Source organism: Kitasatospora sp. NPDC001132 (genome assembly GCF_053598415.1).
Map to the genome: position 1 here is coordinate 1 of NZ_JBSFKF010000022.1, position 54942 is coordinate 54942.

The 54942-nt window shown below is 73.4% G+C and carries 54 protein-coding genes and 2 pseudogenes (1 of these 56 only partly in view); 26 read left to right on the top strand and 30 right to left on the bottom strand.

What is annotated here, in order from left to right; translation table 11 throughout:
• The first annotated feature begins 275 nt into the window (after positions 1-275).
• The gene (locus ACWDBE_RS25695; protein WP_449789976.1) at positions 276-1106 is read left to right on the top strand and encodes a hypothetical protein; all 831 of its coding nucleotides are present in this window, start codon (positions 276-278) and stop codon (positions 1104-1106) included.
• Between the two features lie 146 nt (positions 1107-1252).
• On the opposite strand, the gene ACWDBE_RS25700 is transcribed toward ACWDBE_RS25695, so the two are convergent.
• The 3 genes and pseudogenes from ACWDBE_RS25700 to ACWDBE_RS25710 form a co-directional block, all read right to left on the bottom strand.
• Positions 1253-1948, bottom strand: coding sequence for an aspartate/glutamate racemase family protein (locus ACWDBE_RS25700; RefSeq protein ID WP_449789991.1), 696 nt, complete (start codon positions 1946-1948; stop codon positions 1253-1255).
• A 67-nt stretch (positions 1949-2015) separates the two neighbouring features.
• The gene (locus tag ACWDBE_RS25705; RefSeq protein ID WP_449809225.1) at positions 2016-3866 is read right to left on the bottom strand and encodes a CocE/NonD family hydrolase; all 1851 of its coding nucleotides are present in this window, start codon (positions 3864-3866) and stop codon (positions 2016-2018) included.
• A gap of 168 nt (positions 3867-4034) precedes the next feature.
• A pseudogene (locus ACWDBE_RS25710) lies at positions 4035-4985 on the bottom strand (hydrolase); the annotation flags it as partial.
• Positions 4986-5232: 247 nt separating this feature from the next.
• Between ACWDBE_RS25710 and ACWDBE_RS25715 the strand changes: the two are divergent.
• Positions 5233-6357, top strand: a complete 1125-nt coding sequence (locus tag ACWDBE_RS25715) for a HoxN/HupN/NixA family nickel/cobalt transporter (protein WP_449809226.1) — start codon at positions 5233-5235, stop codon at positions 6355-6357.
• A gap of 111 nt (positions 6358-6468) precedes the next feature.
• Here the strand turns inward: ACWDBE_RS25715 and ACWDBE_RS25720 are convergent, their stop codons facing one another.
• Positions 6469-7407, bottom strand: a complete 939-nt coding sequence (locus tag ACWDBE_RS25720; RefSeq protein ID WP_449789973.1) for an SGNH/GDSL hydrolase family protein — start codon at positions 7405-7407, stop codon at positions 6469-6471.
• 336 nt (positions 7408-7743) lie between these two features.
• On the opposite strand from ACWDBE_RS25720, the gene ACWDBE_RS25725 reads away from it, so the two are divergent.
• A complete protein-coding gene (locus tag ACWDBE_RS25725; RefSeq protein WP_449809227.1) occupies positions 7744-9399 on the top strand; it encodes an FAD-binding dehydrogenase in 1656 nt (551 codons plus the stop codon).
• A gap of 128 nt (positions 9400-9527) precedes the next feature.
• Here the strand turns inward: ACWDBE_RS25725 and ACWDBE_RS25730 are convergent, their stop codons facing one another.
• Positions 9528-10517, bottom strand: a complete 990-nt coding sequence (locus ACWDBE_RS25730) for an AraC family transcriptional regulator (protein WP_449809228.1) — start codon at positions 10515-10517, stop codon at positions 9528-9530.
• Between the two features lie 332 nt (positions 10518-10849).
• Between ACWDBE_RS25730 and ACWDBE_RS25735 the strand changes: the two genes are divergently transcribed.
• From ACWDBE_RS25735 to ACWDBE_RS25745, 3 genes are all read left to right on the top strand, one after another.
• Complete coding sequence (locus ACWDBE_RS25735; RefSeq protein WP_402410993.1) at positions 10850-11266, top strand: (2Fe-2S) ferredoxin domain-containing protein; 417 nt, start codon at positions 10850-10852, stop codon at positions 11264-11266.
• 150 nt (positions 11267-11416) lie between these two features.
• Positions 11417-11671, top strand: a complete 255-nt coding sequence (locus ACWDBE_RS25740) for a hypothetical protein (protein ID WP_359912273.1) — start codon at positions 11417-11419, stop codon at positions 11669-11671.
• Positions 11672-11879: 208 nt separating this feature from the next.
• Positions 11880-13547 (top strand): purple acid phosphatase family protein, encoded by a 1668-nt coding sequence (locus ACWDBE_RS25745; protein WP_449789970.1) that lies wholly within the window; start codon positions 11880-11882, stop codon positions 13545-13547.
• Positions 13548-13605: 58 nt separating this feature from the next.
• On the opposite strand, the gene ACWDBE_RS25750 is transcribed toward ACWDBE_RS25745, so the two are convergent.
• Positions 13606-13938 carry a YnfA family protein gene (locus ACWDBE_RS25750; protein WP_449789969.1) on the bottom strand — a complete coding sequence of 111 codons (333 nt, stop codon included), beginning with the start codon at positions 13936-13938 and terminating at the stop codon, positions 13606-13608.
• A gap of 19 nt (positions 13939-13957) precedes the next feature.
• A complete protein-coding gene (locus ACWDBE_RS25755; RefSeq protein WP_392868994.1) occupies positions 13958-15172 on the bottom strand; it encodes a pyridoxal phosphate-dependent aminotransferase in 1215 nt (404 codons plus the stop codon).
• A 97-nt stretch (positions 15173-15269) separates the two neighbouring features.
• Here ACWDBE_RS25755 and ACWDBE_RS25760 point away from each other — a divergent pair.
• Positions 15270-15623: pseudogene (locus ACWDBE_RS25760) on the top strand (winged helix-turn-helix transcriptional regulator); the annotation flags it as partial.
• Positions 15624-15834: 211 nt separating this feature from the next.
• Positions 15835-16608 carry an SGNH/GDSL hydrolase family protein gene (locus ACWDBE_RS25765; RefSeq protein ID WP_449789968.1) on the top strand — a complete coding sequence of 258 codons (774 nt, stop codon included), beginning with the start codon at positions 15835-15837 and terminating at the stop codon, positions 16606-16608.
• Here the strand turns inward: ACWDBE_RS25765 and ACWDBE_RS25770 are convergent.
• A complete protein-coding gene (locus tag ACWDBE_RS25770) occupies positions 16605-17273 on the bottom strand; it encodes a GNAT family N-acetyltransferase (RefSeq protein WP_449789967.1) in 669 nt (222 codons plus the stop codon). The genes ACWDBE_RS25765 and ACWDBE_RS25770 overlap by 4 nt on opposite strands.
• A 145-nt stretch (positions 17274-17418) precedes the next feature.
• Here ACWDBE_RS25770 and ACWDBE_RS25775 point away from each other — a divergent pair, with 145 nt between their 5' ends.
• The gene (locus ACWDBE_RS25775) at positions 17419-18345 is read left to right on the top strand and encodes a pentapeptide repeat-containing protein (protein WP_449789966.1); all 927 of its coding nucleotides are present in this window, start codon (positions 17419-17421) and stop codon (positions 18343-18345) included.
• A 15-nt stretch (positions 18346-18360) separates the two neighbouring features.
• Here the strand turns inward: ACWDBE_RS25775 and ACWDBE_RS25780 are convergent, their stop codons facing one another.
• From ACWDBE_RS25780 to ACWDBE_RS25790, 3 genes are all read right to left on the bottom strand, one after another.
• A complete protein-coding gene (locus ACWDBE_RS25780; RefSeq protein WP_449809229.1) occupies positions 18361-18930 on the bottom strand; it encodes a DinB family protein in 570 nt (189 codons plus the stop codon).
• 67 nt (positions 18931-18997) lie between these two features.
• Positions 18998-19732 (bottom strand): tyrosine-protein phosphatase, encoded by a 735-nt coding sequence (locus tag ACWDBE_RS25785; RefSeq protein WP_449809230.1) that lies wholly within the window; start codon positions 19730-19732, stop codon positions 18998-19000.
• Positions 19733-19754: 22 nt separating this feature from the next.
• The gene (locus tag ACWDBE_RS25790; protein WP_449809231.1) at positions 19755-20390 is read right to left on the bottom strand and encodes a TetR/AcrR family transcriptional regulator; all 636 of its coding nucleotides are present in this window, start codon (positions 20388-20390) and stop codon (positions 19755-19757) included.
• 184 nt (positions 20391-20574) lie between these two features.
• On the opposite strand from ACWDBE_RS25790, the gene ACWDBE_RS25795 reads away from it, so the two are divergent.
• Positions 20575-20916, top strand: coding sequence for a DUF5713 family protein (locus tag ACWDBE_RS25795; protein ID WP_449809232.1), 342 nt, complete (start codon positions 20575-20577; stop codon positions 20914-20916).
• Between the two features lie 26 nt (positions 20917-20942).
• Here ACWDBE_RS25795 and ACWDBE_RS25800 read toward each other — a convergent pair whose 3' ends face one another.
• On the bottom strand, positions 20943-21842 hold the full coding sequence (locus ACWDBE_RS25800) for an aminoglycoside phosphotransferase family protein (protein ID WP_449789961.1): 900 nt from the start codon (positions 21840-21842) through the stop codon (positions 20943-20945).
• 260 nt (positions 21843-22102) lie between these two features.
• Between ACWDBE_RS25800 and ACWDBE_RS25805 the strand changes: the two genes are divergently transcribed.
• Positions 22103-24592, top strand: coding sequence for a Tex family protein (locus ACWDBE_RS25805; protein ID WP_449789960.1), 2490 nt, complete (start codon positions 22103-22105; stop codon positions 24590-24592).
• 86 nt (positions 24593-24678) lie between these two features.
• Here the strand turns inward: ACWDBE_RS25805 and ACWDBE_RS25810 are convergent, their stop codons facing one another.
• The 6 genes from ACWDBE_RS25810 to ACWDBE_RS25835 form a co-directional block, all read right to left on the bottom strand.
• A complete protein-coding gene (locus ACWDBE_RS25810) occupies positions 24679-25101 on the bottom strand; it encodes an SHOCT domain-containing protein (RefSeq protein WP_449789959.1) in 423 nt (140 codons plus the stop codon).
• Between the two features lie 98 nt (positions 25102-25199).
• Positions 25200-25784 (bottom strand): NUDIX hydrolase, encoded by a 585-nt coding sequence (locus ACWDBE_RS25815; protein ID WP_449809233.1) that lies wholly within the window; start codon positions 25782-25784, stop codon positions 25200-25202.
• On the bottom strand, positions 25781-26941 hold the full coding sequence (locus ACWDBE_RS25820; RefSeq protein WP_449809234.1) for a type III polyketide synthase: 1161 nt from the start codon (positions 26939-26941) through the stop codon (positions 25781-25783). Before ACWDBE_RS25820 ends, ACWDBE_RS25815 begins: the two co-directional genes overlap by 4 nt.
• A gap of 49 nt (positions 26942-26990) precedes the next feature.
• Positions 26991-28196: a cytochrome P450 gene (locus ACWDBE_RS25825; RefSeq protein ID WP_449809235.1), complete on the bottom strand. Its 1206-nt coding sequence runs from the start codon at positions 28194-28196 to the stop codon at positions 26991-26993.
• A gap of 184 nt (positions 28197-28380) precedes the next feature.
• Positions 28381-29133 carry a response regulator gene (locus ACWDBE_RS25830; protein ID WP_449809236.1) on the bottom strand — a complete coding sequence of 251 codons (753 nt, stop codon included), beginning with the start codon at positions 29131-29133 and terminating at the stop codon, positions 28381-28383.
• A gap of 11 nt (positions 29134-29144) precedes the next feature.
• Complete coding sequence (locus ACWDBE_RS25835) at positions 29145-29996, bottom strand: sensor histidine kinase (RefSeq protein WP_449809237.1); 852 nt, start codon at positions 29994-29996, stop codon at positions 29145-29147.
• A 118-nt stretch (positions 29997-30114) separates the two neighbouring features.
• Between ACWDBE_RS25835 and ACWDBE_RS25840 the strand changes: the two genes are divergently transcribed.
• From ACWDBE_RS25840 to ACWDBE_RS25855, 4 genes are all read left to right on the top strand, one after another.
• Positions 30115-30840, top strand: coding sequence for an ABC transporter ATP-binding protein (locus tag ACWDBE_RS25840; protein ID WP_449789953.1), 726 nt, complete (start codon positions 30115-30117; stop codon positions 30838-30840).
• On the top strand, positions 30837-33146 hold the full coding sequence (locus tag ACWDBE_RS25845) for an ABC transporter permease (protein WP_449809238.1): 2310 nt from the start codon (positions 30837-30839) through the stop codon (positions 33144-33146). The genes ACWDBE_RS25840 and ACWDBE_RS25845 overlap by 4 nt, the downstream gene beginning before the upstream one ends.
• 150 nt (positions 33147-33296) lie before the next feature.
• Positions 33297-34232, top strand: coding sequence for a hydroxymethylbilane synthase (gene hemC / locus ACWDBE_RS25850; RefSeq protein WP_449789951.1), 936 nt, complete (start codon positions 33297-33299; stop codon positions 34230-34232).
• Between the two features lie 353 nt (positions 34233-34585).
• On the top strand, positions 34586-35125 hold the full coding sequence (locus tag ACWDBE_RS25855) for a hypothetical protein (RefSeq protein ID WP_449809239.1): 540 nt from the start codon (positions 34586-34588) through the stop codon (positions 35123-35125).
• A gap of 13 nt (positions 35126-35138) precedes the next feature.
• On the opposite strand, the gene ACWDBE_RS25860 is transcribed toward ACWDBE_RS25855, so the two are convergent.
• Positions 35139-35657: a winged helix-turn-helix domain-containing protein gene (locus tag ACWDBE_RS25860; RefSeq protein WP_449809240.1), complete on the bottom strand. Its 519-nt coding sequence runs from the start codon at positions 35655-35657 to the stop codon at positions 35139-35141.
• A gap of 60 nt (positions 35658-35717) precedes the next feature.
• Here ACWDBE_RS25860 and def point away from each other — a divergent pair, with 60 nt between their 5' ends.
• Entirely contained in the window at positions 35718-36302 is a 585-nt protein-coding gene (gene def, locus ACWDBE_RS25865; RefSeq protein ID WP_449809241.1) for a peptide deformylase, read from the top strand.
• Positions 36299-36949 carry a class I SAM-dependent methyltransferase gene (locus ACWDBE_RS25870; protein WP_449809242.1) on the top strand — a complete coding sequence of 217 codons (651 nt, stop codon included), beginning with the start codon at positions 36299-36301 and terminating at the stop codon, positions 36947-36949. The genes def and ACWDBE_RS25870 overlap by 4 nt, the downstream gene beginning before the upstream one ends.
• A 13-nt stretch (positions 36950-36962) precedes the next feature.
• On the opposite strand, the gene ACWDBE_RS25875 is transcribed toward ACWDBE_RS25870, so the two are convergent.
• Positions 36963-37148 carry a DUF397 domain-containing protein gene (locus ACWDBE_RS25875; protein ID WP_449809243.1) on the bottom strand — a complete coding sequence of 62 codons (186 nt, stop codon included), beginning with the start codon at positions 37146-37148 and terminating at the stop codon, positions 36963-36965.
• 138 nt (positions 37149-37286) lie between these two features.
• On the opposite strand from ACWDBE_RS25875, the gene ACWDBE_RS25880 reads away from it, so the two are divergent.
• Positions 37287-37478 carry a hypothetical protein gene (locus ACWDBE_RS25880; protein ID WP_449789944.1) on the top strand — a complete coding sequence of 64 codons (192 nt, stop codon included), beginning with the start codon at positions 37287-37289 and terminating at the stop codon, positions 37476-37478.
• Positions 37479-37688: 210 nt separating this feature from the next.
• Complete coding sequence (locus tag ACWDBE_RS25885; RefSeq protein WP_449789943.1) at positions 37689-37892, top strand: hypothetical protein; 204 nt, start codon at positions 37689-37691, stop codon at positions 37890-37892.
• A 143-nt stretch (positions 37893-38035) separates the two neighbouring features.
• Here ACWDBE_RS25885 and ACWDBE_RS25890 read toward each other — a convergent pair whose 3' ends face one another.
• Both ACWDBE_RS25890 and ACWDBE_RS25895 read right to left on the bottom strand, forming a co-directional pair.
• Positions 38036-39232, bottom strand: coding sequence for a serpin family protein (locus tag ACWDBE_RS25890; RefSeq protein WP_449789942.1), 1197 nt, complete (start codon positions 39230-39232; stop codon positions 38036-38038).
• A 121-nt stretch (positions 39233-39353) separates the two neighbouring features.
• Complete coding sequence (locus ACWDBE_RS25895; RefSeq protein ID WP_449789941.1) at positions 39354-40799, bottom strand: MFS transporter; 1446 nt, start codon at positions 40797-40799, stop codon at positions 39354-39356.
• Positions 40800-40864: 65 nt separating this feature from the next.
• On the opposite strand from ACWDBE_RS25895, the gene ACWDBE_RS25900 reads away from it, so the two are divergent.
• The gene (locus ACWDBE_RS25900; RefSeq protein WP_449789940.1) at positions 40865-41257 is read left to right on the top strand and encodes a winged helix-turn-helix transcriptional regulator; all 393 of its coding nucleotides are present in this window, start codon (positions 40865-40867) and stop codon (positions 41255-41257) included.
• 127 nt (positions 41258-41384) lie between these two features.
• Positions 41385-42038 carry a CAP family protein gene (locus tag ACWDBE_RS25905; protein ID WP_449809244.1) on the top strand — a complete coding sequence of 218 codons (654 nt, stop codon included), beginning with the start codon at positions 41385-41387 and terminating at the stop codon, positions 42036-42038.
• A 78-nt stretch (positions 42039-42116) separates the two neighbouring features.
• Here ACWDBE_RS25905 and ACWDBE_RS25910 read toward each other — a convergent pair whose 3' ends face one another.
• On the bottom strand, positions 42117-43028 hold the full coding sequence (locus tag ACWDBE_RS25910; RefSeq protein ID WP_449809245.1) for a nucleotidyltransferase family protein: 912 nt from the start codon (positions 43026-43028) through the stop codon (positions 42117-42119).
• Between the two features lie 521 nt (positions 43029-43549).
• Here ACWDBE_RS25910 and ACWDBE_RS25915 point away from each other — a divergent pair.
• Together ACWDBE_RS25915 and ACWDBE_RS25920 are read left to right on the top strand one after the other, a co-directional pair.
• Positions 43550-44806: a serine hydrolase domain-containing protein gene (locus ACWDBE_RS25915; protein WP_449809246.1), complete on the top strand. Its 1257-nt coding sequence runs from the start codon at positions 43550-43552 to the stop codon at positions 44804-44806.
• A 106-nt stretch (positions 44807-44912) separates the two neighbouring features.
• Positions 44913-45455, top strand: a complete 543-nt coding sequence (locus ACWDBE_RS25920) for a hypothetical protein (RefSeq protein WP_449809247.1) — start codon at positions 44913-44915, stop codon at positions 45453-45455.
• 169 nt (positions 45456-45624) lie between these two features.
• Here ACWDBE_RS25920 and ACWDBE_RS25925 read toward each other — a convergent pair whose 3' ends face one another.
• Positions 45625-46413 (bottom strand): hypothetical protein, encoded by a 789-nt coding sequence (locus ACWDBE_RS25925; protein ID WP_449809248.1) that lies wholly within the window; start codon positions 46411-46413, stop codon positions 45625-45627.
• A gap of 179 nt (positions 46414-46592) precedes the next feature.
• Between ACWDBE_RS25925 and ACWDBE_RS25930 the strand changes: the two genes are divergently transcribed.
• A complete protein-coding gene (locus ACWDBE_RS25930) occupies positions 46593-47024 on the top strand; it encodes a hypothetical protein (RefSeq protein WP_449809249.1) in 432 nt (143 codons plus the stop codon).
• A 31-nt stretch (positions 47025-47055) separates the two neighbouring features.
• On the opposite strand, the gene ACWDBE_RS25935 is transcribed toward ACWDBE_RS25930, so the two are convergent.
• The 3 genes from ACWDBE_RS25935 to ACWDBE_RS25945 all read right to left on the bottom strand — a co-directional run bounded on the left by ACWDBE_RS25935 (position 47056) and on the right by ACWDBE_RS25945 (position 50973).
• Positions 47056-48459: an SDR family NAD(P)-dependent oxidoreductase gene (locus ACWDBE_RS25935; RefSeq protein WP_449809250.1), complete on the bottom strand. Its 1404-nt coding sequence runs from the start codon at positions 48457-48459 to the stop codon at positions 47056-47058.
• A gap of 175 nt (positions 48460-48634) precedes the next feature.
• A complete protein-coding gene (locus tag ACWDBE_RS25940; protein WP_449789932.1) occupies positions 48635-50158 on the bottom strand; it encodes a carbohydrate binding domain-containing protein in 1524 nt (507 codons plus the stop codon).
• A 218-nt stretch (positions 50159-50376) separates the two neighbouring features.
• A complete protein-coding gene (locus tag ACWDBE_RS25945) occupies positions 50377-50973 on the bottom strand; it encodes a choice-of-anchor C family protein (RefSeq protein ID WP_449809251.1) in 597 nt (198 codons plus the stop codon).
• Between the two features lie 314 nt (positions 50974-51287).
• Between ACWDBE_RS25945 and ACWDBE_RS25950 the strand changes: the two genes are divergently transcribed.
• Complete coding sequence (locus ACWDBE_RS25950; RefSeq protein WP_449809252.1) at positions 51288-51572, top strand: hypothetical protein; 285 nt, start codon at positions 51288-51290, stop codon at positions 51570-51572.
• Between the two features lie 109 nt (positions 51573-51681).
• On the top strand, positions 51682-52635 hold the full coding sequence (locus tag ACWDBE_RS25955; RefSeq protein WP_449809253.1) for an aldo/keto reductase: 954 nt from the start codon (positions 51682-51684) through the stop codon (positions 52633-52635).
• Positions 52636-52708: 73 nt separating this feature from the next.
• Here the strand turns inward: ACWDBE_RS25955 and ACWDBE_RS25960 are convergent, their stop codons facing one another.
• From ACWDBE_RS25960 to ACWDBE_RS25970, 3 genes are all read right to left on the bottom strand, one after another.
• On the bottom strand, positions 52709-53311 hold the full coding sequence (locus ACWDBE_RS25960; protein WP_449809254.1) for a GNAT family N-acetyltransferase: 603 nt from the start codon (positions 53309-53311) through the stop codon (positions 52709-52711).
• Between the two features lie 119 nt (positions 53312-53430).
• The gene (locus ACWDBE_RS25965) at positions 53431-54114 is read right to left on the bottom strand and encodes a nitroreductase family protein (protein WP_449789928.1); all 684 of its coding nucleotides are present in this window, start codon (positions 54112-54114) and stop codon (positions 53431-53433) included.
• Between the two features lie 120 nt (positions 54115-54234).
• Positions 54235-54942, bottom strand: the 3' portion of a protein-coding gene (locus ACWDBE_RS25970) for an ABC-F family ATP-binding cassette domain-containing protein (RefSeq protein ID WP_449789927.1). It continues 930 nt past the right edge of the window; only the last 708 of its 1638 coding nucleotides appear in the window; the start codon falls outside the window, past its right edge; the stop codon is at positions 54235-54237.

Below are 54942 nucleotides of genomic sequence, written 5' to 3' on the forward strand. Positions count from 1 at the left end.
CCTGCTCCGGTCGGGGCGGCCGCCTCCCTTGGGGCCCGTTTTCGGGGCTATCTCCGGCCCCAATTCGTTTGGTCGGGGCTGGGGTGGCTCCGCGGGGGGGCCCCCCCCCCCCCCCCGAAGGTGGGGGCGTACGTGGTGTGGGGGTCAGAGCTTCGCGCGAGAACCGTTCGCACTCTTCGTAGTCGATGTGCTACTTTCCGCATCATCAACAGAGCATAGGAGACCCCGGCGGTGCGGGAACACCCCGGGGTCTGGCACCAGGAGAACAGCTCCAGATGCGGATTCATCGTAACGCGCACACGCGCGCGTTCACCGTTCTTCCGAACGGCCTGTTGCAGGACCGTCGGCTCAGCTACACCGCCCGCGGCCTCCTCGCCGACCTGCTCTCCCGCCCCGACGGCTGGAGGGAGGACGGGCGGCAGATGGCGGACAGCAGTCCGCAGGGGCGGGGTGCCGTGCGGCGGGCGCTCAAAGAACTCAAGGACGCCGGGTACTACCGGGTCGACAAGGTCCGGAGGGCCGACGGCACCGTCCGCTCCGAGGCCCACGTCTTCGACACCCCTCAGCCCGCACCGACTGTCCCCCGCCCGGCCTCCGGTGGAGGGAGTTCCGGCGGTGCTGTCACCCCTCCCGTAAATGACCCGGGACAAGAACCCACCCTCCCGGATGAACGGACGCGGGCCGCCGTGGCCACCCTGTTCCGGGTGATCAGGCCCGAGCCCCGCCTGCGCCTCGGCGAGGCCGAGGCACAGGCGCTGGCGCCGCTCGTCGCGCAATGGCTGGAACGGGGGTGCAGCGAGGCCGAGTTGGCCCAGGCCCTGATCCCCGGGCTGCCGCAGCCGATGCACTGCCCGGCGGCGATCCTCCGGGACCGCCTGCAACGCAAGCTGCCGCCGGAACGCCCCGAAGCCCCGCCCAATCCGTATGCTGAGTGCGGCCGTTGCCACGATCCGGTGCCCCGCCCCGGCATCTGCCGCGCCTGCGCGGGCCTCGGCACGAGGGCCGTTGCCGTCGGCACCGGCGCGCCCGCCACCCCCGGCGGCGTCGCCCGGGCCCGGGCGGCCCTGCGTGGCCGACTCCGACAACCCGCCGCCGCGAACTCCTAGCTGGCGAAGCCGCCCTCGGGGCGGAAGATCTCCAGGTTGGTGCCGTCCGGGTCGTTGAAGTGGGCGACCTGGTGCCGAGGGCGGCGTTAGGGGTGACCTCGCCCTTGATGAAGGTGTAGTCGTCGCCGAGGAATCGTCCGGACCCGTCAGAGGCCGGCCAGGGCGGCGTCGACCGCCGCTTCGGCGTGCAGCCGGGTGGTGGGGAAGACGGGCACCGGGCTGTCCTCCGGCCGGACCAGCAGTTCGATCTCGGTGCAGCCGAGGACGATCCCCTCCGCGCCCCCGGCCACCAGGTCCCCGATCACCCGCCGGTACGCTGCCCGGGACTCCTCGCGGACCTGTCCGACGCACAGCTCCTCGTAGATCACCCGGTGGACCAGGGCGCGCGAGTCCGCCTGCGGCACCAGGACGTCCAGGCCGCCCGCCGTCAACCGGCCGCGGTAGAAGTCCTGTTCCATCGTGAAGGCCGTCCCGAGCAGCCCGACCCGCCGCAGGCCCGCCGCCCGGACGGCCGCCGCCGTGGTGTCGGCCAGGTGCAGCAGGGGGACGGAGACCGCCGCCGCGACCTGGTCGGCGACCTTGTGCATGGTGTTGGTGCAGATCAGCAGCAGGTCGGCGCCCGCCGCCTCCAGTGACCGGGCCGCGTCGGCGAGGACCTCGCCGGCCTCCTCCCACCGGCCGGCCGCCTGCAGCCGCTCGATCTGCGCGAAGTCGACGGAGTAGAGCACGAGTCGGGCGGAGTGCAGTCCCCCGAGGCGCTCGCGGGTGAGCCGGTTCAGCAGGCGGTAGTACTCGGCGGTGGACTCCCAGCTCATGCCGCCGATCAGGCCGACGGTCCTCATGGTCTTCATGGGGGCCATTTATAAGCCAATGTCGAAATATAAGGCAAGCGCATAAGGAAATCTTTGATCAGCTCTCCCGGGCCACCCGGTGCTGCCACTCCCGGGTGAACACCACCGAGCCCGCCTCCAGTGCCCGCAGTTGCACGATGCTGATGAAGTGGTCGGCGTCGCAGCGCAGTTGGGTGCGGGTCTGGACGGTGACGTCCCAGCCGATGTCGGGCCGCTCCAGCCGGACGGTGTGGTCGGTGCGGGCCTGGGCGCTGAGCGGGGCGCCGGTGAGCACGCGGTAGGCGGTGACGGTGTGCTCGTCGCGGACCAGGCCGTCGGGGTGGGTGCGGGTGCCGTCGCCGGCGGGGGAGAGCTCGGTGCGCCACTCGTGGCGGCCGATGTCGTGCACGGTGACGTGTTCGGGCCGGGCGGTGAGCGGCTCGGTGAGGTGGACGTCGAGGGGTTCGGGCAGCTCCGGGGGCTCGAAGGTGACGGGCGGGGCGCCGACGTCGGCGGCGAGGTGGCGCACCGGCAGGCTCAGGGTGGAGCGGGACGGGTCGACGCCGTACCCGGTGTCGTCGGCCGGGGGCCACACCCAGGGCCAGTAGACCGAGGAGAGGGCGAGGCGCAGCCGGTGCCCGGCGGGGAAGGTCCAGGCGCAGGCCGCGAGTTCGACCTCGGCGTCCGGCCCCTCGGCGGCCAGGACGCCCCGGGTGACCAGCTCGGAGGTGCCGTCCGGGTCGACCGCGCACAGCCGCACCGCGACCTGGGCGGGCACGCCGTCCTCGCGCAGCCGCAGCCGTACGGTGGGGGCGCCGAGCAGCTCGACCGGCTCGGGCAGCGGCTGGGAGTCGAAGCAGACCGAGCGGCCGTCCTCCTCGCGCTGGTCCGGCGGCCGGTCGGCGGGGCGGCCGTGCGGGACGTAGGCGCCGGCGTTGAGGCCGGTGTGCTGCGGGGAGCGGACCCGCACGTACCGGTCGTCGGAGGCGGTGCCGGCGGTGCGCAGCGGCCCGTCCAGGCCGTAGTGGATCTCGCGGACGTCGGGGGAGGGCCAGGCCTCGTCACCGGTCCAGCGGGTGCCGAGCCAGCTGCGCAGGGCGGGTTCCTTGAGGGCGCCGGTGTCGATGCCGCGCAGCCAGTGATCCCACCAGCGCAGGGTGTCGGGCAGGGCGGGCTCGGGCAGGCCGTGCGGCCAGGGGCCGATCAGGGCGCGGGCGGTGGGTGACTCGGCGAGCAGCCGCAGCACGAAGGAGCAGGACGGGTCGCCCCAGCCGGTCACCGCGAGGGCGGGGACGGACACCGGGACGGTGGACTCGCCGGCCGCGAGCCACTCCTCGACGGGCGGCCGCAGCGACTCCAGCCTGGCGAGCCAGGCGGCCCGCCAGGCGTCGCCGACGTGCCGCGGGTCCGGCGGCAGGGCGGCGTCGGCGATCAGCGCGGTGAGCCGGTTGTGGAGGTCGGCGGCGAGTACGGCTCCGCCGAGCCGGTGGCCGCCCTCGGGGCAGGCGGTGACGACGGCGCCGACGGTCTCGGGGGCCCGGGCGGCGAGGCGCAGGGCGGTGGTGCCGGCCGTGCCGACGCCGAGCAGGCCGAGCCGGCCGTTGCACCAGGGGCGGCGGGCGAGCCAGGTGACCACGGCGGTGCCGTCGGTCAGATCCTGCGCGCCGCCGGGCTCGCCGGGGATGCCCTCGGAGTTGCCGTGCCCGCGGGTGTCGACCCGGACGGCGGCGTAGCCGTGGCCCGCGTACCACGGGTGGCGGCGGGAGTCCTCGGCGGCGGTCCGGTCGCTGAGGCGGCCGCCGGAGTACTCCAGCAGCGCGGGGCCGGGTTCGCCGCCGACCGGCCGCCACAGCCGGGCGGCCAGTCGTGTGCCGTCGGGCAGTGGGATGCGCAGGTCCTCGCGGGTGGTGTGGAAGGGGTAGGACGGCATGGCCGCTCCCATCGGTCCCGGGCGTCGGCGTCGCGACGGTTCGGTACTTCGACAGTAGGGGAGGGCGCGGTTCTTGGCCTGATGAGAGCGGTTCTCGGCCTGATGAGGGGGCCCGGCCGAGGGGGCGCCGCCGGAGACGGGGCGCCCCCTCGGGTGCGCGGCCGGTCAGGCCTTGCTCAGCCAGGCGGTGGCGTTGAGGGCGAGGGCGGCGTCGGTGCCCGCCGGGTCGTCCCAGCCGTTGTACAGGGTGTTGCCGGACTGGCCGGTGCCGTCGTCGATCGGGGAGCTGTCGCCCCAGATCGCGACCCGGCCGGAGCCGAAGGTGCTGGTGACGAAGAAGGCGCCGGTGTTCCCGCTGTAGCCGGTCCGGTAGACCAGGCCCTTGACGTTCGGGTTGTCGGCGGGCTTGAGGGTGAAGGTGGTGCCGTTGCGCAGGATCGAGCCGGTGACGGTGCCGAAGGAGCCGTGCAGCACCGGGTCGGTCGCGTCGTTGACCGCGCGCGGGTTGTCGGTGGTGATGTTGAGCAGGTCGACGGAGAAGCCGAAGGGGTCGTTGTTGTTCACCCCGTTGCTGGTCAGCAGGTCGTTGATGATCTTCGGGGAGTCCCAGCCGTCGTTGTTGCGGTCGCTGTTGACGTGGTCGGAGATCAGGAAGAGCCCGCCGCCGTTCTGGACGAACTTCATGATCGCGGTCTTCTCGCTCGCGCTGAACCGGATGTTGGGCTCCGGGATCACGAAGGTGTCGAAGTTGGCGAGGTCGAGCGCGGCGCCGGTGCCGTAGCTGATGGTGGAGCCGGCCGGGAGGGTCTTCAGGCTGTACTGGCCGGTCTTCTGCAGGGCGACGCCCCAGGCGGACAGGGCGCCGGTCCAGCTCTTCTCGGTGGTGGGGTTGGCGTTCTGGGCGAGCGGGTCGGGCTGGCTGGTGCTGATGATCCAGTCGGCGTTGCCCGCGGTCTCGGCCTTGCTGTTGTCGAACAGCACCCGGTGCGGGGTCGCGCTGACCGCGGCGGCCTTGGCGGCGGTGGTGGCGGGCGCGGCGGTGGCGGCGGGGGTGGTGAGACCGGCCGCGAGCAGCGCCGCTCCGACGAGGGCGGCGGCGGTTCGAATACGGATCGTCATGAGCCGTTCCTCCGTGGGGAGTTGAGGGGGCAGCGCTCAGTTTTCGCGCGTAGAACGGGAGTATCCGCGCGTAGAGCGCCCGGTGAAAGTCCCCGGAGGTTAAGAAGCCCTGTACGAGTCGTGACGATCTTCGGGAGGGGGGTGGAGGCGAAGGGAGACGAATCCGTAATTGCGCATGACTTGCAACTGCGCGCACCGAGGCGGAAAGATGGCCCAGCTTCGACCGCCCGACCGAAAGGACACGACGATGACCGCCCCCCGATGGCGCGACCGACTCACCCGTGAGGAGTGGATCCGCCTGGCCGGAATGGGCGGCTTCATCCTCGCGCTGCACGTCATCGGCTGGTTCACGCTGCTCGCCCTGGTGGAGCCCGAGCACTACGACGTCGGCGGCCAGGTGTTCGGCGCGGGCATGGGCCTGACCGCCTACACCCTCGGCATGCGGCACGCCTTCGACGCGGACCACATCGCCGCCATCGACAACACCACCCGCAAGCTGATGGGCCAGGGCAAGCGTCCGCTGTCGGTCGGCTTCTGGTTCTCGCTCGGGCACTCCTCGATCGTCTTCGGCCTCTGCACGCTGCTGGCCTTCGGCATCCGCTCGCTGGCCGGCCAGCTGGAGTCCGACGACTCGACGCTGCACGAGATGACCGGCCTGATCGGCGTCACCGTCTCCGGCACCTTCCTGCTGCTGCTCGGCCTGATCAACCTGGGCGCCTTCAACGGCATCCTCAAGGTCTTCCGCCGGATGCGCCACGGTGACTACGACGAGGCGGAGCTGGAGCGCCAGTTGGAGCGGCGCGGGCTGATGAACCGCATCCTCGGCCGGGTCACCAGGGCCGTCACCAAGCCCTGGCACATGTACCCGGTGGGCCTGCTGTTCGGCCTGGGCTTCGACACCGCCACCGAGGTGTCCCTGCTGGTGCTGGCGGGCGGCGCGGCGGCCTTCTCGCTGCCCTGGTACGCGCTGCTCACCCTGCCGATCCTGTTCGCGGCCGGGATGAGCCTGCTGGACACCATCGACGGCTCGTTCATGAACTTCGCGTACGAGTGGGCCTTCTCCAAGCCGGTCCGCAAGATCTACTACAACCTGACCGTCACCGGGCTGTCGGTGCTGGTCGCGCTGGTGATCGGATCGATCGAGCTGATCGGTCTGCTCGGCGAGAAGCTGGACATCACCAGCGGCCCGGTCGCCTGGATCGGCGGGCTCGACCTCAACTTCGTCGGCTACGCGATCGTCGGGCTGTTCGTGCTCACCTGGGCCGCGGCGATCGCCTACTGGAAGTTCGGCAACGTCGAGGAGAAGTGGTCGGCCGGGCTGGCCGCCGGTGCCTCCGCCACCACCACCGCCACCGCCGCGAAGTCCGAGTAGCGCGCGTACCGAACCGAGGGGCCGGTGACCGGGGTCTGGTCACCGGCCCCTCGGGGCTTTCCGGGCCCGGTCCGCCAGGGCTTTCCGGGGCCGGGCCGGCGGGCGGCGGCGTTACTTCAGCGCCGCGAGCACCGCCTGCGCCATCACCCGCTCGCCGGTCGCGTTCGGGTGGAACGGCACGGCGGGCGAGCCGGGCAGCGCGCCCTCGATCCAGCGGTCGTCCGAGCAGACGTCGTGCCCGAGGGTCGGCGTGGCGGTGTCCACGTAGGTCGCGCCGTTGGCGGCCGCGGTGGACTTCAGGGCGGCGTTCAGCTTGTCCAGCACGCCGTGCATGTACTCGACGTCGCCCGGGGTCACCGGCTGGCGCAGGACGCACTTCGAGCCGTCGGCGGGCAGCACGGACGGGTAGCCGACCAGCAGCACCCTGGCGCCCGGCGCCTTGGCGTGGATCCGCCGGAGGGTGTCGGCCAGCTGCGGGGCGATGGTGGTGCGGATCCGCTCGGCCAGGTCGTCGGTGCCGTACTGCCAGGACATGCTGCTCCAGTCCCAGTAGCCGTGGTGGTAGACGTCCTTGCAGGGCGTGCCGAGCGGGTTGACGACGGCGCCGGCGATGCAGGTGGCGACCAGTTCGCCGAGGCCGAGGTCGCTGGCCGCGAGGTCGTTGCCGCCGATCCCGAGGGTGACCAGGTCGGTGTCGGCGGTCACCGAGTCCAGCTGGGGGTCGTTGACCCGGATGAAGGCGTCGTACTGGGGCTGGGTCATCGCCTTGATCTTGGCGGCGGAGCAGGTGGCGTCGGTGTACGCGTCGGCCTTGAGGGCGGCGGCGACCAGGTGGCCGTAGTTGCGGTCGGAGCGCAGGCACAGGCCGGCCGACTGGCCCGGCACGCCGGCGCCCGCGGCGTAGGAGTCGCCGAGCGCCACGTAGTGCTTGGGCGCCGGGGTGGCGGCCTGGGCGGCGGTGGAGGTGAGCGCGAGCGCGGCGCCGAGGGCGACGGCGGCGAGTGCGGTGGAATTCCGGAGGTGCCGGAATTTCCGGGCAGGGCGGAGCACGGTTCCTCCTGGGGGGAGAGAAACGACGGGTGGGGGTCGTGCCGAGCCGGGCCGCAGCTACTCGCAGGTAAGTTACTGCCAGGTTTCCCGGGCGTCCATGGTTTGCGCGGAAATTGCCGATATCCCGTCAGGCGGCCTCGGACGGCATTTCGCAATTCGCCCGACCGCGCGCCGCGCGGCTGTTGACGGCAATTCCGAAACGCCCCGGAGCGGAATTCGGCCCGACGGTTGTCACCCGCCGGTTGACCGGACCTCGCCGCAGACCGCAGTATCGGGCGCACAGCGACGGCGTGTCCCGGGCGCGCCGCCACCGCGAGCCGCGACGGAGGACTGCGCATGGCCCTGGACGCCGACGTCATCGTCATCGGGGCGGGCCTCGCGGGCCTCGCCGCCACCGCCGAACTCGCCGACGCGGGACGGAAGGTGATCCTGCTCGACCAGGAACCCGCGGCCTCCTTCGGCGGCCAGGCGCACTGGTCCTTCGGCGGCCTCTTCCTGGTCGACTCGCCCGAGCAGCGCCGGATGCGGATACGCGACTCGCACGCCCTCGCCTGGCAGGACTGGCTCGGCACGGCCGGCTTCGACCGGCCCGAGGACGCCTGGCCGCGCCGCTGGGCCGAGGCGTACGTGGACTTCGCGGCGGGCGAGAAGCGCTCCTGGCTGCACGGAATGGGCGTGCGGTTCTTCCCGGTGGTCGGCTGGGCCGAGCGCGGCGGTTTCCTCGCCGACGGGCCCGGCAACTCGGTGCCGCGCTTCCACATCACCTGGGGCACCGGGCCCGGGCTGCTGGCGCCCTTCGTCCGCAGGGTCCGGGCGGCCGCCGCGCGCGGCCTGGTGGACCTGCGCTTCCGGCACCGGGTCACCGGGCTGTCCGCCACCGCGGGCGCCGTCGACACCGTCACCGGCGAGGTGCTGGTGCCGAGCCCGGCGGGCCGGGGCGAGGCCAGCTCGCGCGAGGTCGCCGGGAGCTTCGAACTGCGCGCCCAGGCCGTGGTCGTCACCTCCGGCGGCATCGGCGGCAACCACGACCTGGTCCGCAAGGCCTGGCCGGCCCGGCTCGGCACCCCGCCCGCCAGGCTGCTCTCCGGCGTGCCCGCGCACGTGGACGGACTGATGCTGGAGGTCGCCGGCCGGGCCGGGGCCAGCCTGATCAACGGCGACCGGATGTGGCACTACACCGAGGGCATCGAGAACTGGGACCCGATCTGGGCCCGGCACGGCATCCGCATCCTGCCCGGCCCCTCCTCGCTCTGGCTGGACGCGCGCGGCGAGCGGCTGCCCGTCCCGCTGTTCCCCGGTTTCGACACCCTCGGGACGCTCGAACACATCATGTCCACCGGGTACGAGTACACCTGGTTCGTGCTCAACCAGCGCATCGTCGAGAAGGAGTTCACCCTCTCCGGCTCCGAGCAGAACCCCGACCTGACCGGGAAGTCGGTGCGCGGCGTGCTCGGGCGGGCGCTGCCAGGTGCCCCCGGGCCGGTCCGGGGCCACCTGCGGCACGGGCCGGACTTCGTGGTCGCCGGGAACCTCGCCGACCTCGCCCGGGGCATGAACGCCAGGGCCGGCGAGCCGCTGATCGACCCGGACGGGCTGCGCCGCACCGTCGAGGACCGCGACCGGCAGGTGGTCAACCCCTTCGCCAAGGACCTCCAGGTCACCGCGATCCACGGCGCCCGCCGCCACCTCGGCGACCGGCTCATCCGCACCGCCGCCCCGCACCGCATCCTCGACCCGGCCGCCGCCCCGCTGATCGCCGTCCGGCTGAACATCCTGACCCGCAAGTCGCTGGGCGGACTGGAGACCGACCTGTCCTCCCGGGTGCTGCGGCCGGACGGCGAGGTGCTGCCCGGGGTGTACGCGGCCGGCGAGGCCGCCGGGTTCGGCGGCGGGGGCGTGCACGGGTACCGCTCGCTGGAGGGGACCTTCCTGGGCGGCTGCCTGTTCTCGGGCCGTACGGCGGGACGGGCGGCGGCGCGGGCGGTCGGGTAGCGGGGCGCGAGGAGCGCGGGAGCGCCGGGGTGCGGAAGCGCGGCGCGGGGCGGCCGGGGAGGGGTGAGCGGGCCCCGCGACGCGGTGCGCCCCCCCGGTCGGGGGCGCACCGGCTGCCGGGCCATCGGTCAGGCGTTGCGGCCGAGGGTCTGCGAGGGCGAGTGCCCGTACACGCGGCGGTAGTCCGCGCTGAACCGCCCGAGGTGGGTGAAGCCCCAGCGACAGGCCACCTCGGTCACCGTGCCGGTGGCCCGGCCGTCGGCGATGGCGAGCAGGTCGTGGTGGGCGCGGTCGAGCCGTACGCGCCGCAGGTAGGCCAGCGGCGTGGTGTCCAGGTGGCGCCGGAACCCCTCCCGCAGGGTGCGCAGGCTGACCCGGGCGGCCTGGGCGATGTCGGCCACGGACAGCGCCTCGTCGGCGTGTTCGGCGCAGTAGTCGGTGGCCCGGCGCAGGGCGCTCGGCAGCAGCGCGCGGCCGCGGTCGGCCGTCTCCCGGCCCAGTGAGTGGGGTTGGGCGTCCAGCAGGCCCTCGACCAGCAACTTCTCGAAGTGCTGCAGGCTCAGGCGGGACTGGCGGCCCAGCGCCGAGACGGCGAACTCGCGGAAGGCCCCGGCCAGTTCGAGCCAGCACCGGACGGCAGGGTCGGCCGGGTCGAGGACCGGCGCGAAACGCAGCCGCTCCTGCGGCAGGTCGCCCAGTCGGACGGCGAGCGCCTGCTCCACCGTCTGCCGGGACATCGCCAGGGCCCCGTTCAGGGCCGCGGCGTCCCACTCCATGGTGACCCGGTCGCCCGGCCCGGCCACGGACAGCACGGACGCCAGCTCGGTGCCGTTGGCGACGACCCGGCCGCCCCCGGCGTACGGCAGGATGACGTTGTAGAAGTCCGGCAGCTCTCCGGTCCGCAGGCACACCGGTGCCCCGTACCCGAGGTCGTAGAGCGCCACCGGGCCCTCGTGGAAGGACCGGAACCGGCCCGGGAGCCGCTGTTCGCCCAGCACCGTCAGCCGGTGCGGGGCCAGGCGCTCGCCCACCACGTGGCGGAGCTCCTCGATGCTGTTCCCCTCGTACAGCGAGACCGGACCGGTCGTGGCTCTGGGCGGTGCTGTTTCGGTGACCACGGATTCCCCCTGGGCCGTGAGATCGACGCCGTGGGACCGCAACCCGATCGGACCCCCCGATCCGCCGCCCCCGGCCTGAACCCCCCGATCTACACCCCGGGAGCGACATTCCGGCGGCGACACTCCGGGAACGGCGTCCCGGTGGCCGACATCTACCGGTCCGTACCTCCAGGGCCCGTCTCCTGGGTCCTTGCCGGGTCCGCGCAGGTCCGGGGGAAAGGCCCCCGGCCGGCGTCCGGCGGGACCCGCGGCCGGGGCGCCGGAGGGGTGACGGGTACAGTGCGGAGGCCGGTGCGCAGCGCGCCGCCGACCAGGAGGGGTCAGGAGAACCGATGAGCCGCCGAGACCGCGACGGTGCCCGGGACCGCAAGCGGGGCGCCGGCGCCCCGGTGACCGTCACGGTCTGCCGGGGCTGCTGCTGCGGCACCGAGGCGAAGCACCCCGGGGTGGACCACGCGGGCCAGTACGAGCGGCTGCGGACGGCGGTGGGCTCGGCGGGCCGGGTCCGGGCGGTCACCTGCCTGGACGTGTGCACCCAGTCCAACGTGGTGGTGGTCGGCCCCTCCGCCGAGGGCCGGGCGGCGGGCGGCCGGCCGGTCTGGCTGGGCTTCGTGCTGATGGACGAGATGATCGACGACATCGCCGCCTGGGTGCGCGCGGGCGGTCCGGGCCTGGCCGATCCGCCGGGGCTGCTCGACCTCCAGCTGATCTCGGTCTCCCGGCGGGTGCGCGAGGGCCTGCCCGAGTGAGACGGCGCCCCGGCACTACGGGCTGATCGTCAGATCGTATCCACCGGGGGCGGAGCAGGGCCTGTCCCCGGGTCATCACCACTACCATGACCGGTGGCGTCGGACCGTCCCGGACGGCGCCGAGCCGTCTGCGCGCGAGGGAGGAAGCCGATGACGACGGTCTGCCGCATCTGCGCGGGCACCGGCCGGACCGCCGGGCTCAGCTGCCGGACCTGCCAGGGCACCGGCACCACCGAGGTGGGCGGCGGGGGCGGCAACTGCTTCCTCTGCGACGGCACCGGGGTGTACGTGCGCTACCGGGTGGACGCGACCGGCGCCAAGCACGCGTACCGGGACGAGATCTGCCGCACCTGCGACGGCACCGGCAACCGGGCCGCCACCCAGTGGGACGAGCCCTCCGGCTGACCCCCGGCCGCACTCGCGGGCGGCCCCGCCGTCACCCGACGGACCCCCAAGTCGAGGGGCGGAACGGGCCATGATGCGGCGTCGGAACGGTACGGACACGTCCTTTACCGAATCATGGTCGAACATTGACGTTCGAATGGGGGGTACGCTGCGACCCGTTCACCCGGCGTCCGTGCGTGATCAACGCGCCGCTGGAAGAGTCCCGCGCATGGATATCCCCAACATGGGCGTGCCGGCCAAGCTTGCCGACCGCATGAGCATGGCCGAGCAGCACGAGTACCTGCGGGCCCGCTTCTCCCGCCGCCGGATGCTGCGCGCCGGTGCCGTGACCGTGGGTGCCGTCGCCGTCGGCGGCGCGCTGGGCGGCGGGACGGCCTTCGCCGCCCCGGCCGGCCCGCAGCTGCTGACCGGTGGCACGACCGACGGCATCGACGGGTCGCTGGTCGCGCCGATCGGCCGTCACCTCCAGTTCGGCCCGGAGCCGGACACCCAGTTCCGCATCTCCTGGCAGGTGCCGGCCCCGGTCAAGAAGCCGTTCCTGCGCTTCGGCAAGACCCCGTGGGAGCTGAGCCACAAGGTCCAGGCCGAGGTCCGCGCCCTGCACACCCCGGCGCTGACCCCCACCAGCCAGCCGGTGGACCAGTACTACCTGCACGTGGCGCTGGAGGACCTGCGCCCCGACACCACCTACTACTACGGTGTCGGCCACGAGGGCTTCGACCCGGCCTCGCAGCAGCGGATCTCCACCCTGCACACCTTCCGCACCGCGCCCTCCCGCGACCACCGCTGGGGCAAGGTGTACGAGCCGTTCACCTTCACCGCCTTCGGCGACCAGGGCGTCAGCTCGCACGCGGCCGGCAACGACCACATCATCAAGGCCCAGAACCCGGCCTTCCACCTGCACGCCGGCGACATCTGCTACGCCGACCCGGCCGGTTCCGGCACCGACCCGGACAAGTCCGTCTTCAACGCCAAGACCTGGGACGACTTCCTGGTGCAGACCGAGACGGTCGCCGCCGAGATCCCGTGGATGGTCGCGTACGGCAACCACGACATCGAGGCCTGGTACTCGCCGAACGGCTACGGCGGCGAGAACGCCCGCTTCTTCCTGCCGAACAACGGCCCGGACCCGCGCGCCGTCCCCGGTGTCTACACCTTCCGCTACAAGAACGTCGGCGTCGTCTCGCTGGACGCCAACGACGTCTCCTACGAGATCCCGGCCAACCTGGGCATCTCGGCGAACAAGCAGACCAAGTGGCTGGAGCGCACCCTCAAGGACCTGCGCAACGACGAGACCATCGACTTCGTCGTGGTCTTCTTCCACCACTGCGCCTTCTCCACCACCGTCGCGCACGCCTCCGACGGCGGTGTCCGCGAGGCCTGGGTGCCGCTGTTCGAGAAGTACCGGGTGGACCTGGTCATCAACGGCCACAACCACATCTACGAGCGCACCGACGCGATCCTCGGCAACAAGGTCTCGAAGCAGGTGCCGAGCGGCGCCACCATCGAGCCGGCCAAGGACGGCGTGGTCTACGTCACCGCGGGTGCGGCCGGCCGCAGCCTGTACAAGTTCGACGTGCCGGACACCTACGAGGGGCACGAGAACCACCAGGACGAGGTCAAGACCTACTACTGGAGCAAGGGCAGGGTGAAGACCCCCGAGGCCATCCAGTGGTCGCGGGTGCGCTACACCGGCTACTCCTTCATCAGGGTCGACGTCACCCCGAAGCACCTGGGCCAGAAGTCGGTCATGAAGGTCACCGCGCTCGCCGAGGACGGCACGCAGATCGACAACTACACGATCCTGCGCGAGGTCGGCGAGGGCTGGGACTCGAACCGGGACGACGACGGCCAGGGCGGCGGCTGGGGCTGGTAGTCCCGTCGGGCCCTGGGGAGCCCCGGCGCCGGAGGTCCGGCGCCGGGGCCCGTGCACGTCAGCGCCGGGGCCCGTACATGATCACGCCGACCCCGGCCAGGCAGATCAGCGCGCCCAGCACGTCGTAGCGGGTCGGCCGGAAGCCGTCCACCGCCATGCCCCACAGCAGCGAGCCGGCCACGAACACCCCGCCGTAGGCGGCCAGCACCCGGCCGAAGTGGCTGTCCGGCTGCAGCGCGGCGACGAAGCCGTACGCGCCGAGCACCACCACGCCGACGCCGGCCAGCCACCACGGCCGCGACTCGCGCACGCTCTGCCAGACCAGCCAGCAGCCGCCGATCTCGGCGAGGGCGGCGAGGGCGAACAGGGCGACGGAGCGCAGGACGGTCATGGCCGCCCAGGGTACGTGGTCAGCTCTGGCGGTAGGTGGCCAGGAAGCGGCCGATCCGGTTGATGGCCGTCTCCAGGTCGTCGGCCCGGGGCAGGGTGACGAAGCGGAAGTGGTCCGGGCGGGGCCAGTTGAAGCCGGTGCCCTGGACGACGTGGATCTTCTCGCGCAGCAGCAGGTCCAGCACGAACCGCTCGTCGTCGACGATCCGGTGCACGGCCGGGTCCAGTCGGGCGAAGGCGTACAGCGCGCCCTTGGGCTTGACGCAGCTGACGCCGGGGATCTCGTTGAGCGCCTTGACCGCGATGTCGCGCTGCTCGGTGAGCCGGCCGCCGGGCAGCACCAGGTCGTTGATGGACTGGTGGCCGCCGAGCGCGGCCTGCACGGCGTACTGGGCGGGCACGTTGGGGCACAGTCGCATGCCGGAGAGCATGGTCAGGCCCTCCAGGTAGTCGGTGGCGTGCTGCTTGGGGCCGGAGACCACCAGCCAGCCGCTGCGGAAGCCGGCCACCCGGTAGGCCTTGGAGAGGCCGTTGAAGGTGAGCGTCAGCACGTCGTCGGCCAGCGCGGCCAGGCAGTGGTGCTCGGCGCCGTCGTAGAGGATCTTGTCGTAGATCTCGTCGGCCAGCACCATCAGGTGGTGGCGGCGGGCCAGGTCGAGGATGCCCTCCAGCAGTTCCTTCGGGTAGACCGCGCCGGTGGGGTTGTTGGGGTTGATGACGACGATCGCCCTGGTGCGGGCGGTGATCTTGGCGGCGATGTCGTCCAGGTCCGGGTACCACTCGGCCTCTTCGTCGCACAGGTAGTGCACGGCCTTGCCGCCGGCCAGCCGGACCGCGGCCGTCCAGAGCGGGTAGTCGGGCATCGGCACGAGCACCTCGTCGCCGTCGTCCACCAGCGCGGTGACGGCCATCTGGATCAGCTCGGAGACGCCGTTGCCGAGGTAGACGTCGTTGACGGTGACGCCCTGCACACCGCGCTGCTGGTAGTACTGCACCACCGCGCGACGGGCCGGCAGGATGCCGCGCGAGTCGCTGTAGCCGTGCGCCGCGGGCAGGTTGCGGATGATGTCCTGGATGATCTCCTCGGGCGCCTCGAAGCCGAACGGGGCGGGGTTGCCGGTGTTCAGCCGCAGCACGCTGTGCCCGGCCTCCTCCAGGGCGTTGGCCTGGTCGACCACCGGGCCCCGGATCTCGTAGCACACGTCATTCAGCTTGCTGGACTGCCGAAACTCCATCTGCGGCCTCCCGACCGTCACCACCGCTCCGTTGCTTCAGCTTTGTTCTACCAAGTGTGTACTTGGAAAGTCCAACCTCTTGGCTATGCTGATCCGCATGTCACGCCGAAGCTACGACCAGTACTGCGCCGTCGCCCGCGCCCTGGACGCGGTGGGGGAGCGCTGGAGCCTCCTGATCGTCCGTGAGCTCCTCGGCGGCCCGCGCCGCTACACCGACCTGCACGCCGACCTGCCCGGCGTCTCCACCGACATCCTGGCCGCCCGGCTCAAGCAGCTGGAGGGCGACGGGCTGGTCCTCCGCCGCCGGCTGGAACGGCCCGCCAACGCGATGGTCTACGAGCTGACCGGGCGCGGCCGCGAACTGCGGCCGGTCGTCGAGGCCCTGGGGGAGTGGGGCCTGGCCGCCCTCGGGGAGCAGCGGCCCACCGACGCCGTCCGGGAGCACTGGTTCACGCCCCGGAAGCCGGAGGAGGAGGCGGCGGTCGCGGCCGGCTGACGGCCGCGCGCCCGGGTGCCGCGGTGGGCGGTGCGGCCCGCCGCGATGGGCGGCGGGTCCCGCCGCGGTGGACGGTGGGGCCCGCTGCGGCCGAGGGCGGGCACGCACGTACGATCGTCGGATCGTCGAACCGCCTTGGTCGGCCCAGGAGAGCGGAGGCCAGCCCGTGCCCACCCCCTACCGCAGCTACGTCGCCGTCGGAGACTCCTTCACCGAGGGCATGTGCGACGACCTGTTGCCGAACGGCCACTACCAGGGCTGGGCCGACCGGGTCGCCGCGGCACTGGCCGCCGAGAACGGCACCGGCTTCCGGTACGCCAACCTCGCCGTCCGCGGCAAGCTCATCGGCCAGATCCACGACGAGCAGCTCGCCCCCGCCGCCGCGATGGGCGCCGAGCTGGTCACCCTGGCCGGCGGCCTCAACGACGTGCTGCGCCCCGGCTGCGACATCGCCGCCGTCGAGCGGCAGCTCGGCCGCTGCGCCGCCGAGCTGCGTGCCACCGGTGCCACCGTCGTGCTGTTCACCAGCACCGACCCCACCCGCCGCCTGGCCGGCAGCGCCCGGCTGTTGCCCGCCATCCTGCGGCTGAAGGCCTTCGTCCAGGAGCTGGGCCGGCAGGACGGCTTCGCGGTGGTCGACCTGTTCTCCGCGCCCTGCTTCGACGACCGCCGGCTGTGGGCCGAGGACCGCCTGCACCTGTCGCCGGAGGGCCACCGCCGGGTCGCCGAGGGCGTGCTGGAGGCGCTCGGCCGCCCCGCCGCCTTCGACTGGCGCGCCCCGCTGCCCGCCGCCGCCCCGGCCGGCCGCGCCGAGCGACTGCGCGAGGACGCCCGCTGGCTGGGCACCCACGTCGGCCCGTGGATCGGCCGCCGCCTCACCGGCCGCTCCTCCGGCGACGGCCGCCCGGCGAAGCGGCCGGAGCTGCTGCCGTACGGCTAGGGCCTCCGCCGGGCCCCCGGGGGCGTCGGGTCCAGGACCAGGCTCGCCATTGGGGCGTGTGTGGTCCAGCCGAGCGCCGTGTAGAGCGCCTGTCCCTCCGGGGTGCCGACAAGCACGCCGGTGCGCGCGCCCCGCTCGTACGCGGCGCACTGGAGCGTCCGCATCACGACGGCGCCCAGGCCCCGGCGGCGGTGCTCGGGCGCGGTGGTGATCCGGTCCGGTACGGCCACCGGCCCGGCCAGGCCCGCCTGGCCGCGGGCGGCGAGGTGCCCGTCCTCGGTGCGCACCAGCACCCGCAGGACCCCGCCCCGCTCCCAGGTGGTCACGGTGTACCCGGCCGGGCCCCCGGGCCGCTCGGCGGCGAGCGGGACGCTCATCAGGAAGCCCGGTACGTCCATGCGCCACCGCTCGTCCAGCCAGGGGCGCACGGTGTCGTCCTCGGCGAACAGCTTCAGCCAGGTGGTCGGCGCGGTGACGGTCCCGGCGAGCTCGCGGACCTCGGCCTCGGTCGGCTCCGGCAGCACGTGCCGGCCCACCTCGCCGACCGGCGCGCCGACGTCGATGCTCCAGCCCCAGGGCCGGTCCACCGGCTCGGCGGAGCCGCGCGAGACGGCCCAGCCGGAGATCCACATCCGGACCAGCTCCCTGACGTCCGGGTCCCGCATGCCGCCCACCCCCGTGTGCAATGGTCTCGCGTGTAATGGTCTCTAGTGCGCCGCATAACTTACCGGCGCGGAGGGTCGTCTGCCCAGTAGGATTTCCGGGTCCACGGCGCCGCCCGGCGCCCGACTGCTGGAAGGACCCCGGAACGTGCGCGAGACCGAGTCGCCGCAGGACCTCACGGCGGCCGCGCCGACCCCGCTCCGGGCCGACTGCGGCAGCTGCTTCGGCCTCTGCTGCGTCGCCCTGCCGTTCTCCGCCGGCACCGACTTCGCCATGAACAAACTGGCCGGCAGCCCCTGCCACAACCTCCAGGCCGACTTCCGCTGCGGCATCCACACCCGGCTGCGCGACACGGGCTTCCGGGGCTGCACCGTCTACGACTGCTTCGGCGCCGGGCAGCGGGTCTCCCAGGTGACCTTCGGCGGCCGCAGCTGGCGCGAGGAGCCGGACAGCGCCAAGGCGATGTTCGACGTCTTCCCGATCGTGCGGCAGCTGCACGAGCTGCTCCGGTACCTCACCGAGGCGCTCACCTTCGCCTCCGCCCTCCCCGTCCACGACGAACTGCGGCGGGCGCTGGCGGAGACCGACCGGCTGGCCGGCGGCACCCCCGAGGAGATCCTCGCCGTCGACGTCCCGGCCCACCGGCAGCGGGTCAGTGACCTGCTGCTGCGCGCCAGTGAACTGGTCCGCGCCGCCGTCCCGCGCCGCCGCGAGCACCGGGGCGCCGACCTCTTCGGCGCCCGCCTGCGCGGCGCCGACCTCCAGGGCGCCAACCTGCGCGGCGCCCTGCTCGTCGCGGCCGACCTCTCCGGTGCGGACCTGCGCCTCGCCGACCTGGTCGGTGCCGATCTGCGGGACGCCAACCTGGCCGGCGCGGACCTCAGCACGGCCCTCTTCCTCACCCAGGCCCAGCTCGACGCCGCCCGCGGCGACGCCACCACCCGCCTCCCGGACGCCCTCGCCCGGCCCGGCCACTGGCCCGAGACCGCGCCGGCCCCGGCGGCCAGGGGCGGCTCCGGACCCCGCTCCGGCAAGGGCGGCGGCCGCCCCGCCCGGGGCAACCGCCGCCGCTGACGCCTGCCGGCGCCGCTACTGGCCCACCCGACCGTCGACGCACTCGCGCAGCAGGTCGGCGTGGCCGCAGTGGCGGGCGTACTCCTCGATCCGGTGCACCTGCAGCTCCCTGATCGAGATCCGCTCCTTGCCGACCCGCTCGCCCAGGTCCTGGTGGCCGGCCAACTCGGCGTCCAGCGCGGCCTGTTCGCGCTCCAGGTCGCGGAACGCGGCGTCCGCCACGGCCTGCTCGCCGACGGCCCCGTCGAAGTCCGCGTCCCGTGCGCCGTACAGTCTGGGCAGCGGCTCGCCGTCGGTGATCCAGTTCCGCCAGTTCCGCTCCACCTCGGCCAGGTGCCGGACCAGCCCGAGCAGCGACATCGTCGACGGCGGCACCGAGCGGCGGGCCAGCTGCTCCGGGGCCAGGCCGTCGCACTTCATCCGCAGGGTCAGCCGGTAGTTCGTCAGAAAGCCCCGGAGTGTGGCGAGTTCGCCGTCGGGGCCGGGTCCTTCGTGGTTGCGGGGGTCGTCGTCCGGGTCGGCCCACATGTCGGGGTGGACGGTCGCCTCGGTCCATCGCGCGGGTTGTTCGCTCATGCCGTGCATCGTCGGCCCCGACCGGCCTCCCCGCCACTGGTTATCGCCCCTGCGGCCCGGCGCGGCGCCCGCGCGCTCAGCCGGTCAGCAGCCGGGCGCGCAGGGCGTCGGCCTGCGCGCGGTCGATGCCGAGGACGCCGGTGAGGTACGCCTCGACGGAGCCGTGGCGGTCGGCGAGGTCGGCGAGGGCGAGCCGGATCACGGTCTCGGGGGCGCGCCCGTAGCCGGGCCAGCGCAGCGTGCGGCCCGGGTGGGCGGCGTGCCACTCGGCAACGAAGTGCGCGGTGGCGAGCTCGGTGAGGGCGAAGTCGGCGGCGATGACGTCCTCGTCGACGCCGAGCAGGGTGAGCAGCAGGGCGGCGATCAGCCCGGTGCGGTCCTTGCCGGAGGCGCAGTGGAAGACCACCGGGGCCTCGGCGGCGGTGATCACGTCCAGGGTCTGGCGGATCTCCTTCACCCCGTCCTCGGCGACCTCGCCGAAACGGTCCGCGAGGTAGCGCCAGGGGTCGAGCTCCGGGTCGATCTCGGCCTGGTCGTACGGGCGGTGCTCGATCGAGAGGTTGTGGTACTCCAGGCCCTCGAACTCGGGCACCCGGCCCTTGGCGGCGATCTCCCAGGGGTAGCGCAGGTCGATCACGGTCCGTACGCCGAGCGCCCGCAGCCGGTCGAGGTCCGCGGGGGAGGTGAGCTTGCCGAGCGAGTCGGAGCGGTAGAGCAGTCCCCACCGGACGGACCGTCCGTCGGAGGCCGGATAGCCGCCCAGGTCACGGAAGTTGTGCAGGGCGTCGAAGGAGTGGTGGCGCGTCGTCATGCGCGCACTCTAGAAGAGGACCTCAGGCCCCGGCGGGCGGGTAGCCGTGGGCGAGCAGATCGAAGGCGCGGGTGGCGTCCCCGACGGCCTCGGCGTGCAGGTCGTCGGCGGTGCGGCCGTCCTGGATGCGGCGCCAGTTGTGCAGGGCGAGGACCCGCTGGGTGGCGGTGACCTGGGCGGCGAGCAGGGCGGCGGTGAGCTCCCGGGGCCCGGGCAGCCCGGGGTCCTCGCGCAGTGCCGAGGCCAGTGACCGCTCCGCGCGCGCCACGTACTCGCCGACCCGGGCGGCCAGGCTGGGAGTGCCGTAGACCAGGCCGGTGAAGGCGAGTACCGCCGGGTGGTCGTTGAGGCCGGTGACCGGGTCGCGCCGGCCGAGGCCGGCCAGGAAGTCCCGCAGCAGCGCGTCGAGCACCGGCTCGCCGGGCAGCCGGGTGCGGACCACCTCCGCGGACTGCTCCTGGTGGTCGGCGAAGCGGTGGACGACCAGGTCCTCCTTGCTGGGGAAGTAGGAGAACAGCGTCGGCTTGGACACCTCGGCGGCCGCCGCGACGTCCGCCACCGAAACCCGGTCGAAGCCGTGCTCGAGGAAGAGCGCGATGGCCGCCTCCGAGATGGCCCGCCTGGTCCGCTCCTTCTTCAGCTCCCGCAGTCCGGTCATGCGGCCCAGGCTAGCAGTGGGCATTGACCGGGGCAGGTTTTGGACCCGGTCGCCCGTCGGGTGTGTCCCCGGCGGATACGCCCCGGACCGGCGCCCGCGGCCCGGGCGCCGTCGTTGTCAGTGCCGTCGGGCACGATCGGCCCGTCGGTACTCCTGCGGCACGGACGGAAACGGAGAGGGCATCGTGGCGATCACGAATCAGCGGGTGGCGGAGCACGCGTTCCTGCGGGGGATGTACCGGGACCCGTACTTCCCCGATCACATCGTCGACAAGGGCAAGGCGGTCCTGGTGCGGCTGTGCGAGCGGATCGAGGCCGAGCGGCCGGCGGACCTGACGGCCCTGTACGTGCTCTCCCACGCCGCGACGGAGGAGTTCAACCTCCTGGAGGCGGAGTTCGAGGCGGCCGGGAGCGAGATCGAGACGGTGGCGCGGGAGGAGATCGCCGAGGACTTCTGGATCGTCGCGACGGCCTACGGCTTCACGGACGTGGACGTGGAGGAGCTGGTCGCGCCCCGGAACTGGTGACCGGCGGGCCGGTTGTCGCAGGGCCCCTACGCGCTGCGGTCGGCGAGCACCTCGCGGACGACGTGGCGGGCGTTGGCGGTCAGTGCCTGGTCGGTGTGGCGGTAGTACGGGATCGTCACCAGGGCGATGGAGAACGCCCAGGCCCGGCCGCGGGCCCACATGGCCTCGTCCGCGCCGAGGGCGGCACGGAAGGCCGGGCGGGCGGTGGCGGGCAGCAGGTTCCAGGCGGCGATCAGGTCAGCGGTCGGGTCGCCGACGCCCATCAGGGCGAAGTCGAGGACGGCGGAGAGTCGGCCGGTGGGGGCGACCAGCAGGTTGCCGGGGGTGAGGTCGCCGTGCGTCCAGACCGGCGGCCCGGCGTACTCGGGCAGCCGAAGCGCCTTGTCCCACAGGGCGGTTGCGGCCGCCGTGTTGATCGAGCCGGCGAGCTGGGCGATGGCCGCGCGGGTGGCGCCGTCCCGGGAGGCGAGCGGGACGCTGCGCTGGGAGGGCGGGGCGCCGGCCGGGTCGGCGGCGCGCAGCGCGTTGACGAAGCGGGCCAGGTCGCCGGCCAGGTCCCCGGGCGCGGCCAGCGAGTTGACCACCGGGTTGGTGCCGCCCAGCCAGCGCAGCACCGACCACTGCCACGGGTAGCCGGCGGCGGGCCGGCCGACCTCAAGCGGTGCCGGAACGGGCAGCGGCAGCCGTGGCGCCAGCCGGGACAGCCACTGCCGCTCCCGCCGTAGGCCGTCGGCGGCCCAGGCCACCAGCGGCAGCCGGACGGCGAGTTCGGGCCCGAGGCGGAACATCGCGTTGTCCGCGCCGGGGGCGGAAACGGGGGTGATCGGGAGGCGCTCCCACTGTGGGAACTGGGCGGCGATCAGCCGCCGCACCAGGGCCGCGTCGACCACCGGTCCGTCGGGGTGCATCCGGGTGGCAGCGCACATGTCCGGCAGCGTACAGCGCCCGATCGTTTCCGTTCAGCAGGATTCCCGAACTGCGCACGTTCCGAGGCCGGTTCGGCGAGGATCCACCCGAGCGGGGCCCGCCGGAAGGCGGCCGGCCGAAGCCCCGGCGCCGCCGCCCCCGCCGGAGCACGGCACCGCGCCACGCCCGGCCGCCCCGGGGGCGCCCGGGCGTCGCCGTCGGCACCTGCCAGAATGCAGGGCGTACGGCGCAAGCACTGATGGAGAAGGTGACCGGCTTCGTGACCACGCCAGTCGAACAGGTGGCCCGGCAGGCCCAGCAGGCGATCGAGCGGAAGATCGCCGAGGAACTGGGCGTCCGCGAAGGGCAGGTGAAGGCGGCCGTCGAACTGCTCGACGGCGGCGCGACCGTCCCGTTCGTGGCCCGCTACCGCAAGGAGGTCACCGGCTCCCTGGACGACGCCCAGCTGCGCGCCCTGGAGGAGCGGCTGCGCTACCTGCGCGAGCTGGAGGACCGCCGGGCGGCCGTCCTGGAGTCGATCGAGGCGCAGGGCAAGCTGGACGACGCGCTGCGCGCCCAGGTGCTCGCCGCCGACTCCAAGGCCCGCCTGGAGGACATCTACCTGCCGTTCAAGCCGAAGCGGCGCACCAAGGCGCAGATCGCCCGCGAGGCCGGCCTGGAGCCGCTCGCCGACACCCTGCTCGCCGACCCGTCCCAGGACCCGGCGGCGCTGGCCGCGCAGTACCTGAACGAGTCGGTCGCGGACGGCCCCGCCGCGCTGGAGGGCGCCCGGGCGATCCTGGTCGAGCGCTTCGGTGAGGACGCCGACCTGGTCGGCTCGCTGCGAGAGCGGATGTGGACCCGCGGCCGGCTGGTCGCCAGGGTCCGCGACGGCAAGGAGGGCGACGGCGCCAAGTTCGCCGACTACTTCGACTTCGCGGAGCCGTACACCAAGCTCCCCTCGCACCGCATCCTCGCGATGCTGCGCGGCGAGAAGGAGGAGGTGCTCGACCTCGAATTCTCCCCGTACGACGGCGACACCGAGGGCGATCTGCCCGGCGAGAACGACTACGAGCAGCGGATCGCCGCCCGCTTCGGCATCGCCGACCGCGGCCGCCCGGCCGACAAGTGGCTCGGCGACACCGTCCGCTGGGCCTGGCGCACCCGCATCCTGGTCCGGCTCGGCATCGACCTGCGGTCCCGGCTGCGCGCCGAGGCCGAGGACGAGGCGGTGCGGGTCTTCGCCGCGAACCTGCGCGACCTGCTGCTCGCCGCCCCGGCCGGCACCCGCGCCACCATGGGCCTGGACCCGGGCTTCCGCACCGGGGTGAAGGTCGCCGTGGTGGACGCCACCGGCAAGGTCGTCGCGTACGACACGATCTACCCGCACCAGCCCGCCAACAAGTGGGACGCGGCGCTGGCGACCCTGGCGGCACTGGCGAAGAAGCACGACGTCGACCTGATCGCGATCGGCAACGGCACCGCCTCCCGGGAGACCGACAAGCTCGCCGAGGACCTGCTGGGGCGCCACCCCGAGCTGAAGCTCACCAAGGCGATGGTCAGCGAGGCCGGCGCCTCGGTCTACTCGGCCTCCGCGTTCGCCTCGCAGGAGCTGCCGGACCTGGACGTGTCGATCCGCGGCGCGGTCTCGATCGCCCGCCGGCTCCAGGACCCGCTGGCCGAACTGGTCAAGATCGACCCCAAGTCGATCGGCGTCGGCCAGTACCAGCACGACCTGAGCGAGGTGAAGCTCTCCCGTTCGCTGGACGCCGTGGTCGAGGACTGCGTCAACGCCGTCGGCGTGGACGTCAACACCGCCTCGGCGCCGCTGCTCACCCGGGTCTCCGGGATCACCGGAACGCTGGCCGACAACATCGTGGCGCACCGCGACGCCAACGGCCCGTTCCGCACCCGCCGGCAGCTCAAGGACGTCTCCCGGCTCGGCCCCAAGGCCTTCGAGCAGTGCGCCGGCTTCCTGCGCATCCCCGGCGGCGAGGACCCGCTGGACGCCTCCAGCGTGCACCCCGAGGCCTACCCGGTGGTGCGCCGCATCCTGGCCGCGACCGGCGGGGAGCTGCGCGAACTGATCGGCAACGGCGAGCGGTTGCGGGCGCTGCGCCCGGCGGACTTCGCCGACGACACCTTCGGCGTCCCGACCGTCACCGACATCCTCGGCGAGCTGGACAAGCCGGGCCGGGACCCGCGCCCGGCCTTCCGCACCGCGACCTTCAAGGAGGGCGTCGACAAGATCGGCGACCTGGAGGTCGGCATGGTGCTGGAGGGCGTGGTCACCAACGTCGCCGCCTTCGGCGCGTTCGTGGACGTGGGCGTCCACCAGGACGGGCTGGTGCACGTCTCGGCGCTGTCGCGGAACTTCGTCAAGGACCCGCGCGAGGTGGTCAAGCCCGGCGACATCGTCAAGGTCCGGGTGCTCTCGGTGGACGTGCCGCGCAAGCGGATCGGGCTGACCCTGCGGCTGGACGACGAGGTCGGGCGCGAGCGCGGCGGGGACCGTGGCGACCGCGGCGAGCGGCAGGCCCGCCCGCCCCGCCAGGAGCGCCGCGGCGGCGGCCAGGGCGGTCAGAGCGGCCAGGGCGGTCAGGGCGGTCGCGGTGGCCAGGACCGGCGCGGTGGCGGCCAGGGCGGGGACCGCGGCGGCTTCGGCGGCGGCGTGCCGGCCAACAGCGCCATGGCGGACGCGCTGCGCCGGGCCGGCCTGGCCGGCGGTGGCGAGGGCGGCTCGGGCGGTCGCCGCTCCGGGCGGCGCTGAGCCGGGCCCTCGACCGACCACGGCCCGGGGCCGGTGGACGCGGTGCGCGTCCACCGGCCCCGGGCCGTCGTTGACCGTCCGGACGTTCAGGCCAGGATCTTCTCCTTCGCCTTCTGGTACTCCTCCTCGGAGATCGCGCCCTTCTCCTTCAGCTCCGCCAGTTTCGCCAGGTCGTCGACGTGGCTGCGGCCGCCGCCCTCGGGCCCCGACGCCGCCGCGTCCCGGATGTAGGCCTTGAACGCGGCCTGGTTCTCCTGGGCCTGTTGGATGTCGCGCTTGGTCATCGACTGCCCGCGTGCGATCAGGTACACGAGGACGCCGATCAGGGGCAGGATGATCACCAGGACGAGCCAGCCGGCCTTGCCCCAGCCGCTGAGGTCGTGGCTGCGGAAGATGTCCGTGATGATCTTGAACAGCAGGAAGAACCAGAGCACCCAGAGGAAGAACTCCAGCATCGTCCAGAAGATGTTGAGCACCGGGTAGTCCACGGCCAGTGAGGTGGTGTCCATGGCTGAGTAATACCACCGCAAAACGGACATCTTCACTCGGTGTTCGGCCGTTCAAGTGACCTTCGGCAGCCGCGGGAATAACCGCCCGGGCCGGGGTCTCACCCCAGTGCGGCCCGCCGGCGCAGCTCCACGGCCAGCGCGACCAGCTCGCCCCACCAGGCGTCGCGCCCGGTCAGCAGCAGCCGCTCGGCCTCCGCGGGCGCCACCGCGCGGACCTCGACCACCTGCTCGCCGTCCGCCGGGTTGGTCGGCGCGGAGTCCAGCACGACCTCGCCCCACCCCCACAGCCAGGCCTTCTCCGGGTGCGGCTGCCACGGCCGGTACGGCACCGGGTCCTCGGTGCGGCAGCGGTGCGCGCCCAGCCAGCGCGGCTCGCCGAGCAGCCGGGCGCCGGCCTCCTCCGCCAGCTCGCGGGCGAGGCAGGAGGCGATGCTCTCGTCCCGCTCCCGGGTGCCGCCGGGCAGGAACCAGTGGTTCCGGTCGTCCCGGCAGAGCACCACCCGGTCGTCCGCGAAGCCGACCAGGTGGATGTTGGTGACCAGTGCGTCCGGCGGCAGCTCGGTGGAGAACCGGGCGTCGAACCGCCCCCAGCTCCAGTACTGCGGCGCGTGCAACGCCGGGAACAGTGCCGCTAGTTCGGTTGATCTGGCAGAGGCATCGGTGTGGTTCGCGGTATCGGTCATTCAGTGATCGTAGTGCCGGTCGGGAAACGGCGGGGGACGGTCGGATGGACGAGGGCGATGTCGGAGGTGGAGATGGCGCGCGGGCGGCGCGGGCGCGCCCCCTCGGTCGGTGCGCCGACCCAACTGCCCAGTGAGATCTCGGCGGTGATGCCGGGGCCGAAGCCGGCGATCAGCCCGGTGGTGCCCTCGGGCACGCCGCCGTCGGCGAACAGCCGGGCCAGGGCGTCGAAGACCACGGCGCTGGCGATGTTGCCGCGTTCGGTGAGCGTCGCCCGGCTGAAGCGGAAGGTGGCCGGCTCCAGGTCGAGGAGGCGGCACAGGTCGTCCAGGATGCGCGGGCCGCCCGCGTGCACGATGTAGAAGCCGAGCCCGGAGACGTCCCAGCCGTGCTCCCCGGCCAGGCCGCGCAGCGCGGGCGCGAGCATCGCCATCGTGCCGGGCACCCGCTTGTCCAGCCGGAAGTGGAAGCCGGTGTCCTTCACCCCGTACGAGATCCAGTCCTCGGTGTGCGGGACGAGGTGCGAGCCGTTGCGCTCGACCTGGACGCCGCGTCCGCCGTTCCCGCGCATCACCACGGCGGCGACCGCGTCCCCGAAGAGGCCGTTGGAGAGCAGCGAGCCGACGCCGAGGTCGGTCGGCTGGTAGCAGAGCGAGCAGAACTCGCAGGCCACGATCAGCACGTTGGCGCCCGGGTAGGCGCGGCAGAAGTCGTGGGCCCGGTTGACGGCGGCGCCGCCGGCCGCGCAGCCGAGCTGGGCGATCGGCACCTGGCGGGTGTCGGAGCGGAAACCCATGGTGTTGATCAGCCAGGCGGTCATCGACGGCATCATGAAGCCGGTGCAGGACACGTAGACGATCAGGTCGATGTCACCTGCTGTCAACTCGCCGTGGAAGAGAGCCCGTTCGACCACCTCGGGGACGCGCCGCTTGGCCTCGCGCTCGTACAGCTCGTTGCGGACGGTGAAGCCCGGGTGGGTGAGGGTCCGCTCGATCGGCTGGACCAGGTGCCGGGTGAGCACCCCGGTGTTCTCGATCAGCTGCAGTGCCAGGCCGAGTTGCGGGTGCCCGGCGTGCAGGGTGCGGGCCAGGTCGAGGGTCTCGTCGAGGGTGATGACGTGCTCGGGTACGGCGATGGCGGGGCGGCAGAGTGTTGCCATGGGTGCGGGTCTCCCCAGTGCTGCGGGAACGGTGGGTCGAGGGGAGGCGCTACCAGGCCACCGGCAGGGTGCGCGGGAAGCGCCAGATCGAGCCGGAGTCCCAGTCGAGTTCGGTCGGGTCGACGGCCAGCCGCAGCCCGGGGAAGCGGCGCAGCAGGGTGCCGATGGCGACCAGCAGCTCCATCCGGGCCAGGTGGGAGCCGAGGCAGTGGTGCTGGCCGTACCCGAAGGCCATGTGGGTGGGCGCGCCGCGGTCGAGGTCCAGCTCGTCGGGGCGCTCGTAGACCGAAGGGTCCCGGTTGGCGGTGAGGTAGGAGACGTGCACGGCCTCGCCGGCCCGGATCAGCGTGCCGCCCAGCTCGACGTCCTCGGTGGCGACCCGGGCGATGCCGACGCCCTGGCGGAACGGGATGAAGCGCAGCAGCTCCTCCAGGGCGCGGGGCAGCATGTCCGGCTGGGCGCGCAGCTTGGCGAGCTGCTCGGGGTGGGTGAGCAGGGTGTAGCCGATGTTGCCGAGCTGGTAGGTGCTGGTGTCGTGGCCGGTGACCAGCAGGACCATCGCCATGACGGTCAGCTCGTCCGGGTCGAGCAGTTCGTCGCCGTCGCGGGCGGTGGCGAGGGCGCTGATCAGGTCCTCGCGGGGGTGGGCCCGGCGTTCGGCGGTGAGCTCGGTGAAGTACGCGCGCAGGGCGGCCTTGGCGGCCTCCTGGCCGTCCCGGCTGCCGGGGCCCATCCGCATCATCGCCACGGCGTGGCCGCGCAGTTCGGTGCGGTCGGCCGCGGGGATGTCCAGCAGTTCGCAGATGGTGGCGAGCGGGAGGCGGCCGGCCAGGAAGTGCATCAGGTCGGCGGGGGCGCCGTGCTCGGTCATCTCGTCGAAGTAGCCGTCGACGGTCCGCTGGGTGGCCGGGCGCATCCGCTCGACCTGGCGGTTGGTGAAGCCCTGGGCGACGAGCCGGCGCAGCCGGTTGTGGGCGGGCGGGTCCATCAGGTTGATCGCCTCGGCCTGGGCGATCGGGGCAGGCGTCATCCGGGGCAGGTCGCGGCCGATGCCCGCGGCGCGGCTGAACCGGCGGTCGGTGGTGACGGTCCTGACGTCCTCGTAGCGGGTGGCCAGCCAGGCCTCGCCCTCGCCGTGCGGCAGTCGGATCCTGGCGACCGGGGCTTCGGTGAGCAGTCGCTTCAGGAGGGGGTCGAACTCCAGGCCGTCGGTGTGGTGGAAGGGGCAGTCCCACACGGGGGGATTGGTGGTCACGGGCCGGTCCAGGTGTGCTCGTCGTGCCGGGGGCGCCCGAGGTGATCGGTCCGGTTCGGGCGTGGACATGCAGATGGTGCCCCATGACCTGGCGAAAAAGGGAGTTCGGTGGAGATTTAACTCCAATGAGTGAGATTCGGCTAATAATAACGCGAACTGGTGCACGGTAGAGGTGAATTGACGGTCAGCCGCCGCCCGGCGCGACCAGCCCGGTCTCGTACGCGAGCACCACCGCCTGCGCCCGGTCGCGCAGGTCGAGCTTGGCGAAGATCCGGGCCACATGGGTCTTCACCGTCGACTCGCTGAGCGTCAGTTCGCGTGCCAGCTCGGTGTTGGACAGCCCGCGGCCGAGCAGCGCCAGCACCTCCGCCTCGCGCGGGGTGAGCGGCGCGAGGTCGCGGTGCAGCGGCGGGCCGTCGGCGCCCTGGGCCGGGCGCGGCGCACCGGCCGCGAAGCGCTCGACCAGCCGGCGGGTGATCGAGGGGGCGAGCAGCGCGTCCCCCGTGTCCACCAGCCGGACGGCGGCGGCGAGGTGGGCCGAGGTGACGTCCTTGAGCAGGAAACCGCTGGCCCCGGCGGACAGTGCGGCGTAGACGTAGTGGTCCAGGTCGAAGGTGGTCAGCATGATCACCCGGCAGCCGGGCACCTGGGCCAGGATGCGCCGGGCGGCCTCCAGACCGTCCATGCCGGGCATCCGGATGTCCAGCAGCGCGACGTCCGGGCGGTGCAGGACGGCGGCGGCCACCGCCTCGGCGCCGTCGCCGGCCTCGGCGACCACGTCGATGCCGCGCGCGGTGAGGATCATCCGGAAGCCCGTGCGGACCAGCTCCTGGTCGTCCGCGATCACCACCCGCGGGCGGCTCTGCTGCTCCGGCTGCCGACTCCGGCCCGGCTCCTGGCCCTGCGCCGTGTCCACGGCCCCCTGCTCCACGTCCATGCTCCCCTCCGTCACGGCCGGTCCAGCGGGATGCGGGCACGGACCCGGAAGCCGCCGCCGATCCGGCGCCGGGCGTCCAGGTCCCCGCCGTACACCGCGACGCGCTCGCGCAGGCCGATCAGCCCGCGCCCGGCGCCGTCCGCCGGCCGCGGGGCCGGACCGGGCGCCCCGGAGAGCACGCTCGGGCCGCTGTTGAGCACCTCCACCCGCAGGTAGTGGTCCGCGTAGCGCACCGTCACCTCCGCCGTCACCCCGTCCCCGTGCTTGAGCGCGTTGGTCAGCGCCTCCTGGATGATCCGGTACGCCGTCACGTCGATGCCGCCGGGCAGCGGCCTCGGCTCACCGGAGATCCGCACCTCGACCGGCAGCCCGGCGAAGGCGAAGCGGTCGATCAGCGGGCTCAGCCGGCTCAGGCTGGGCTGCGGGGCGAAGCCGTCCCCGGCCGGCTCCTCGCCGCCGTCCGCGGCGGGGGCGAGCAGGCCCAGCAGGTGCCGCAGCTCCGTCATGGTGTCCCGCCCGGCGGCCTCGACCGCCGCCATCGCGGCCGCCGCCTCCTGCGGCATGGTGGCCAGCACCTCGCGCGCGGCCCCGGCCTGCACCACCATCAGGCTCACGTTGTGGCTCACGATGTCGTGCAACTCGGCGGCGATCCGGGCCCGTTCGGCGTCCACGGCGGTACGAGCGGCGCGATCCCGCTCCCGTTCCAGCAGCCAGCCTCGCTCGCCGATGGCCGCCCGGTGCAGCCGCCGCGCCCGGGCGAGCGCCACCGCCAGCCAGCCGGCCGCCGTGCCCGCAGCACCGGCCGTCGCGACGGCCGCCCACTCCCACCCCGTTCCCCACACGGCGCCAGCCTCCCAGGTCACACGGTGATCCACATCATCCGGGGGTGCCGCTCCCGTACATCCCCGGTACTACGGCCGCCCACGGTTACACCCGGGGTGGGACGTACGGACGGGAGCGCCGCCCCTACGGTCGTCCACCATGAGCAACGACCACGACGGGACCTCCCGGCCGGACGACGCGCAGGTCGTCGTCGAGCTGTCCGGGGTCCACAAGGAGTTCGGCGACGCCAAGGCGCTCGACGGCCTCGACCTGCGGATCCGCGCCGGCGAGGCGGTCGCCGTGATGGGCCCCTCGGGGTGCGGCAAGTCCACCCTGCTGAACATGGTGGCCGGGCTGGACCGGCCCACCGCCGGCACCGTCCGGGTGCACGGGCAGGACCTCGGGCAGCTGAACGAGCACGGGCTGGCCCTCTTCCGCCGCCGCCACATCGGCATGATCTTCCAGTTCTTCAACCTGATCGACGACCTCCCCGCCCTCGACAACGTCGCCCTGGCCGCCCAGCTGACCGGCACCAGCGCCCGCCAGGCCCGCCGCCGCGCACTGGAGTTGCTGGACGAACTCGGCGTCGCGCACCGCAAGGACGTCTACCCGGCCACGCTCAGCGGCGGCGAACGCCAGCGCGTCGCGGTGGCAAGGGCCCTGATGAACCGCCCGGCCCTGCTGCTCGCGGACGAGCCCACCGGCGCACTGGACAGCCGCTCCGGCGAGCAGGTGATGGACCTGCTGATCGACCTCAACCAGATCGGGCAGACCCTGCTGATCGTCACCCACGACCCCAAGCTGGCCACCCGCTGCGCCAGCCGGCTGGTCGAGGTGGCGGACGGGCGCGTGGCGAACGAGCGGATGCTGGAGGCGTCCGCATGACCGGCGCCGTCTGGCGCGCCTCGCGGGCGGCCGTGAAGCGCCGCCGGGTGCAGACCGTCGTGATCGGCCTGGTCGTCTTCTGCGCCACCACGACCGTGCTGCTCGCCCTCGCGGTGATCAGCGCCGCCCGGGCCCCCTTCGACGCGGCCTTCGGCGAGCAGCGGGGCGCTCACGTCGTCGCGGCCTTCGACCCGGCCGCGGCCCCGGCGGAGCAGCTGGCCGCCACCGCCCACCGGCCGGGCGTCGAGGCGGCAGCCGGGCCGTTCGACCAGGCCACGGTGCAGATCCCCAGCGACTGGGTCGGCAGCCCGCCCGGGCCGCTGACCCTGGTCGGCCGCACCGACCCGGCCGGGCCGGTGGACCGGGTGGAACTGCTCTCCGGCCGCTGGGCCGCCGCACCCGGCGAGGTGGTCCTGGACTCGCCGTTCGGCGGCGCGTCGGACAGGCTCCTGAACACCCCGATCCCCATCGGCGGCGGCCGACAGCTCACCATCGTCGGCTTCGCCACCAGCATGAGCCAGAGCGCCGGCGGCTGGGTCACCCCCGAACAGGCGACCGCTCTGCACCCCACCGCCCGCCAGATGCTCTACCGCTTCACCGACGCCGCCGACGACCAGCGGCTCGCCTCCGCCCTGGCCACCGCCACCGAGGGCCTGCCCGGGGACGCGGTCGTCAGCACCCAGTCGTACCTGGTGCTCAAGGACGCCTTCTCGGCGGGCGCCGACTCCTACCTGCCGCTGATGACGGTCTTCGGCGTGCTCGGCCTGGTGGTCTCCGCGCTGATCGTCGGCAACGTGGTGAGCGGCGCGGTGGTCTCCGGCTACCGGCACATCGGCGTCCTGAAGTCGATCGGCTTCACCCCGCGCCAGGTGGTCACCGTCTACCTGACGATGGTCTCGGTGCCCGCGGTCGCCGGGACCGTCCTCGGCACGGCGGCCGGCTGGGTGGCGGCGCACCCGATCCTCCGGGCCGCGTTCTCCGGCATCGTCACCGGCACCGCCGTGATCGAGCCCGCCGGCTGGCTGCCCGCCGCCACCCTGGTCAGCGTCCCGCTGCTGGTCGTCCTCGCCGCCCTGGTCCCGGCCTCGCGCGCCCACCGGCTCCCCGCCGCCCGGGCCATCTCGGCCGGCAGCACGCCGCGCAACGGCCGCGGGCTGAAGGTCCAGCGCCGGCTGAGCGGCACCCGGCTGCCGCGCGCGGTCAGCCTCGGCCTCGGCCAGCCCTTCGCCCGCCCCGCCCGCACCGCGCTGACCATGTCGGCGATCGTGCTCGGCGTGGTCACCGTGACGATGACGACCGGTCTGAGCAGCACCCTGACCCAGTTGGTGGACCACACCGACGGCCACACCCACGTCAACGTCCGGACCGCCCACTTCGCGGACAACAAGGTCGCGCCGAAGCTCACCCCCGCCCGGACCGAGGCGATGCTGCGCGCCGCCCCCGGCGCCGAACGGGTCAGCACGCGCGGACTGGTCCAGGTCGGGCTGGTCGGCCACAACCAGCCCGCGTTCGCCAACTTCTACGGCGGCGACGACATCGTCGACTCCAAGCGGCTGAACGTCGTGGACGGCCGCCCGGCGACAGGCCCGAACGAGATCGAGGCCGGGCCGTCCTTCCTCCGGCAGCACGGCCTCAAGGTCGGCGACAAACTCACCCTGTCCCTGGACGGGCGGCAACTGCCCGTCACCCTCGTCGGCGAGGAGTCCGAGGGCAACCCCCGGGCCTTCGCCTCCAACGACGCCACCAGGGCCGCGCTCACCGACGACCCGCACGTGGTCGAGTACGACGTGAAGCTCGCCAAGGGCGCCGACGCCGAGGCCTACCGCAAGGCCGTGACGGACGCCGACCCCAGCCTCTCGGCCTCGGTGTTCGCGCCCGACCTGGCCGGGCCGATCGCCGCGGTCATCGCCTTCACCACGATCTTCACGGTGCTGCTGTCGGTGGTCGCCTCGCTCGGCGTCTTCAACACCCTGCTGCTCACCGTCCGCGAGCGCCGCCGCGACCTCGGCATGCTGAAGTCGATCGGGATGACGCCCCGGCAGGTGGTCGCGATGACGGTCACCTCGGTGGCCTGGCAGGGCGTGGTCAGCGGGATCATCGGCATCCCGGTCGGGGTGGTGGCTCACCGGCTGATCACCGAGAACGTGGTGACGATCGTCTTCCCGGAGGAGATGATCGACGTCTGGAACGCCCCACTGCTCGCCGGCCTCGCGCTCGCGGGCGTCGCGATCGCCGTCCTCGGCGCCCTCGTCCCGGCCCGATCGGCGGCCCGCCTGCCGATCGCCGAGGTGCTGCACAACGAGTGAAGCCGCGGGGGTGCGGACCCGTGTGCGGACGGCCGGTCGGACACCCCGACCGGCCGTCCGCGTTGTCCGAGCTTGCGGTATCGTCCGCCGCGCCCGTCATGGCGCTGACGGATGCTCAATCCACGGTGGGACGGCCCCTATCATCGCGCCATGGCCACCGCTGAGCTGATCCGCATCGTCTCCCGCTCCTCACCCATGGCACTGGCCCAGGTCGAGCGGGTCCGCACCGAACTCGCCGCCCTGCACCCGGGCCTGCGCACCGAGGTGGTGCCCGTCACCACCTCGGGCGACCGCTGGACGGGTGATCTCGCCCAACTCGGCGGCAAGGGCGCCTTCACCAAGGAGGTCGACGCCGCACTGCTCGCCGGAGAGGCCGACGTCGCCGTCCACTGCCTCAAGGACGTACCCGCCGACCGCCCGCTGCCGGCCGGCACCGTCTTCGCCGCCTACCTGCGCCGCGACGACATCCGCGACGCCCTCGTCCACCCCGGCGGCCTGCCGCTCGCCGCCCTCCCGCCCGGCACCCGGATCGGCACCTCCTCCGTCCGCCGGGTCGCCCAACTCGCCTCCTCCCACCCGCACCTGGAGTGCGTCCCGATCCGCGGCAACGCCAACAGCCGGCTCGCCAAGCTGGCGGCCGGGGACGTCGACGCCCTGCTGCTCGCCGTCTCCGGCCTGGAGCGGATCGGCGAGCAGGCCCGGATCACCGAGGTGCTCGGCATCGAGGCGATGTGCCCGCCGATCGGCGCCGGCATCCTCGTCCTGCAGTGCCGCGAGGGCGACGAGGCCACCATCGAGGCCGTCACCGGCCTCGGCCACCACGACACCTGGCGCGAGGCGGCGGCCGAGCGGATGTTCCTGCACGCCCTCCAGGGCCACTGCAACAGCCCGATCGCCGGCTACGCCAACGCCGAACGCGACGGCCGCCTGTCCCTGCGCGGCCGGGTCTTCACCCCGGACGGCAAGCAGGTGCTGGACGCCCACGAGTGGGCGGGCGCGCTCAGCCCCGAGGACCTCGGGACGTCGGTGGCCCTGGCGCTCAAGCGGCAGGGGGCGCAGGAGCTGATCTCCTCGATCCCGCACTGACCCGGGGGAGGGGGGCGGTCGGGGCCGCACCGGCGGAGCCGACCGCCCCTGGCTTCCCGGCCCCGGGGCGTTGCGTTCTCGGCCCGGCTGCTTCCGCCCCGGCGGCCTCGGGCCCCGCCTCTGGCCGCCCCCCGGCCGCCTCGGGCCTCGCCTCCGGCCGCCCTGAGCCCTGGCACTCCACCTCCGGTTCCTCGCCCCGGCTCCAAGGGCCGGAGCAGGTGCGACACGCGACCTCACACCGGGGCTGTCGTCGCGGCGGTCGCGCGGTCGCGGGGTGAGCGCACGGTGACGGACCGGCATTTCCCCTCGTCCCGGGGAGAACCGGGCGGGCGCGAGGGGCGTCCGTTTGAGGCGTGATCAGTGCGGTGCTCGGCGGGATGCCGATGTTCTGGCCCGGGCTGCTGCTCTCGCTGGTGCCCGCGGCCCTGCTAAACCGGCCGGTGGGGCGGCTGCTGCGGGCCCACTGGGCGGTCGGCTTCGTGCTGCTGCTCGGGCTCGGCGGGGTGGTCGTGGCGATGCTGCTGCCGGACGCCTTCCGGCTTTCGGAGGGCGGCGTCCGGCACTGTGCCGTGGAGGGCGGCCGCCCGCGTTCCCCGTACGAGCTGCTGCACGTGCGGCACATCGAGCTCAAGCTGGCGACCTATGCCCCGGTCGGCTTCGCGGCCGCGCTGGCGGGCACCCGGCGGCGGGCGGTGGTGGCGCTGCTGGGTGCGGCGTCGCTGCCGTTCGCGGTGTCGGCGTTGCACTACGCGCTGCCGGCGATCGGGCGGGCCTGTGACGTGCAGGACGTCTGGGACGGGGTGCAGGGGGTCGTGCTGGGTGCGGCGCTGGGGCTGGTGGCCGGGCCGCTGCTCCGGGCGGTGCGGTCACGGTCGTGGTCGCGCGCGGCCTGAACCGCGCCCTGGGCTACTGGTCGAGGAGCGGGAAGAGCCGGGCGACGGCGGCGACCGGCCGGGCCTCGGCGGGCCGGGCTGCCGGGTCCGTCTCGCGGTCCCGGTAGCGGGCCAGCACCCGGCGGACCTCAGCGCCGACGGCGGCCAGCTCGGCGGGCGTCAGGTAGACGACGGCGCTGAAGGCCTCGTCCTGCTGCCACTCGGCCGGGGCCTCGCCACGCCGGGCGAGCCAGCGCTGGTGGCTCTCGTCCTCCAGGCCGCGCGCCAGTTCTCCGAACTCTCCGTCTCCGTCGGGCTGTTGGGTGGTCGGCAGCCGCCACGGCCGGGCCCGCCCGTCGGTGGCCGGGGCCTCCTCGATCAGCCCGTACCGGGCCAGCTGCCGCAGGTGGAAGGAGCAGAGGCCCGAGCTGAGGCCGAGCCGGGCGGCGGCCTCGGTGGAGGTGACGGTGCCGTGCTCGGCGAGCAGTTCCAGCAGCGCGGTGCGGACGGCGTGCTCGGGGAGGGGGCCGGTTCTGACGAGGTCTTCGGTCACTTTGCAAAGTCTGCTACTTTGCAAAGTCGACAGCAAGCCCAGCCCCTCGAAGGAGCGCCCGTGTCCCAGCCGAGCGAACGCCCGTCCGTCCTGCGGATCACCGAGGTGGGGGAGGAGATCCTGCACCGCCCCTGCCGGGCGGCCACCGAGGAGGACTTCGGCAGCGAGCGCCTGGCCCGGCTGATCGACGACATGTTCGCCACCATGCACGTCGCCGACGGCTGCGGCCTCGCCGCCAACCAGGTGGACGTGGACCTGCGCCTCTTCGTCTACGACTGCCCCGACGACGACGGCGTCCGGCACACCGGCCACATCCTCAACCCGGTGGTCGAGGAGCAGGAGCCCGGGCGCGCGCTCATCGAGGAGACCGAAGGCTGCCTCTCCGTCCCCGGAGCGAACACCAAGCTCGCGCGCCCCGCCCGGACCGTGGTGCGTGGGGTCAACCAGCACGGGGAGCCGGTTGTGATCGAGGGCACCGGCTACTTCGCCCGCTGCCTCCAGCACGAGACCGACCACCTCAACGGCGGGCTCTACATCGACCGCCTCTCCGCCCGCGACCGCAAGCGGATGCTCAAGCAGACCGCCGACCGGCGGGAGAAGGTCTTCGCCGAGCGCGCCGCCAGGGCCGCCAAGCTGGCGCGATGACCGAACCCGAGCACCTCGCCGCCGTCCGGGAGGCGTACGACACCGTCGCCGCCGACTACGTCCGCCTCGTCGTCCCGCCCGAGGGCATGGACCCGGTGTCCCGGGCGATGCTCGGCGCCTTCGCGGAACTGGTGCGGGAGTCGGGCGGCGGCGAGGTCGCGGACCTCGGCTGCGGGCCGGGGCGGGTGACGGCGTACCTGGAGGGGCTGGGCCTGTCGGCCTTCGGGGTGGACGTGTCGGGCGAGATGGTCGCGCTCGCGCGTCGGGCCTACCCGCAACTGCGCTTCGTCCAGGGATCGATGGATGCCCTCGACGTCCCCGAGGGAACTCTGGGCGGGATCCTCGCCTGGTACTCCGTCCACCACACGCCGGCGGATCAACTGCCCGTTCTCTTCGCCGAGTTCCACCGCGTACTGGCGCCCGGCGGCCACCTGCTGCTCGGTGGCCACGCCGGTGATGTCCGGCTGAACCACGCCCAGGCGTACGGCCATGCGGTGTCGTACGCCTCGTACCTGGTTCCGGTGGCACGGCTGGTTGAGTTGCTGGAGGCGGCCGGGTTCACCGTCACGGCGCGGGTGGAGCAGCCGCGCCCGCAGGGCAGGGAGCGTTCGTACGTCTGCCTGCTGGCCGAGACCCGTACAAGGTGAGTCTGTGCGGGGGCTAGGGGGTGGTGTCGGTGGCGAAGGTGACGAACGCCTGCCAGGCGGCCGGCTCGAAGGCCAGCTGGGGGCCGCTCTTGTCCTTGGAGTCACGCACGTGGACGACACCGGGGGTCTCGGCGACCTCGACGCAGTCGGGGCCCTCGTTGGTGCTGTAGCTGCTCTTGAACCACGCCAGCTCGGCCATGCCTGCCGCTCCCCCCAGAATCGCTTCGATCAGGGCCAGGGACTCCCTCAGCCCCAGGGCCTGGGCCTGGGCTCGGATACTGCTGTACCGTGCGGCCATATTACGGACTTCCACCGGATCCGTGATCAGGCGATTCACGTGCTGCGCCTCCACGAAGCCGATCTGCGGCCGGTTGGGCGGCGTCGGCAGCGTGAACGAGCCCAGGGCGGTCGCGGCCTCACCCTCATCGACGCGCTCTGTGATCGCTGGGGCACCATCCCCCGCCACCCCGACTCCAAGACCGTCTGGGCCGAACTCGACCTCGCCGCCACCGCCCCCGCCGCCCCCTGAACCCCGGCATAGCCCCCCCAGCAACTCCCCGATGAACCAACAGGAGTGGGAAGTCGACCAGGCCGACTTCCCACTCCTTCGACATCCGAGATTTGTGGGATATCCCCGTGTCGACCGCCGCTGCCAGGATGTGGCGCACGGAGCCGAACACTCCGGCCGGGCTTCGCGGGGGAGCGCCCGGCCGCCGTTTCGAAGGAGGAACCCACACCGATGAAGATCCGCCGACTTGCCGCCACCGCGGCCGCCGCGGCCGTGCTGGCCCCCGTGCTCGTCCTCGCCACCGGCACCCAGGCGAACGCCTACCCCAGGACGCTGTCGAAGACGGAGCAGTGCACGGCGGCGTACAACGTCAACTACTGGGTCGGCGGCGCGGCCTTCGCCCGCACCCAGTGGTACGCCTGCATGGCGGGCTGACCGCCTCCGTGGCCCCCGGCGCCGGCCGGGGGAGCCGAAGGGAGTGGGAAGTCGGCCCGGCCGACTTCCCACTCCCTTGGCGTGCTGCCTGTGCGGCCGCGCTCGGCCCGGTGCGGTCCGGTACGGTCCGTTGCTTCACGGACTCACCATTCCCAGGCCGATTCCTCGAAGGCGTCCGGTTCGGTGACCCAGCCGGCGTTCAGGACGAGCCGTGAGGTGCGGTGGACGGCGAGGAAGCCGAAGGGACGGTCGAATCGGGCGCTGATCCTGCGGGCGCGGTAGCGGTGCCGCGGTGGCTGCCCCGCAGCCGCCACGCTCAGCGCGGTGACGCTCGCGGAACGGAAGCCGCGTTCCCCGAACGTGGCGGTGACCGTCTGGGCGGCCGCCCCCACCGCCAGCGGGGCGCTGCTGATGGCGGGGAAGTGCCCTCGGGTTCGGTCCGTCGCCGTCCGGAGGCCGAACAGGTCAGGGTCCCCGAGCAGATCGTGTCGGGCGGTGACGGTGAAGGGCACAGTCTCCACCAGCAGCTCCGGTGTGCCGTCGAGGCTGGGAACGTGCTCGACGGTCAGCCCGGGGCCCGGAGTGCCGTAGGGGAGTCGATCGCCTGGGAGCACCGACCTGCGGTCGGCGAGGGTTCGTACCGCCGCGGGCAGTACCTGTGCCGGCGAGGCGTCCTCGGTTCCCAGGAACAGGTGGACGTCGACTCCTTGGACCCCGAGGACCTGCAGTACGGTGACCGGACCGATCGGGGTCTGCGCGACCCCCGCCCGGTCGAGCAGTGCGGTGGTCCGGAACAGGCCGGCCAGGTCCCTGCCCCGCCAGGGGCCCGTCCCCGCCTCCAGGCCAGTACATTCGAACGGGCGGATCCAGTCGGTGCGGACGGTCAGGGCACCGGCCAGCACCGCCCGGGTCTCCGTGTCGACGCCGACCGGCATCGACGCGATCTGCCCGTCGGTGCAGGCTGTCGCCCAGGCGTCGAGTCGAGCCTGGTCCGAGACCGGGTCGCCGGTGAGGTATTGGTGGACGCGCTCGGGGAGTTCGGTCAGCCAGCCCGGTTCGAGTGGCAGTTCCTCGTGGGTCCACAGACCGAGCGCACTCCGCACGCCTGGCATCGCATCGATGGCGGCCAGCATGCCCCGCGCCCCCTCCGCGGCCTGCTCCGCCGGGATGCCGAGGGCGTCGGCGAGTTCACTGCGGGCAGGGCCGGTGGCGCCGTGTGCCAGCAGGGCGAGCAGCGGCCACACCCCGGCGGTGGTGAAGGCCGTGCCGCCTTCCGGCAGCGTGGCAGCCCAGCGCGCGGTCAACGCGTTGACGGCCCGGACGGTGGAACTGCGCGTCATGCCCATCCCGTCCCCACCTCTTCGAGGAACACCTGTTCCCGGGAGCGTAGGGCCGAACCGTCCGTGGCGGCCACCGAGTTGATTCGTCGCCGGTCGCTCAGCCGGTCGCTCAGCCGGTCGCTCAGCCGTTCGGGCTGCGGGTGCTACGAGGGCTGCGGATGGCGACGACGACGATGAGCAGCGCCGCGAGCGAGAGGCCCGCCGCCGTGAGGAAGGCCGCCCGGTAGCCGCCCGGTACGTCGTCACCGGCCGTGGCGGCGACGGTGGACAGGACCGCGAGGCCGAGTCCGCCCCCGACCTGGAGCGCGGTGTTGAACAGGGCGCCGGCCAGGGCCTGTTCGCCGGTCCCCGCGCCGGACAGCGCGGTGACGTTCGCCGACACGAAGGTCTGCGAGAGGCCGATGATGAGGACGAGCAGGAGCGGCAGGATGACTGCCCAGTAGTTCGCCCCGGGGCCGACCAACGAGAACAGGGCGAGGCCGATCGTGTAGAAGGTCAGGCCGAACAGCATGAGCCGCCGCGCGCCCAGCCGCGGGAGCAGGCGCCCCGCGGCGAGAGGCAGGAGGGTGCCGCCGACGGCCAGCGGCAGGAAGGCCACGCCCGTGGTGAGCGGGCTGAACCCGAGGACGTTCTGCAGTAGGAGTGCGGCGAAGTAGTTCACCCCGACCCAACCCGCGTACATGAGGACGGCGACCGCCAGGGCCGCGGCGAGGTTCGGCCGCTGCCACACCGCCGGCGGGACGAGCGGCTGGTCGGCCCGGCGCTGCCAGAGCGCGAAGCCGGTCAGCAGGGCCACCGCGAGCGCCGCGGCCGCCCAGCCGGGACCGTCGGCCACGTTCCCGCCGAGCCGGGTCGAGGCGAAGGAGAGCCCCAGCAGACCGACGGTCACCAGCGCCGCACCGGGGAGGTCCAGGCGTCCGTGGGCACGGTCCTCGGGCGCGTCGGCGGGGATCAGCGCGAGCACACCCGCCATCAGCGCGACCACCACCAGGACGTTCACGGCGAACATCGACCGCCACCCGATCGACCCCGCCAGCGCGCCACCCACGACCAGCCCGAACGCGAGGCCCACACCGCCCATGGCGCCGAACGCTCCGAGCGCCCGCGACCGCCCCGGTTCCGTACGCCACAGGGCGCCGAGCAGCCCGAGCGCGGCCGAGACGGTCACCGCCGCACCGGCGCCCTGGACCGCGCGGGCCGCCACGGCGAGCAGCAGCGAGTGGGAGGCCCACACCACCGCGGACGCGGCGGCGAACACCGCCATTCCGCACAGGAGCGCCCGGCGCCGCCCGTACAGGTCGGCGGCTCGCCCGGCCACCATCAGGAAGCCGGCGAACGTCAGGGAGTAGGCCGAGACCACCCAGGAGAGCTGCCCGGGGGAGGCGTTCCAGTCCCGCGCCATCTCCGGCAACGCCATGTTGACCGACGAGAGGTTCATGATGTCGAGGGCCTGGGCGGTGCACAGAACGGCCAGTACCGCCCCGGAGCCACCGGAGCCACCGGAGCCACCGGAGTCTTGAGATGCCGCCCGGCGGGCGGAGGTGTCCAGAGATTGCGATGTCGTCACGCATCCAGTCTCTGGAGTACGGCTCGGGCCGGGAAGTATGCACAACGAAGTGCCATACTTCCCAAGTGGATAGTGTCACCTCATCGCGGAACGTCGCCAAGGCCGCCGCCGACGGCACCCAGGGGCAGCTGGAGCAGGGTTGCACGACCCGCCGGGTCTTCGACCTGGTCGCCGACAAGTGGATGCTGTCGATCCTCTGCGTGCTGTCCGAGGGGACCGCCCGCTACAGCGCACTGCAGCGGGCAGTCGTCGGGATCACCCCCAAGGTCCTGACCCAGCACCTCCGTTCGCTGGAGGGCAACGGGCTGCTGACCCGCACCGTCTTTCCGGTCATCCCGCCGCACGTCGAGTACGAACTCACCGACCTGGGACGATCCCTCAGGCAGGCACTGCAGCCCCTCCTGGCCTGGGGCGAGTCCCACCTCGACGAGATCGAGCAGGCCCGGAGCGCCGGCTGAAGCCCGCAGTGTCGCGGCCGCCGGGACTGATCCTTCCGCCTGACCTTCCGTGCCCTCGTCTCCCGTGGCGGCGTTAAGCCGCTGACGATCGCTCGAAGTGCGAACGCGAAGTGCGAAGGAGACCGCCGTGGAACGACGCCGAATCCGCAACGCCGTCCTGAGCGGCGCGTGCAGCGCGGCGGCGGCCGTCGGCGTGCTCGTGCCGGCTCAGCCCGTCCCGGCGCAGCCCGGCCAGGCCGCCGAGGGCTACCCCCGCCCCGCGCTTCCCCTCGTGACGGACCAGGCCTTCCAGGACGGGGCCCTCCAGGCGCACAACCAGTACCGCGCCAAGCACAACTCCCCGCCCCTCACGCTCGATCCCGAACTCGTCGAGGCCGCCGAGCAGCGCGCCACCCGGCTGAGCACCGGGCACCGGCTCGACCTGGTGCACGAGGGGAGGGTCAAGGGCGCGGGGGAGAACGACTGGTGGGGCTGGGACGGCCCCCTCGAAGTGGGCGTCGAGGCGACCCCGGCGCGTACCGCGGTGGACGCCTGGTACAAGCAGGGCGGCGACTACAAGTTCGACAAGCCCGGCTACGACCAGAACCCGGGCACGGGCCTGTTCACCCAGGTGGTCTGGAAGGCCACGACCCGCATCGGCTGCGCCCGCGCCGCGGGGGAGGGGACGGGCGAGACCAAGGACCGCCTGGAGACGTACGTCGTGTGCCTGTACAAGGTGCCGGGCAACGTCGGCGACCCGGCCTCCTACCAGCAGAACGTGCTGCCTCCGGCGGGCCACTGACCGCCCTTGGGAGTGGACGTGTCCGCGAACAACGTCATCTTCGACGAGAGCGGCCGCCGTGCGGTCCTCTCCGGGGCGTCATCGACCCGGCGAAGGCGGAGCGCACGGCCCCGGAGTCGGTGGCCGCTGCGGCCCGCACGCTCCTGGCCGTCGGGCCCGGTGGCGCGACGGGCCGGGCGTGATCTCTGGGCCCGGGCGGTGCGGGGCCGGTTGCGACGGCCGGGCCGTCTGCTTCGTCTGGGGCTGGGCTTGGGCTTGGGCTTGGGCTTGGGCTTGGTCCGCCACGCGGGCTCGCAACTCCCGCAGGTCGCCCGGGGTGTTCACGGCGCACCAGAAGCCGTCGGTGCGGTAGCCGGCCAGCTGCCCCAGCCGTACGAGGTGCGGCAGCGTCGTGTCCGCGTGGTCCCCTTCGTCCGGGAGCAGGGGGACCACGCCGGGCGCGAAGGCGTACACGCCGCCGTTGACCGTGCAGGTCGGCGGGGGCGGCGCGGCTAGTTCGGCGACCCTCCCTGCGGCGTCGCAGACCACCGTGCCGTGGGGCAGCCGGGGCGGGACCAGGGCGACCGTGGCCAGAGCCCCGCTGCGCACGTGGTGAGCGGCCAACGCGGTGAGCGGGAACTCGGCCCAGATGTCGCCGTAGACGGCGAACCACGGCTCCCGCGGCGCCGGAAGCGTGCGGGCGGCGAGCTTCAGCCCGCCGCCCCGACCCAGCGGGAGGTCCTCCACGACCACGGTGGTGCGGACCGGCAGGTCCGCCGTGCGCACGTAGTCGGTGATCACCTGCGAGCGGTAGCCCGCCGAGACGACCACCGTCTCCACACCCGCGGCGGCGAACCGGTCGATCTGGTGGCGCAGCAGCGGTGCGCCGTTCACCTCGACCATCGGCTTGGGGCACAGGTCCGTGTACGGGGCGAGCCGGCCGCCGCGTCCGCCGGCGAGGATCACGGCCTGGCGGATCGGGGGCGAGGGCGGAGCCTCCGGCGAGCACATTCCCGACCTCCCGGGAGCGACGGCGACACGGGCGGCCCCGACGCAGCGCGGACGGGCACCGTGGACAGCTACCCGACTCGCTCACCGTGGAATCCCCGCCCCGACGCTTCGGCCGGAGCGGGGATTCCACGGTGAGCGGATCAGCTGATCGGGTCGAGGCGGAGCGGCAGGGGGGCATGCGAGGTCTCCGATCGCTCGGCCGGATGCGTTGCGCACGTACCGTACTCGGGGGGTCGTGCCCCGCCGCCGACTGTTGGGACGGCGGGTCGTCGATCGTTCGGGGTTGATCAACTCTGCTTTCCTGCAGTGCCCTTGCGGGGTCTGATCGGTGGTGATCCTGATCGTGTCTGTTCTGCCCGGCCCGCACCACGCCTCCGGGTCGACCCTGACGGGAGATCAGGGAGCAGCGACGTCCCGTCCCTGATGCCCCGGGTGGACGGTCTCGGAAGACTCGTCGCCGGGGCCGGGAACCGCCGGCCCGGCGACGATCAGTCTGGAGCCGGCCGCACATGAAGACGCAGGTGAGCACGCAGATGGGCACGCACGTGAACGGGAACGTGAACTCGCGGAAGAACCAGAGCCGTTGGGCCGTCCTGGCCGCTGCCGGAGCCCTGGCGACGGCGCTGACGGTCGGGGTGGGAGCGCCCGCCTTCGCCGCCGGGCCTACTGCCGTCCCCTCCTCGGGCTCCGCCGCCTCCCCTTCCGCTTCCGTACCGCCGCTGGACCGGGCGGCGATCCGTGCCGCCCTCGATCAGTGGCCCGCCGCCGACGTCTCCGCCGCGTTCGTGCGGGTCACCGGTTCCGCGGGGAGGTTCGAGGGCACCTCGGCGGAGGCCGGGATGTCCGTGGACCCGCGGGGCAGGTTCCGGATCGGGTCGATCTCGAAGATCTTCACGGCCACCGTCGTCCTCCAACTCGCCGCCGAGGGGCGGATCGACCTCGACGGCAGCGTCCGGCAGTACCTCCCGGACTTCCCCTACGAGGCGGTCACGGTCGGGCAGTTGCTCAACCACACCAGTGGACTGCCCGGCGGCTCCGGCACGGCCTGGGGTGACGGGACCACCGGCTGGTTCGCCGAGCACCGGCTCGACTCCTTCACCCCCGAGGAGGTCGTCGCCACGATGAAGGGCCAGGCGCTTGGCTTCGACCCCGGCGCCGCCCAGCAGTACAACGGCATGAACACCTTCGTCGCCGGACTGGTCGTCGAGAAGGTCACCGGCCACCGCTACGCCGACGAGCTGCGCGACCGGATCATCCGCCCGCTCGGCCTGCGCGACACCGACCTCCCGGACGCCGACGACCCGCAGCTGCGGCGCCCCGCGACCCACCCGTACCTGACCGTCCCCGACGCCGACGGCGGCTCGCACCGGGCGGAGGTGACCGAGCAGAGCCCGTGGCCCTGGGCGGAGGGCGGCATGATCTCCAGCGCGCCCGACCTGGAGCGCTTCATGACCGCCCTGTTCCGGGGGCGCCTCCTCCCGCCGGCCCAGCAGGAGAAGCTGTTCACCGTCCCGGATGTGCCCGTCGCCCCGCACAGCAGCCACTGCGGGGATGGCACCGCGTGCATGAGCATGGGGCTCGAACGCCTCGCGTCCGACGGCATCGTGGTCTGGGGCAAGACGGGCTCCCGGCCCGGCTCCACCAGCGGCGTCTTCGTCACCCGGGACCTCGCCCGCACGGTCGTGTACTCGACCGACCCGACCGCGCTGAAGGGCGCCGAGACCCCGTACGTCATCGGGCTGGTGAAGGCCGCCCTCAGTCTGGACTCCATCGGCTGACGCCCCGGCTCCACCGCTGTGCTGACGGCGGGCTGGCTCGCGCGGGGGAGGGGGACGGGCCTCGGGGCGGACGCGGGGCGGGGGTGGTGTCCGGGACGGTGGACACATGCTGAAGAACATCCCGGTGGGTGACACCGAACGCCCCGTGCCCCGGTGGGCCCTGCGGCTCGCCAAGGCCCTCCCGTTCGTCGTACTGCCGCACTGCCTGTGGCGGCTGCCGTTCGCGTTCGACTTCCGGATGGGGACGGTCGATCCGACCGCCCCGGCCTACGTCTGGTGGTGCGCGCCGTACGTGATCGGCCTGAGCGTGGTCACCGAGGCGCTGACGATCCTGACCATGGGGCTGGTCAGCGGCTGGGGCGAGGTCTTCCCGCGCTGGGTACCCGTGCTGCGCGGCCGCCGGGTGCCACCACTCGCGGCACTCGCCCCGGCCGTGCTCGGCGGCCTGACCCTGGTGGCCCTCTTCGACGGCATGCCCCTCGCCTGGCTGGGCGTGTTCAAGGAAGTCGGCTACAGCAACGCCTGGTGGATGGCCCTCGGCCGGATCTGCACCTCGACGGCGATGCTCTGGGGCCCCATCACCCTCGCCCTCGCCTGCTCCTACTACCGCCGCCGCCACGCGAGCCCGCCCCTCGCCACCGCAGCGTAGGAAGTCGGCCCGCCCGACTTCCTGCGTAGGGGTGTCGCACTGCTCGGCTTCGAGTCTCTGCGTCGGGGCTGTGATGCCGTCCTGGGCCACCTGCCCAGTGGCCCGTCGTCTCGCGGCCCGCTGCGTGAGAAGTCGGCCAGGCCGACTTCTCACGCAACAGGGGGCTTGGTCAGTGGGTGGCGTAGTACTCGGCGAGGGTGAAGAAAGCTTTCTTCGGGTCCCAGGGGACGCCGGGGTAGGTGGTGCCCGGGCGGTCCTCGTAGGTCTTGGTGATGCCGTAGCTGGCGAGGTCGAGGTCGTCGCGGGGGTCGCCGTTCGGGCGGTGGACGTGGTCGTAGAGGGCGAGGGTGAAGACGAAGGCGGCGTCGATGCCGCAGGCGTCGAAGGCTTCCAGCAGTTCGCGCAGGTGGGCGGCCTGTGCGGCCTCGTCGCGCTGGTAGGTGCCGTCGAGGCGGACCGGTCCCTTGTCGTCGTACTCGACGACGTCCAGGCCGAGTGCGCCGCGGTCGCCGGCGCCGCGGTAGGTGGCGGAGCCGAACTCGGTGACGGCGACCGGCTTGCCCTGGGCCGTGAGGTCGCGGACGCCGTCGGCGAAGCGGTCGGCGGTCTCGGCGGAGCGGTACAGGTCCAGTGAGACCGGGTCGAAGGGCTCCCAGTCCACCCGCTCCAGCGGCACCGAGGCGTACGTGACCCGCTCGCCGAAGCGCTCGCGTACCGCGGTCACCGCCCGGTCGAGGAACGCGTTGACCCGGCCGCTGACCGCACCGAGGTGCTCGCGCACCTGCTCGGGCCGGGCGAGCAGGGCGATCCGCTCGCCGGTGTCGGCGCCGGGCAGGAAGCCCGGGTTCATCAGGCTGAGCTCGGCGCCCGCCACGAACACCACCTCGGCCCCGCCCCGCCGCAGCCGTTCCGCGCGCTCGGCGCAGTCGGCGACGGTGGCGGTGGTGCTGCTGCGCAACGAGTTCGTGGTGCGCGGGGTGCCGACCGCGCCGGACGACGTCCTGGTGGAGATCGTGGACGAGGTGTACCTGCCCCTGGTGCGCGGACGGGCGCAGGGCTGGCGAGCCGCGTTCCACCGGCCGCCGGGCACGCTTCCCGCGCCGGGCCGTTGTCACAGGTCACCCGTAGAGTTCGACCGTGAACGTTCCCGAGGTCATCCCGATCGAGCACGAGCCCGACCACCGCACCGGCACCATCGGCCGCTGGCAGGGCGGCCAGTTCCTCGCCTCGGCCCTCTGTCTCGGTGTCGGCCGGTACTGCGCCGTCCTGCACCGCTTCGACGCCGCCGGTCGGCACCTCGACTCGCAGATACGCTCCACCGGTGCGGCGCCGGAGGCCGAGCGGCTGCTGGCGGAGTGGCTCGACGCCCTGCCGGGCAGGGCGTACGGGGACATCGCGATCGCCCCGTTCGCCGTGCACGTCGACGGCGAGCTGTTCGGCCTGGTCCGCGAGGACTACGAGGAGGGCGAGGTGGACGAGGACGCCGGCGAGGACGAGCGGGTCCACTTCGAGCTCTATCCGGACGGCCTCGGCTTCGACGCCCCCTGGTGCGGCTGCTACGACACCTGAGCCGTCCCGGCCGCCCGTCGCCGCGGGCGCGTCACCACGGCGCCACCCGGTAGTCCTTGAGGAACACCCCCGACACCGGGTCCCCGGCCTCGCCGCGGACGATCGGGTCGTAGACCCGGGCCGCGCCGTCCACGATGTCCAGCGGGGTGCGGAACCCCTGGGCGGCGAGGCGGGCCTTCTTCGGCGCCGGGTTCTCGTCGGTGATCCAGCCGGTGTCGACGGCGCACATGTGTACGCCCCGGGTGGCGAGTTCGGCGGCGCTGGTGCGGGTGAGCATGTTGAGCGCGGCCTTCGCCATGTTGGTGTGCGGGTGCCGGGCGGTCTTGTTGCGGACGGCGAACCGGCCCTCCACCGCCGTGACGTTGACGATGTAGCGGGCGGGGTGCGGCGAGGCCAGCAGCAGGGGGAGCAGCCGGTCGCAGAGCAGGGCCGGGGCCAGCGCGTTGACCAGCTGGGTCTCCAGTACCTCCGCCGGATCGAGCGAACCGAGCGTGGCGGACCAGGAGTTGGCGGGCGCGAGGTCGGGCAGCAGCCCGGCCTCGTCGGCGATGTCCAGCAACGACCCGGCGCCCGAGGGCAGTTGGGCGAGACCGGTGACCGGCCGGAAGCCGGGCGCGTGGTCGATCGCCCGGCGGTCGGCGGCGGGCAGGGCGTCCTGCTCGCCCGCGGCCAGCAGCGCGTACGACTCCGGCGGGCGGCGCAGGGTCTGCGCGGCGTTGTTGACCAGGATGTCGAGCGGGTGCCCCTCGGCGCGCAACCGCTCGGTCAGGCCGATGACCTGGCGCGGGTCGCGGAGGTCGATACCGACGACGCTGAGCCGGTCCCACCACTGCCCGCTGCCCTCGGCGGCGCGGAAGCGGCGGACGGTGTCCTGCGGGAAGCGACTGGTGACGATCAGCTCGGCGCCGTCCCTCAGCATCATCAGGGCGAGCTGGAAGCCGATCTTCACCCGCCCGCCGGTGAGCAGCGCCCGGCGCCCGCGCAGGTCGGTGCCCAGGGCCCGGCGGGCGGTGTTGTCGGTCGCGCAGTCGGGGCAGAGCATGTGGTAGAAGCCGTCGACCCAGCGGTAGGACTGCTTGCAGACGTAGCACTTGCGCGGCACCAGCAGCTCGCCGACCGGCCCGTTCGCGGGCGTCAGCGGCGCGTCCTCGCGGCGGGTCCGGCTGCCGGTCGCGGTGGTGGCGAGCAGGTCGGCGTCGGCCTGCCGCCGGGCCTCCCGGGCCTCCCGGCGGCGGCGCTTGCGGCTCTCCATCACGAAGGAGCTGAGCTGTCGCTCGGCGTGCAACCGGGTGCGGTCGTGGGCGGGGAGTGCCCGCAGCCGGCCGAGGGTGCGGCCGAAGGCGGCGAGTTCCTCGGCGGTGACGTCGCCGGTGCGGGCGGCGTCGCCCGCCGGATGGATGGTGATCAGTTGGTCGTGGTCGTCCCGGACCGTCATGTCCGCCCCCTCGTGCCGTACAGGTGGGAGGGACTGTAACGGACGGTCCGGGACGATGAGATGCCAATTTCCGCCGGTGGGTGACGGCAGGTGGTGATCTCAGGTGGTGACCTCAGGTGGTGACGTGAGGCCGTGGCGCGGGGTGGTGATGTGCGGCCGGCGGTGGCCCGTGGGCTCAGCCCGCGTACTGGCCGAGGATCTTCGCGAACTCGTACGGCTGCTGCGGGATGTTGGTGCACGTGGACAGCGAGCCCCCGGTGCAGGCGTTGGCGTCCCGGGTGGCGTCCCAGAAGGAGAGCATCCCGATGTGGTTCTGCCGGGCGAAGGCCACCAACTGCTGGGCGTCGGCCTGGTTGTAGATCTGGTGGTCGTCGTTCTCGCCGATCATCGGGGTGACGCCGACCATCGCCCACAGCTGGGCGTCGGTCTTCGCCGGGTGGAGCGCCTTGAGCTGGCCGAACAGCGACTGCGCGGCCTGCACGGCGGCGTTGCCGTAGTCGGTCCCGCTGCGGTAGTAGTCCATCGCCATGATGTTGACCAGGTCGACGGCCACCCCGGCGTCCCGGGCGGACTTGACGATGGCGACACCCTCGGCGGTCAGGCCCTCGGGCAGGACGGGCAGGGTGAAGGAGATCCTGAGGCCCGGGCGGGCCTGCTGCAGCTTGGCGAGCGCGGCGGAGCGGCGCTCGTTGGCGGCGGTGTCGGCGATGGCCGCGCCCTCGATGTCGAAGTCGACGTAGCGCAGGCCGTAGGCGTTCACCACGGCGTCGTACTCGGCGAACAGCGAGTCCACCGTGGTGCAGGCGGCGGCGAGTTCGGTGCCGGCCGCGCCGCCGAAGGAGACCTTGACGTCGCCGCCGGCCGCGCGCAGCGCGTCCACCTGGTCCTTGGCCCAGGCGGTGCGCGGGTCGTAGGCGTTGAACCAGCTGGCCTTGCAGCCGACGCCGGTGACGAAGCCCATCGTGTAGCCCTTGAGGCCGCCGGCCTTGGCCATGTCGGGCATCGAAGGGGTGGGCCAGGCGCCCATGTCGATGTACGGGGCGACCGGGAGTGCGACGTTCGGCGCCGGGGTGGTCGGGCCGCCGGTGGGCGTGCCGGTCGGGGTGCCGGTCGGGCTCGGCGGGGTCGAACTCGGCGGCGGGGTGGACGGGTTTCCGCCGCCGGGGCCGGTCAGGACGACGTCGTCGGCGAGGTAGCCGCCCTGCCCGTACCAGCCGTGCAGGTAGACGGTGACGCTGGTGGTGGCCGGTCCGGTGGTGAAACTGGTGGACAGCTGCTGCCAGTTGGCTCCGCCCGCGGTCCAGGTGGCCGGGTCGGTGACGCCGCTGCCGGTGGCGCCGAGGTAGACGTACTGGCCCTGCACCCAGGCGCTGAGGGTGTACTTGGTGTTGGGCTGGACGCTGACTGTCTGGCCGCACTGCGCGGTGTCGCCGGCGCTCACCGCTCCCTTGAGGGCGTACGTCCCGCTGTGCGCGCCGGAGTTGACCACGCTGCCGGTGCCGGCGGAGCAGCTCCAGGGGCCGAGCGCGCCGCTCTCCAGGCCGCCGTTGGCGAGCAGGTTCCCGTCGGCGGCGCCGGCGTTCCCGGCGAGGGCGGCCAGGCCTCCGGCGGCGAGCGCGGTGGCGGCGGCGAGGCTCAGCAGGGTGGTCCGGCGGGCGGGGCGGCGGTGCGTGGGGGCGTGCTGGGGCGCGCTGGGCATGGGGGTGCCTCTCGGGACGTGGTGGCCGCCCGCGCCGCGAGGGGGGAGACACGGGGCGGGCGGCGGCCTGGGGGTGGTCCGGTGCGTGGGGAGCGCGGTGCTGAGCATCAAACTGGACTAGACCAGCTGTGCACGTCAAGCACTTCCGGGGCCCGGACGCCTCACCGAGGGCAGGTTTTAGGAACGGTTAAGACGGTGGTCGGTCAGCGGCCGGCTGGTCAGTCGCAGCAGGCCTTGCACTCCTTGACCTGGACGTTGTCGATCACCGGCCCGTACGCGCCGGCCACCGTGCTGGTGAAGCCCAGGGTGGTGGTGGGGTTCTGCGCGACGAAGGTGAACTGCCGCCCCACATAGCCCATCGCGGAGGCCGTCCGGCCGGTGGTGTCGAAGCTGAACGCCTGGAAGTCCTGGCCGTCGATCCGGGCCACCCCGGTCCGCACCGGGGTGCCGCCCGCCGGGTTGCCGGCCAGCGCGTACGTCACCGTGTAGGTGGTGCCGGGCACGGTGGCGAAGGTCTGGGCGATGGCGCCGTTGGTGCTTCCGTCGAGGTCGATGGACTGGTCGCCCTCGACGGCCTGCCAGAAGCCGGCGCCGATCAGGTCGACGTTGCCCGCGGTGACCCGCCACGGGCCGATGGCCTGGTTGGCGGCCACGGTGACGAAGGCCTTCGCCGGGGCCTTGGGGTACTCGAAGCCGCCGCCGTCGAAGCGGCCGGCCGCGCGGTGCCCGCCGTCGGCCTTCGCCGGGGCGGTGAGCACGGTGGCGGTGGCCGCGAGCAGAGCGACGACGGTGATGCGGGTGCGCGAGAGCGACATGGGTTCCCCGACTTCCCTGGTGGCCGACCGCGTTGGTCGGCCGTGGTCAGAGCGTCGACCGTCGCGTCCGGCCCTGCCAAGTCCGGACCGGTGGCGCCCGGTGGTGCGGGGGGTTCGTGGGCGGGCTCTCGCGCGCCGGTTTGCCGGGTGGCCGCCGGTGATGGCCGGGTGGAAGGTGTGGGGGCGAACAACGAGGGTTGACGGCCGGGGGCTTCGTGCCCGGTGGTGAAACCGCAGGCGCGCGCCCTGCGCACACCCCTACGGTGGGCCGATGACCGTACGGACCAGCTTCGACGCCCCCGGATCTCGCCCTGGTGGTCGGTCCGCCGCCGGGGGTCTGCGGGGGAGCGGACCACCTGGAACGGCTGCGGCGGCTCGTTCCGGCGATGGCCGGGATCTGCGCCGCGTCCGAGGTCCCCTTCGTCGACGTCACCGAGGCCCTGGCGGCCGATCCGGTCTGGACGGCCGAGGCGGAGGCCGGGGACGGCGCGCACCCGGGACCGGGCGGGTGCGGACGGTTCGCGGAGCTGGTCCTGGCGGGCGGCTTCCGGGAGTGGATCGGAACGGGATCGAACTCGACCGGCTCCGAACGGGCTTGACCTCGAGTGCACTCCAAGGTGAATGCTGAGGGCGTTGATCAAGCACCACCACGCGAACACCCGCAGCGACCGCCACGGACGCCGCGGAACCCACGATGGGAGCACCGTCATGCGCAACGCCTCGTTCGGTACCAGCGGCCCCGAGATCGGCGTCATCGGTCTCGGCTGCATGGGCATGACCTGGGCCTATGACATGCAGAGCCGGGACGACGAGAACTCGGTCCGGGTGATCCGGCAGGCGCTGGACCTCGGCGTCGGCCTGATCGACACCGCCGACATGTACGGCCCGTACACCAACGAGGAGGTGGTCGGCGCCGCGCTGGCCGGCCCGTACCGGGAGCGCGCCTTCCTGGCCACCAAGGTGGGCATCGTGCCGGGCGGCTCGGGCCCGCACGAGCGCAACGGCCGCCCCGAGCACGTGCGCCGCTCGATCGACGAGAGCCTGCGCCGGCTGGGCACCGACCACGTCGACCTCTACCAGCTGCACCGGGTCGACCCGGACGTCCCGATCGAGGAGACCTGGGGCGCGTTCGCCGAGGTCGTCGCGGCGGGCAAGGCGCGCAGCATCGGGCTCTCCGAGGCGACGGTCGAGGAGATCAAGCGGGCGCAGTCCGTGCACCCGGTGGCCTCGGTGCAGTCCGAGCTGTCGCTGTGGACCCGGGACGTGCTGGCCGACGTGCTGCCGTACACCGAGTCACAGGGCATCGCCTTCCTGCCGTTCTCCCCGCTCGGCCGTGGCTTCCTGACCGGCGGCATCACGTCCTTCGACGAGCTGCCCGAGGGCGACTTCCGGCGCCGGCTGCCGCGCTTCCAGCAGGACGCGCTGAAGGCCAACCTGGAGCTGGTCGGGAGGGTCCGGACGGTCGCCGTACGGATCGGCGCCACCCCCGCGCAGGTCGCGCTGGCCTGGGTGCTGGCGCAGGGCCGGTACGTCTTTCCGATCCCGGGTACCAGGACGCCGCGCTACCTGGAGGACAACGTGGGCGCGGCCTCGGTCGAGCTCTCGGCGGCGGACCTGGCCGAACTGGACGCGCTGCCGGCCGCGACCGGCGGGCGCTACTGACGGTGCCGCCGACGCCCGGGTGCCACTGACGGGCTGCTACTGGCGGTGCCGCCGACGCCACGACGGCGGCCGGTCAGCGCTCCATCACCCACACCAGCTGCCGTCCGGTCTCGCCCGGAGCCCGGACGGCGGCCTCGGCGATCCGGTCCAGCCGGTAGCCGAGCTTGCGCGGGACGGCCGCGCTGGCGCCGTTCGCCTGGTCGCAGCGGATCTCCACCCGGGTGATCCCGGGCAGCGCCAGCGCGGCCTCGGTCAGCGCCCCGGCCGCGGCGGTGGCGATGCCGCGGCCGACGTGCCCGGCGGCGACCCAGTAGCCGATCTCCAGCCCGCCGGGGCCGATCCGCCCGTGCAGGCCGAGGGCGCCGATCACACCGCCGGGTTCGGCGTCCAGGCCGGCCAGGTACATGAAGTCGGTGCCGGCCTCCCAGGCGGCCGCGCCGGCCCTGGTCAGTTCGGCGGTCTGCGCCCGGGAGGGGGCCTCGGCCGCCCACTCCATCCACGGCCGCAGGTGCTCCAGGTTGGCGCGGACGGCCCGGTTCAGCGCCGCCGCGTGGGTGCTGCGGCGCCGCCGCAGCCAGAGGCCGCCGGGCAGCCGCAGCTGTTCCGGCGGCCGCCCGGCGGTCGCCTCCACGACCGGTGGAGCGGGGCCACAGGACCGTGACTGTGCTTGGCTCATGACGGCGATTATCGCCTTGGCCAGGACCTGTCAGCACCCGGATTACCTCCGGCGGCGGGCGCGTCCGGCCGCGAGCCGGCGCCGACCGGACCGGCCGCGCCCGGTCGCACCCCGGCGCGTCAGAGCCGGACCATCACCTCGTCCAGCTCCTTGCGCCGCAGGTCCGGCACGCGCGCCCCGTCGGCCGGGTAACCGACCGGGATCACGTACGCCGCGCGCTCCTCCGCCGGGCGGTCGCACACCTCGTTGAGGAACTTCATCGGGCTCGGGGTGTGGGTCAGCGTGGCCAGTCCGGCCTGGTGCAGCGTGGCCAGCAGCAGACCGACCGCGATCCCCACCGACTCCTTGGTGTAGTACGGGCGCGGCGAGTCGGGGCCCTTGTGCACCTCGAACACCACGATCACGGCCGGCGCGTCCTCCAGGAACGGCTTGTGCCAGTCGGTGCCGATCGGGGCGAGCGCGGCCAGCCACTCCTCCGACGCCCGGTGGCGGTAGAACTCGCGCTCCTCGGCCTCGGCCGCCTCGCGCAGCCGCCGCTTGCGCTCCGGGTCGGTGATCACCACGAACCGCCAGGGCTGGACGTGTGCGCCGCTGGGCGCCGTGCTCGCGGTCCGGACCGCCCACTCGACCACCCCGTCCGGGATCGGGCGGGTGGAGTAGTCGCGGACGGTCCGGCGCTGGGCCATCACCTCGTGGAAGGACCTGCTGCGGGCCTCGGCCTCGTGGGCGGGCACCGTCATGGGGATGAGCGGGACGGTCGGGTGGGACGTTCCCGCCACGGCGCTGTCTGTGCTGTCAACCATGGCGGACAGCACAGCACATGACGGCCCCTCCGGGAAGAGGTGCAGATCGAGAGGTAGAGACCAATCGCCGGTCAAGCACCGCCTCGGAGGCCGGCACCGCCCCGGCCGCCGCTGCCCGGCTCAGTGCTCGTGCACCCGCCCGTCCCGGACCTCGATCCGCCGGTTCACCGACACCGTGTCCAGCATCCGCCGGTCGTGGGTGACCAGCAGCAGGGTGCCGGTGTACGAGCCGAGCGCCGACTCCAACTGCTCGATCGCGGGCAGGTCCAGGTGGTTGGTGGGCTCGTCCAGCACCAGCAGGTTCACCCCGCGTGCCTGCAGCAGCGCCAGCGCGGCCCGGGTGCGCTCGCCGGGGGAGAGGGTGTCGGCCGGGCGCAGCACGTGCACCGCCTTGAGGCCGAACTTGGCCAGCAGGGTGCGCACGTCCTCCGGCGAGAGCTCCGGCACGGCGGCCGCGAAGGCCTCCAGCAGCGGCTCCCCGCCGAGGAACAGCCCGCGCGCCTGGTCCACCTCGCCGACCACCACGCCGGAGCCCAGCGAGGCGCTGCCGGCGTCGAGTTCGAGCCGGCCCAGCAGGGCGGCCAGCAGCGTGGACTTGCCCGCGCCGTTGGCGCCGGTGATGGCGACCCGGTCGGCCCAGTCGATCTGCAGGTCCACCGGACCGAAGGCGAAGTCGCCGCGTCGGGCGCTCGCCCCGCGCAGGGTGGCGACCACCGAGCCGGAGCGCGGCGCGGTGGCGATCTCCATCCGCAGCTCCCACTCCTTGCGCGGCTCCTCGACCACGTCCAGCCGTTCGATCATCCGCTGGGTCTGCCGGGCCTTGGCGGC

Coding starts and splice junctions, on each gene's coding strand:
- ACWDBE_RS25945 (WP_449809251.1), bottom strand. CDS start 50,973: ATGTCGCTCTCGCGCACCCGCATCACCGTCGTCGCTCTGCTCGCGGCC.
- ACWDBE_RS25940 (WP_449789932.1), bottom strand. CDS start 50,158: ATGCCCAGCGCGCCCCAGCACGCCCCCACGCACCGCCGCCCCGCCCGC.
- ACWDBE_RS25770 (WP_449789967.1), bottom strand. CDS start 17,273: ATGCGGGACCCGGACGTCAGGGAGCTGGTCCGGATGTGGATCTCCGGC.
- ACWDBE_RS25700 (WP_449789991.1), bottom strand. CDS start 1,948: ATGAGGACCGTCGGCCTGATCGGCGGCATGAGCTGGGAGTCCACCGCC.
- ACWDBE_RS25890 (WP_449789942.1), bottom strand. CDS start 39,232: ATGACGCGCAGTTCCACCGTCCGGGCCGTCAACGCGTTGACCGCGCGC.
- ACWDBE_RS25785 (WP_449809230.1), bottom strand. CDS start 19,732: ATGACGACGCGCCACCACTCCTTCGACGCCCTGCACAACTTCCGTGAC.
- ACWDBE_RS25920 (WP_449809247.1), top strand. CDS start 44,913: ATGCTGAAGAACATCCCGGTGGGTGACACCGAACGCCCCGTGCCCCGG.
- ACWDBE_RS25755 (WP_392868994.1), bottom strand. CDS start 15,172: ATGGAGTTTCGGCAGTCCAGCAAGCTGAATGACGTGTGCTACGAGATC.
- ACWDBE_RS25695 (WP_449789976.1), top strand. CDS start 276: ATGCGGATTCATCGTAACGCGCACACGCGCGCGTTCACCGTTCTTCCG.
- ACWDBE_RS25875 (WP_449809243.1), bottom strand. CDS start 37,148: ATGGCCGAGCTGGCGTGGTTCAAGAGCAGCTACAGCACCAACGAGGGC.
- ACWDBE_RS25840 (WP_449789953.1), top strand. CDS start 30,115: ATGAGCAACGACCACGACGGGACCTCCCGGCCGGACGACGCGCAGGTC.
- ACWDBE_RS25955 (WP_449809253.1), top strand. CDS start 51,682: ATGCGCAACGCCTCGTTCGGTACCAGCGGCCCCGAGATCGGCGTCATC.
- ACWDBE_RS25910 (WP_449809245.1), bottom strand. CDS start 43,028: ATGTGCTCGCCGGAGGCTCCGCCCTCGCCCCCGATCCGCCAGGCCGTG.
- ACWDBE_RS25845 (WP_449809238.1), top strand. CDS start 30,837: ATGACCGGCGCCGTCTGGCGCGCCTCGCGGGCGGCCGTGAAGCGCCGC.
- ACWDBE_RS25800 (WP_449789961.1), bottom strand. CDS start 21,842: ATGTGCGCTGCCACCCGGATGCACCCCGACGGACCGGTGGTCGACGCG.
- ACWDBE_RS25740 (WP_359912273.1), top strand. CDS start 11,417: ATGACGACGGTCTGCCGCATCTGCGCGGGCACCGGCCGGACCGCCGGG.
- ACWDBE_RS25750 (WP_449789969.1), bottom strand. CDS start 13,938: ATGACCGTCCTGCGCTCCGTCGCCCTGTTCGCCCTCGCCGCCCTCGCC.
- ACWDBE_RS25735 (WP_402410993.1), top strand. CDS start 10,850: ATGAGCCGCCGAGACCGCGACGGTGCCCGGGACCGCAAGCGGGGCGCC.
- hemC (WP_449789951.1), top strand. CDS start 33,297: ATGGCCACCGCTGAGCTGATCCGCATCGTCTCCCGCTCCTCACCCATG.
- ACWDBE_RS25830 (WP_449809236.1), bottom strand. CDS start 29,133: ATGGACGTGGAGCAGGGGGCCGTGGACACGGCGCAGGGCCAGGAGCCG.
- ACWDBE_RS25935 (WP_449809250.1), bottom strand. CDS start 48,459: ATGACGGTCCGGGACGACCACGACCAACTGATCACCATCCATCCGGCG.
- ACWDBE_RS25745 (WP_449789970.1), top strand. CDS start 11,880: ATGGATATCCCCAACATGGGCGTGCCGGCCAAGCTTGCCGACCGCATG.
- ACWDBE_RS25810 (WP_449789959.1), bottom strand. CDS start 25,101: ATGGACACCACCTCACTGGCCGTGGACTACCCGGTGCTCAACATCTTC.
- ACWDBE_RS25705 (WP_449809225.1), bottom strand. CDS start 3,866: ATGCCGTCCTACCCCTTCCACACCACCCGCGAGGACCTGCGCATCCCA.
- ACWDBE_RS25715 (WP_449809226.1), top strand. CDS start 5,233: ATGACCGCCCCCCGATGGCGCGACCGACTCACCCGTGAGGAGTGGATC.
- ACWDBE_RS25790 (WP_449809231.1), bottom strand. CDS start 20,390: ATGACCGGACTGCGGGAGCTGAAGAAGGAGCGGACCAGGCGGGCCATC.
- ACWDBE_RS25780 (WP_449809229.1), bottom strand. CDS start 18,930: ATGCACGGCATGAGCGAACAACCCGCGCGATGGACCGAGGCGACCGTC.
- ACWDBE_RS25965 (WP_449789928.1), bottom strand. CDS start 54,114: ATGGTTGACAGCACAGACAGCGCCGTGGCGGGAACGTCCCACCCGACC.
- ACWDBE_RS25960 (WP_449809254.1), bottom strand. CDS start 53,311: ATGAGCCAAGCACAGTCACGGTCCTGTGGCCCCGCTCCACCGGTCGTG.
- ACWDBE_RS25870 (WP_449809242.1), top strand. CDS start 36,299: ATGACCGAACCCGAGCACCTCGCCGCCGTCCGGGAGGCGTACGACACC.
- ACWDBE_RS25815 (WP_449809233.1), bottom strand. CDS start 25,784: ATGACCGATACCGCGAACCACACCGATGCCTCTGCCAGATCAACCGAA.
- ACWDBE_RS25885 (WP_449789943.1), top strand. CDS start 37,689: ATGAAGATCCGCCGACTTGCCGCCACCGCGGCCGCCGCGGCCGTGCTG.
- ACWDBE_RS25725 (WP_449809227.1), top strand. CDS start 7,744: ATGGCCCTGGACGCCGACGTCATCGTCATCGGGGCGGGCCTCGCGGGC.
- ACWDBE_RS25820 (WP_449809234.1), bottom strand. CDS start 26,941: ATGGCAACACTCTGCCGCCCCGCCATCGCCGTACCCGAGCACGTCATC.